Raw genomic sequence first — 57,671 nt, forward strand, 5'->3', positions numbered from 1 at the left:
CTGTAATTCGCCTGCTGGGCGACCACGCCATCCAGACCGACATTGCGGCCTCGCAGGTAGTCCATCCCGTGCCGCCAGACGTGCATGCCGAAGCCGCGGCCGCGAAACGCTTCCTTCACGATATATAGGCCGATGAAGCCAAAGTCCTCGCCGTACGCGACAGCGGATAGACACGCCACCGGCTCGCCGCGCCATTCGCCGATGAAGAACCCGTCCGGGTCGGCCGCGTGAAAACAGGCGGCATCGTGCAGACCGGGGTTCCATCCTTCCAGCGCGGCCCACTCCACCGCCAACGCGACCTCGTCGGCCGACATCCTGCGCACGACGAAGCCGTCCTGCCCGTTCAGGTTCGTCATGATCGTTTCGCCCAGTGCTCCTGCAGCATCGCAGCCGCAGCCGTGGCCGCGACCTGGCAGCCGAGCACGATATGCGCCTCGGCCGTATCTTCGATGAAATCGTGGCTCACGCCGCCGATGCTCGGCACGAACATCATGCAGGCCGGCATGCAGCGGGCGATCACCTGCGCGTCGTGCGCGGCGCCGCTCGGCATGCGAATCCACTCGCCGGGCGCGACCGCCTCGGCGGCGCGCGCGAGATGATCCGCGAGCGCGGCGTGCATGGTCACCGGTTGCATCGGTTCGTCGATGGTCGTCAGTTCAACGCGCACCGGGCCTTGCGCATTGAAGGTTCGCACCAGGTCGGCGAGGGCGTGTTCCATGGCCTGCAAGCGCGCGGCGTTGGCGTCGCGAAATTGCAGGTACATCTCGGCCGCGCCGGGCACCACGCTCAGCGAGCCGGGGTCGAGCTCGATGCGGCCCACCGTCCAGACGGTATCGGCATCCGCGAGTCGCGTGAACGCTTCGTTCATTCTCGGGATGAAGGCGACTAGCGCCGCGCCGGCGTCGCGCCGGATCGCCATGGGCGTGGTGCCGGCATGATTGCGCTGGCCAGTGAAGCGCAGCCGCAGTTCGCGAAGCCCGACGATGGTGGTGACGACCCCGATGGACTTGCCCGCCGCCTCCAGCCGGCCACCCTGCTCGATATGCGGTTCGAGATAGGCAACCTGCCGGCCCGGCTCGAACCGGACACGCGGCCGCCCGGCCAGACCCGCGGCTTCGAGCACGTGGTCAAGACGCTGCCCTTCCCGGTTCGTAGCGCTGCGGATCGATTCGTCGACGCTATCGCCCACAAAACTGCGGCTGCCGAGCAAGCCGGAAAACGTGCCCTCTTCATCGATCCACGACGCCACGTCCACCGCGAGATGCCGCGTCTCCTCGTGTTCCGCCAGCGCGCGTGCAATCTCCAGTCCGTAGATCACGCCCATCGCGCCGTCGAGCCAGCCGCCGGTCGGCTGCGTGTCGGTGTGAGAGCCGATCACGAGCGCGGGGCCGCTCTTGCGCGAGCGCCCGAACACGGTTCCCACGCCGTCGATAACGGCGTCGAGCCCCGCTTCCGACATGCGGCCAGCCAGCCATTCGCGCGACGCCAGGTCCACCGGCGACAGCGCCAACCGGACGACGCCTGGACCCGTGGCGCCGAAACCGCGCAGCCGTTTGAGATCGGTCAGCAACCGGTCCGGATCGATCTTTACCACGTGCTCATCTCCTTTGATTGTGGGTTCAAACTGCCAGCGAAGCGACGAGGTCGAGTCAGTCTCCGCGCATGGCACCGCGACATGCCATGCGCGGCCAATCGCTCGCGTCGCGGCTCGCGGCGCGTATTCAAACGGCACGGGAGCCAAGCGTGCTCCTCGCATCGCTCGTCACGGACCCGACCGTCGAGACTGGCGCGCCGGTTGCGTTGTCTGCGCATGATAGCCGCGGGCACCCAAAACTTCACGAACCGCGCCGTGCGCTCAGAAGCGGGCGAAAAAAGCGCGCGCCGCCGCCATGCAGAACGACGCGACCAGGTCGCCGTGATAGGACCGCAATACTGCCGACGCCCCGCCGTCGGCCGCGCCGTCGGCCACGGCCTCACTCGCGAGCTCCGCCTTCGCGCTCGCGAAACCCTGCTTGATGGGCGCGTACGGATCGCCGGGCCCGGCGACCGCGGAATCCACATCCAGCACGGTCGTGAGCCCCGCGGGCACCTTGGCGTTCTGCCAGTACGCCTGCTCGATGCGCGCATTGAAGAAGAACACCGTGGGATCGGACTGGCCGCCGCACAAAAGAACCGGCGCACGCGGCAACCAGTTGCGCAAATCGTTGCGCTTGAACGCCTGGCGCAGCGGATGCAGCGGATTCGTGGCCGGCTCCATCGCTGGCGTCGCGTTGGGAAACGCACCGTCGGGATTGGCGGCGGCGTCTTCCAGCAGGGTCAGGCGATAGGCGTTGCGCACGAGGTTGGCCTTGCCGAATCCCGCCGCGAACAGCGGCATCAATACCGGCGGAGTCAAAGGCGGTACCGCGGGCGGCGTCATGGAGGCGAACCGCGGCGTGGGCGGCACGCTGCTGAAGAGTTGCGTCGACGGCAACTTGCCCGAGGCGAACAGCTTGTTGAGCGGCTGCTCGCTCGGCAGCAGCGTCTCGATACCGGACGAGTAGGCGACGTCGTAGAAGTCGCCGGGGCGGCGGTAGATATTCTCGTAGGCACGCTGGTAGCCCGTCACGATCAGCGTCGCGAAGAGCGTCGAGCCGAGGTTGACCGCGCCTTCGATCAGCGCGTCGGCGATGGCCGCGAGTGCGTACGGACCGGAGCCCGGCGCGGACGCGGTCACCTTGACGCCCGCCGCTTGCAGCGCGCGATGCGTCGCCAGGGCAACGAAGCCGCCTTGCGAATAGCCGGTGACGAATAGCTTGCCGTTCTCGCCTGCGCTTCTGTCCGGCTTCAATTCGGCTAACGCGAGGCGCGCCGCCTGCAGCGAATCGATCATATCGGCGGATTGCTGGTCGGCGTTCAGATAGGGGTGGTACGGCAGGTCGGAGCCGGCGTAGCCCGCATAGTTGGTCGCCACGACGATATAGCCTTGCGCCGCATACATGGCGGCGACGCTGATGCCTTCCCCGGCGCCGTCGCCGTTGGCCGGATCCGTCAGCGTGATGTCGGCGAGGTTGTAGTTGCGATACGCGGTGGTGCCGTGTGCGTAGAGCATCAGCGGACGGGGTCCGCCGCATGTCGCCGACGCTCCCGTCGGGATCATCAGCGCGCCGCTCGCGTTGGTCGGCTCGCCCGCGCCGCCGACGGTCCGGTAGCGAAAGCTGACGATCTCGACGCCGCACCTGGGCTGGCCGGCAATCCGCGCGAGGCGCCGGCCACCCGCGCTGGAAGCGAGCAGCGCCGAAAACGCCGGTGCGCTCAGCGTTGCCGAGACGTGGTGGTCGAGAAGCTGGCCGCGCGCATTGCATCCTTCGTTGCAACTGGAGCCGGCCTCAGCGGTAACACCCATGCCTGACATGGAACATGCCAGCAGCCCGAGGGCGGCGTTTCGCATCGCTACAGACATGTGAGGCTCCGGCTTGTTGGTGTCGACGAAAAGTGGGCGGCCTTCCAGAGTGAGACGAGTATAGGTAAACGGAGCGGCGCGCCGCCAGCGTGAACGGTCTGCACCTGTGCAGGCGTCATCTTGATGAGAATCGCGCGGGCAAGCAGCTTGCCGGCGTCTTCGCCGGCTCAGCGCGATGCGTCGTCGGCGCGTGCCGGCAACGCTTCGGCTGCCGGAGGAAACGGCTTCAGGAACGGCGATGTATCCGACCTGCAGGAGCCGTTCGCGCGATCGACGGTCGATACGCTGCGAAGCACGTCGGCGTCGCGCTCGGTGAACGCGACATGTGTGTGAATGGGGCGGCGCCGGGCGGCGTCGAAACCGGCCTGCCGGACCTCACGAAGACCGGCGCGGGGTGCCGGGGGACGCCGGGCAAGGCAGGCGACCGCTCAGCGCGGCGCCCCGCCTCGCGGGCGGCAGGCGGGTGCGCCGCCTACTTCCACAAGGTGCGGCCGAAAAACGTCAGCGTGCGATCCCACGCCATTTGCGACCACACCGGATCGAACTGCGTTCTCGCAATACGGCCCGGGCCGACGGCCTGTTCGTTGGCGAACCCGTGGTGCGCGAGATAACGGTGGAACTCGACGTCCACATTCACGCCCTTCAGTTTGCTTTCCAGTGCATCGACCGTTTCTGCCGTGAAAAACTCGTCTTGCGTGGCCCAATGACCGATCAGCGGCACCTTGATTTTCGACGGGTCGACATACTCCAGCGGAGGAAAGCCGTACCAGACCACCCCGGCCGACACTTCGGGAACATTGCACAGCGCGAGCAAGGTCAGCGCGCCACCCATGCAAAAGCCCGTCACGCCGACCTTTGCCGCAGACTGCTTCAGATACTGGGCCGCGCCGCGCACATCCTGCGTGGCCGCGTCGCCGAAATCGAGCCCGTCGAGCAGATGGTGAGCCTCCGCCTCTTCCACCGTGGTCTTACCGCGAAAGAGATCGGGCACCAGCGCCAGATAACCGGCCTGCGCGAGCCGGTCCGCCACGCCGCGAATCTGGTCGTTCACGCCCCACCACTCCTGAATCACGACGATGCCGGGCGCGCCCTCCAGCTTCTGCGGCTTGGCCAGATAGCCCTGGATCTGCTGGCCATCGGGGCGGCTGAACGTGATCATCGAACCTGCTGCCTGTGTCATGAGTTGCTCCTCGAAGTAGACGAAGCCGCTAGCATAGCGCCAGTGCGGACGGTTCTGCTGACTCGGCGCCAGCGCAGCCCGATCGGTGCGATCAGTAGGATTTGTAGGGAAGAAATTTGCCGCTCAGCACCACCTTGACGCGATCGCCGTTCGGATTCGGCTCACGCTCGATATCCATCGAAAAGTCGATCGCGCTCATGATGCCGTCGCCGAACTCCTCGTGGATCAGCTCCTTGATCGTCGTGCCGTACACGCTCACGATCTCGTACCAGCGATAGATCAGCGGATCGGTCGGGACCGCCGTCGGCAGCGAGCCCTTGTACGGGACGATTTGCAGCCAGGCGGTCTCCTCGTCGGTGAGGTCGAACAGTTCGCGAGCGACGGCGGCCTGCTTCGCGTCGAGCGTCATCTGGCCGAGCATCGCCGCGGTCGTCCACTCCTTGCTGCGGCCGATCTTCTCGGCGATTTCCCCCCAGCTCAGCTTGCTTCTGACTTTCGCGGCGATGATTTTCTTCGTGACGTCGTGGCGATCCATGATGTAGTCCTCCGTAAAGGTGTCGGGTGATGCGCGCATGAGAGCCGTTCGGCGATAGTACTCAAGACGAAATCAGCGCGCTCGCCCTGGCAAGCCGCGCGTTATGCCGCCGCCGTCGCAACGCGCGGCCACGGTCGCCCTGCCCGCTAGAATCGCTCGACCACGCCGAACTGCACGCCCGCGACCGGCGCGCCTGGATAGGCGACCGGCAGCCCGGTCACGTTGACGCCGCGCAGGGTGAAGCTGGCGTCGTCGTGATTCGACAGATAGGCTGCGCTGAAATAGAACAGCAAGGTGGCAGACACGTTATATTCGACCGCCAGGCTAAACTGATCGGCGCTCGCGCCCGCACCGGTAAAGTCGCGCACGTGCGCATAGCCCACGGACGCGCGCGCATTCGAAGAAAAGCTGTATTGCGCCGAAAGCGCCCCACCCGCGCCGTGATAGAGCGGCGTGCCGCCCTCGCCATTGAAGAAGGCGAGCCACACACGCACTTTGTCGACCGCGTACGTCGCGCCGCCGAGATTCGCCCGCAGCGCGCCCGCGCCGTGGGTCTGCTGGCGCGCGTAGAGCAGCCTGAGTTCGTCGATCTGATAGGCGGCGGTAACGTAGTAGCCGTCGATGCCGTTGCCATCGCTCTCCGACGGATCACGCGTGGCCATCATGACGGTGCCACTGAATCCTGCCACGAGCGGCGAGAGATACGCGATTGCGTTACTGGCGTAGGGCGTGATCTTCGAGAAGTTGTTGAGTCCGGACGCGATCGTGCCGGCGCCGAATGCATCGAGATCGCCCTTGAACGGGATATAGATCGGCGAGTATTGCCGGCCGAAACGCATCTCGCCCCACGCGCTTCGCGCGCCGATCCACGCCTGGCGGTTGAATAACAGACCGGGACTCTGGAGCGTGCCGTCGGCCGAGCTAAAGCCGTTTTCCAGTGTGAACACCAGATCGGTGCCGGCCCCGATCGGCTCGCTGCCGCGCAAGCCGATCCGCGAGCCGCGATAGGCTCCCGAGTCCAGCCGCGGCGTCCAGCCGGAGCCCGGATCGGTTATTTCGAGGCTGGTGTCCAGCAAGCCGTACAGCGTGACCGAGCCCGAACCCGCGTTCGGTGCCGCCAGGCTCTGCGCGCAACACAGCAGCGCCACGCCGCCGGCGCCTGCGCACCGGACCACGCGGCGGACCCACGTGGCGACGTGCGCTACCGGCGCCCGTGTTCGTGGCGGCTCATTGAGTGAAGATCTCGCGGCGCTGACCAGATGAACTCCTCCATGCGGACGTCCAACGTGCGTTCCTGACACGATCAGCTGTCGTGTTCAGACAGGTCGCTCGTCAGTCCAGCGTCGAAACATAACAGACCTGAGCCGGTTTGCAATTTTCGTCTCCATGATCCGGAGCGGCGAGGCGCGCCGCGTCGGCGCTCGCCGCGGTTCACCCGGTCCGCACGCCGGCGTGACGCATCGTCCTTCACGCGCCGCCCGTGTTTTTCCACCTGCCTCAATGCGTCCCGTACTCGTCGTGGCGGCGCCACCAGACACCCGCTTCATTGCGTCCCTTGGGTGCGCGGTCGAGCCATTGATACATGCCCCACAATGCATCCACGCCGCGCCCATACGTGGAATACGTGTGATACACGACACCGTCTTCGAGTACGAACGCGCTCATGCCGGGCCTGTCGAGCGAGTACGTCGGCGCATCGGTGCCGCAGGCGGCCGCGAACTCGACGACGGGCGCCGGCGCCGGCAGCGCGTCCATCGCATGGCCGCCGCGCTGGAAGTTGTAGTCGACGCTGCCTTCGCGCTGCTGCTGCTCGGTGAACGAGACATTGACGTCGAAGTTGAAGTCGCTGCCGGCCGAGGACGCCCACGGAAACGTCCATCCCATGCGCCGCTTGTAAGCCTGCAGCTTCGCGAGCGGCGCGCGCGATACCGCCGTCAGCGTGACATCGTGATTCGCGAGGTGGACAACCGAGCCGTCGAAGCCGTCCGCGACCGCCGAACACGACGGACAGCCCGCCGTGTAGTCGGGGCCGAACATGAAGTGATAGACGAGCAACTGCGAGCGTCCGCCAAAGAGGCCGGCCAGCGAGACGCTTCCGTCGTCGGTCTCGAACCGGTATGCCTTGTCGACGCGGACCCAGGGCAGCGCTTGCCGCTGCCGGGCCAGTTCGTCGCTCTGCCGCGTGAGCGCCTTTTCGGCTTCGAGCAATTCGAGCCGCGCTGCAAGCCATGCTTGCCGTGTGCCGATGGGGTGTGTCGTCGCCATGCTTCTCTCCTTGGTTCGGTTCGCTATACGAAATGCGCGCGAAATGCACGCCAGGTGCTACGCGAAGTCCCGCGCGGAATGCCGCGGGTTGGTCGTGCTAGATTAGCCGCGGGCCTCGAGCGACGGGAGTGACAAGTGTGGCGGGATTCGCGTAGACCATGGACTCGCTAGTGACGGCAGCGGCGCGCGCGCTCGCCGCGGGCGATCCGCTCGGCGCGCTCAATCGCGTGGCCTTGCGCGACGACGCGCCGGCGCTCGCGTTGCGCGGCATCGCCATGGCGCAACTCGGCGATCTGGTGCGGGCCAGGGCGCTCGTGCGCAGCGCCGCGCGCGCCTTCGGTTCACGAGAGCCGGTGGCCCGCGCACGATGTGTCGTCGCCGAAGCCGAGATCGCCCTCGTCTCGCGCGATCTGAACTGGCCCACGAAAGCACTGGAAGGCGCCCGCGCCACCCTCGAAGCGCACGGCGACCGGCTCAACGCCGCTCATGCGCGCTATCTCGAAGTCAGGCGCCTGCTGCTGGTCGGGCGCCTCGACGAAGCAGAGCGCGCGCTCGCCGGGCTCGACCCGGCGCCGTTCCCGCCCGCCTTGCGAGCCGCGCACGAACTGGTCGTGGCGGGTGTCGCGCTGCGCCGCCTGCAGACCCGCGCGGCGCGCGCCGCGCTGGAACGAGCCGAACGTGCCGCACGGCTCGCGGGCATCCCTGCCCTGATCGCGGAGGTCGACAACGCCGCGCTCGTGCTGAACGCGCCCGCGGCGCGACTGCTCGCGCGGGGCGAAGAGCGCCCGCTGCTGCTCGATGAGGTCGAAGCGTTACTGGCATCGAAGGCATTGATCGTGGACGCGTGCCGTCACGTCGTACGCGACGCGGGCGCGGTAATCTCGCTCGCGAGCCGCCCGGTGCTGTTCGTGCTCGCCCGCACGCTCGCCGAAGCGTGGCCGGAGGACGTGCCGAGAGACGTGCTCGTCGCGCGAGCCTTCCGGGGCAAGGCCGCCGACGAATCGCACCGCGTGCGTCTGCGGGTCGAACTCGGGCGCTTGCGTTCCGTGCTTCGTACGATGGCCGGCGTCAGCGCGACGCAGCGCGGCTTCACGCTGGTGCCACGGCACGCGCGGCAGGTCGTGGTGCTGGCGCGGCCGGTCGAGGACAAACATGCGCCCGTGCTTGCCTTGCTCGCCGACGGCGAGTCGTGGTCGAGTTCGGCCCTCGCGCTCGCGCTCGGCGCGAGTCAGCGCACCGTGCAGCGCAGCCTCGATACGCTCGCGTTGCAAGGCAAGGTGCAGTCCGTCGGCAAAGGCCGGGCGCGCCGCTGGATGACCCCGCCCATGCCCGGATTCACGACGACCTTGTTACTCCCCGCGCCGTTGCCGATTGATTAGGATGGCAACACGAAAACCACGAGTGAACAGCCATGAAACGATCAGCCGCCGAAATCATCAGCGAGTACGGACCCTTTCCGGGCGTCGAAAAAGTGCATGGCGTGACGTATGACGGCCGGCACGTCTGGTTCGCCGCCGGAGACACGCTGAACGCGTTCGACCCGCAAAGCGGCGAGCCGCTCCGTTCGATCGATGTCGCCGCGCACGCGGGCACCGCCTTCGACGGCAAGCATCTGTTCCAGATCGCCGAAGACCGTATCCAGAAGATCGATCCCCAGACCGGACGCGTGCTCGCCACGATCCCCGCGCCGGGCGGCGGAGGCGACTCGGGGCTCGCATGGGCGGAAGGGTCGCTGTGGGTCGGGCAGTATCGGGAGCGCAGGATCCATCAGATCGATCCCGAGACGGGCGCGATTTTGCGCACCCTCGAATCCAACCGCTTCGTGACCGGCGTCACCTGGGTGGACGGCGAACTCTGGCACGGCACGTGGGAAGGCGATGAAAGCGAATTGCGGCGCATCGATCCGCGCAGCGGCGAAGTTCAGGAGCGGCTCGAGATGCCGTCCGGCGTCAGCGTGTCGGGACTCGAATCCGACGGCGGCGATCGCTTCTTTTGCGGCGGCGGAAGCAGCGGCAAGGTGCGGGCCGTGCGACGGCCCAAATGAGCAGGCCGGGGCGTGCCGAATCCACGTGGCGAATCCACCTGCAAGCCATGATCGCCCCGTGGATCAGCCTCGTGTCGGCTCGCGTCCCGGCAAGTCCTGCAACAGGTTCATGAACGCCCGCACCTTGGCGCTCAAAAGACGCCGCGAGTTGTAAAGCGCCCAGACTTCAACCTGCGGCCCGTCCGCCACGCCCCAGCAGACGAGCCGTCCCGCCGCCACATCCTGCTCGGCCAGCAGCTTGGGCAGCAGCGCCGCCCCCACGCCGTCCACTGCCGCGTCACGCACCATCAGCAGCGACGAGAGCCGCAGCACCGGTATCGGCGCGAGCGCCCACAGGCCGGATTCGGTGCGCACCGTCCAGATCGCGCCCGGCGACGCCGCGGCGAACACGATTGCCGGCACCGGCAACGCCGCGGCATCGCCGGCGGCCCGGGCAGGCATCGGCAAACCGGGCGCCGCGACGAGGAGCCGTTCGTCGCCGTAGATGCGCCGCCCCACGAGCTGCTCGTCACGCGGCGGATTGATGCGGATCACGAGGTCATAGCCGTCCTCCACCGGATCGACGATCCGGTCTTCCGCAATGACTTCGAGTTCGACCTGCGGATAGGCCAACGCAAAACGCGCCGCGATCCGGCCCAGCACCACATGCGCGAACACGATCGGCGCGCTGATCCGCAACCGCCCGCGCGGAACCGGCGCACGGGAGGCCACCGCTTCGCCCGCCTCCTCGATTTCCGTCAGCGGCCCGCGCGTGCGCTCATACAGCGCGAGACCTTCTTCCGTCAGCCGCAACCTGCGCGAGCCCCGCTCGATCAGCCGCACGCCGAGCGTTTCCTCGAGTTCCGCCACGCGCCGCGACAGCGTGGCCTTGGGACGGTCGAGCGCCCGGCTGGCCGGGCCGAATCCGCCGTGCAGCGCGACGGCGTTGAAATCGGCAAGCGACGTCAAATCCATGATCGTTCCAAATATGAGACGAGATGTCTTAATTTTTGCACTATCGCCTCTTAAATGGAACATCTATTGTGTGTCTACGGGCTGACTGACAGTCCATCCCACCTTAGGAGAAAGATCATGGCAATCCTCGTAACAGGCAGCACCGGCGTGGTCGGCAAGCAGGTTCTCGAACATCTGGCCGGCAGCGGCGCGCCAATCCGCGCGCTGACCCGCACGCCGGAAAAGGCGCAGTTTCCGGAGGGCGTCGCGGCGGTTCAAGGCGACCTGTCCGACGTGGACGGCTTGCGGCGCGCGATGAACGGCGTCAGCACACTGTTCCTGCTCGCACCCAACGCCGCCGACGAACTGACGCAAGCGTTGCAAGCGCTGAGCGTGGCGCGTGAGGCCGGGGTGAAAGGCGTGGTGTATCTGTCGGTGTTCAAAGGTGCCGACTACGTCGACGTGCCGCATTTCACCAGCAAGCACGCGGTCGAGCGGATGATCGAACACCGCGATCTGCCGGCCACCGTATTGCGTCCGGCGTATTTCATGCAGAACGACGTGCGCCAGAAAGAGCCTTTACTGACGCACGGCGTGTACGGCATGCCGATCGGCGCCAAAGGTATATCCATGGTCGATGTGCGCGATATCGGCGAGGCCGCGGCGCGCGAACTGCTGCGCCGCGAGCGTGCCGCGGAACGCTTGCCGCGCGAGACGTATGCGCTGGTCGGACCTGAGCCGATCACGGCGGAAAGCGTGGCGTCGATCTGGACCGACGTGCTCGGGCGCGCGGTGCGCTATGGCGGCGACGATCTCGACCTGCTGGAGCAGCGTTTGAAGGGTGCCGCACCGGGCTGGCTCGCGTACGACATGCGCCTGATGATGAGCCGCTATCAGCAGGACGGCGCGGTCGCATCGCAAGCGGAAATCGATCATCTCGCGGCGTTGCTGGGCCGCCAACCGCGGTCGTATCGGGACTTCGCGGTGGAGACGGCGGCGGCTTGGGCGAAGGGGTAAGTGCTGACGCGCGCGTCACTTGCCTACGCTCGCCGGCAAACGAGCCGATAATCGCATGACCGACAGGAAGGAGACGCCACGGTCATGCGCAATCTCGACGAAAACACGATCACGCAGGCGGTTCTGGCGCGCCACGCGCACGCGAACGACGAGCGGCTGAAGACGATCGTTACGAGCCTCGTGCGGCATTTGCATGCCTTCGCGCGCGAGGTGAACCTGACCGAGAACGAATGGGAACAGGGCATTCGTTTCCTGACCGACGTGGGCCATATTACCGACGACAAACGTCAGGAATTCATCCTGCTCTCGGACACGCTGGGTTTGTCGATGCTCGTCACGGCCATGGCGAACCGCAAGCCGCCGGGCTGCACCGAGGCGACGGTATTCGGACCGTTCTTCGTCGAAGGCGCGCCCGTCTATCGAAACGGCGACGACGTGTCCAACGGCGCGCACGGCGAGCCCTGCTTCGTGTCGGGAACCATCAGGGGCGCGGACGGCGAAGCGGTGCCCAACGCCCGCATCGACGTCTGGCAGGCCGACGCGGACGGCTTCTACGACGTCCAGCACGGCGGCGACGATACGCATCGCGCGAGAGGCGTGCTCCATAGTCTCGCGGACGGGCGCTATCACTTTCGCTCCATCGTCGCCGAACCTTATCCGATTCCGCACGACGGGCCGGTCGGGCGCATGCTCGAAGTGCTGGGACGGCATCCGTGGCGCCCGGCGCATCTGCATTTCATGATCACGGCGCCCGGCTACGAGCGCCTCGTGACCCACGTGTTCCGCGACGGCGATCGATATCTCGATTCGGACGCGGTGTTCGGCGTGCGCTCGTCGCTGGTGGCGAAGTGGAATCGCCATGAGGCAGGCACGGCGCCGGACGGGACGCGTATGACCACGCCGTTCAGCACGCTCGAATTCGATTTCGTGTTGAACCGATCCGTGTGACGCGGGTCACTTTACTGGTGCGGCAATCATCTTGCGTTGGACCAGGGCGCGCTGCGTGGGACCGGAGTAACGCGCTGAAGCGCGCACTCCGATCGGGAACCACAGCGCCAGCTCTGGCCGGAAGACGCGTTCAGCCCGCGGATCACGATCGGTCTTAGAACCACCCCGCGTCAACAGGCATTCAATTACCGAGCCCTACTCTCATGGAAAAACGAGCACTCATCATCGGCGCGAGCGGCATTGTCGGCGGCAATCTCGCGGACCAGCTGTTTTCGAGCGGCTGGCACGTCGCCGGACTCTCACGCGGCCGCACGCCGGTATCGCCGGCCATCGAGTCGATCACCGCCGATCTGCAATCGGCCGAGTCCGTTAGCGAGGCACTCGCCGGCAAGCGGTTCACTCACGTGTTTCTGACCGCGTGGTCGCGCCAGGCCACGGAGAAAGAGAATATTCGCGTGAACGGCGCCATGGTGCGTCATGTAATGGACGCCGTGGGCCCGTCAGGCACGCTCGAACACGCCGCGCTCGTGACGGGACTGAAGCACTACCTCGGCCCGTTCGAAGCGTATGCGACCGGCGCCGTGCCGATCACACCGTTTCGCGAGGAACAGGGCCGCCAGCCGGTGGACAACTTCTACTACGAGCAGGAAGACCGTTTATTCGACGCCGCGCAACGCTACGGTTTCAGTTGGAGCGTGCATCGTCCGCACACGATCATCGGCTTTGCGCTCGGCAACGCGATGAACATGGGCGTGACGCTCGCGGTCTACGCGACGCTGTGCAAGCAGACCGGCCAGCCGTTCATCTTCCCCGGCTCGGCGGCGCAATGGAACAGCCTCACCGATATGACCGACGCGCGGCTGCTCGCGCGCCATCTCGAGTGGGCCGCCACGTCGCCGAACGCGCGCAACCAAGACTTCAACGTGATCAACGGCGACGTGTTCCGCTGGAAATGGATGTGGTCGCGAATCGCCAGCTACTTCGGCATCGAAGCCGCACCGTTCGACGGCGAGACGCGTCCGCTGGAAGGCCGCATGCAGAACGCCGGCAAGACATGGTCCGATATCGCCGCGCGCTTCGGTTTGAAGGAGGCCGACCTCGGCAAGCTCGCCTCGTGGTGGCACACCGACGCGGACCTCGGCCGTCCGATGGAAGTGCTCACGGATATGACCAAGAGCCGCAAGGCAGGCTTTCTGGATTATCAGAGCACGTCCGACGCATTCTTCGCGCTGTTCGACCGGTTGAAGGCGGAGCGGATCATTCCGCAGTGATACGCGCGCGGGCCGGCTTAATCCGATCAGGAACCTCGTGTAGCCGACGGTTGCCCGCGGATTCGGTCACGCGCCCAACCAGGCGCAACCGAATTCGTTGGATCGGCCGGTTTTGCGACGCGAATTGACTAAACTCGCCGGACGGCAAAACCGGCTCGTCTTGCGCCGCGGAAGCCACCCCAGCGGGCGAACGCCGGCCTGCTGACAAGGTTCGTTGCCAGGCTTTGCCGGTACGAGACGCAGGGGCCCATATCGCGTGGCCCCCGCGTGTATCGAATCGACAACGCCCAATGCGCTTCACACCAGGTCTTCTGCCGCCATGGTCAGGATGATCTTTCCGACATTGGCGGCGGATTCCATGCGCCGATGCGCATCGGCGGCCCGGGCGAGAGCAAACGTGCTGTCCACGACCGGCTCCAGGCGCGCGCCGCCGTCGAAGCGCTCCAGCCAATGCTCGCGAAAACGCCGCACCATCGCGTGCTTTTCCGCTTGCGCCCGCGACTTCATCACCGTTCCCTTGATCTGCAGATGACGATAAAGGATCTGCTCCAGTTCGACAGCCACCTGAGCGCCACCGCCAAGAATGCCGACCTGGATCAGCCGTCCGCCATTGGCGAGCGCTGCCACATTGCGCGCGAAATACGGCGCGCCCACGAAGTCGATCACGACATCGACACCCCGCCCGTTCGTAGTCTTCTTGATGACGTCGGCGAAATCCTCAGTGCGATAGTCGATGACCACATCCGCTCCAAGTTGGACGACGCGTTCGTGCTTGGAAGCTTCGGCCGTGGCGAAGATTTGCGCACCGGTCGCGTACGCCAGTTGCACGGCGGCCGAACCGACGCCGCCCGCCGCCGCATGAATCAGTACCGAATCGCCGCGCCGCAGTCCACCCAGGTGCAGCATTGCCTCGTGCGCCGTGACGAATACTTCAGGAATCGCGGCTGCATGAACATAATCGAGCGCGGCCGGAATCGGCATGGCCATGCGCCAGTCGATTCGCGCAATCTCCGCGTAGGCGCCGCCGCCCACCACCCCCATGACACGGTCGCCCACCTTGTAGCCCTGCACCGCGCTGCCGGTTTCGATCACTTCGCCCGCTATTTCGAGGCCCATGATCGTGGAGTCGCCGAAGTTGGGACGGCCATAGCCGCCTGTGCGGTGAGTGAGGTCAGCGCGGTTCACGCCAGCGGCGTGCACGCGCACCAGCAGATCGTCGGGGCGCACTTCGGGCGCCGGCACGTCGGCAAGCTGGAGCACGTCGGCGTCGCCGAATTCCTTGAATGTGATGGCTTTCATGCTGGTGTTTCCTGTGTAGCGGGAGGTGTGCCGGTATCGGTCTCGTGCTGCGTAGCGAGCGTGGCCTGTGCGACGGCCGATGCCGAAATCGCTGCCGGAAAACCCGCGTAGAACGCGAGGTGCGTGATGGCAGCGGCCAGTTCTTCATGCGTCACGCCGTTATTCACGGCGCGGCGCAAGTGCGCGGGCAGCTCGTCGAGATGACCGCCCGCGATCAGCGCGGCGACCGTCACGAGGCTGCGCTCGCGCAGCGACAGAGCGGGGTCGCTCCAGATCTGTGGATAGAGCGTGGCATCGACGAACTCCGCGAGTTTGGGCGTGAAAGCACGCGCCGCCTCGCGCGGGCTGCTGAAGTTTGCGTGGGACATGGCGGCTCTCCTTTCAGGCCTGGCTAATGAACTTGCGCGTGAGGTAGTACTCGATACCCTCGACTCCCCCTTCCGAACCATGGCCGCTTTCTTTCATACCGCCAAACGGCAATTCGGTTGCGACGATGCGGTACTGATTGATGCCGATCATCCCGGCCTCCAGTCCATCGCCCACGTCGATCGCGGTGCGCGCGCTCTGCGTGAATGCATAGGCCGAAAGCCCATACGGCAGGCGGTTCGCTTCGGCCAGACCATCTTCGAGTGTGTCGAAGCGCATCAGCACGGCGATCGGGCCGAACGGCTCTTCGTGCATCACGCGGGCGTCCATCGGTACGTCGGCAAGGACCGTCGGCTCGAAGAAGTAGCCTTCGCGTTCAATGCGCTTGCCGCCTGCCAGCACCTTGGCGCCGCGCGCCACTGCATCGGCCACCAGTTCTTCCATCTTCGCGAGTTGACGCGGATTGGCGAGCGGGCCGACCTGGGTGGCGGGATCCATGCCGTCGCCGACCTTGAGGGCATTTGCTGCCAGCACGAAGTGCTCGACGAACACGTCGTAAACACCGCGCTGGATCAGGAAGCGCGTCGACGAGATGCAGATCTGCCCGGTGCCGCGAAAGCGGTTCGCCGCCCCTTCGACGGCGGCCTTCTCGACGTCGGCGTCGTCGAATACGAGTACCGGACCGTGCCCGCCGAGTTCGAGCGTGATCGGCTTGACGCCTTCGGCGGCGCGCGCCGAGAGCAGACGACCAACCGGCACCGAACCCGTGAAAGTGACCTTACGGATCACCGGCGAGGCGATCAGCTGCTTCGAGACCTCGTCGGGCACGCCAAACACGACTTGCAGCACGCCTTTGGGCAGACCTGCGTCGTCCAGTGCGCGGGCCAGTGCGAGTGCCGTGGCAGGGCTTTCCTCGCCCGGTTTGATGATCACGCTGCAACCGGCTGCGAGCGCCGCCGAGAGTTTGCGTGCCGGCGTGATAGCCGGAAAATTCCACGGCGTGAACGCAGCCACCGGACCAATTGCCTGCTTCTTCACGAGCTGCTGGACGCCGGGTCGGTTCGCAGGCACCACGCGGCCGTCGATGCGGCGCGCCTCTTCCGAAAACCACTCGAAGTATTCAGCGGCCCGCAGCACTTCGTCGCGGCTTTCGGCAAGCGGCTTGCCTTCTTCGAGCGTCATCAGTTCCGCAATGCGCGGTGCGCGTTCGCGCATCAGCTCCGCAGCGCGCCTGAGAACGCGAGCGCGTTCGGCGGGCACCGTGTTGCGCCAGACGTCGAACGCGCGGCGCGTGACACTTAGCGCGCGGTCCAGGTCGGCGGTGGTTGCGAGCGGCACGCGGCCCAGTTCGCGTTTCGTGGCCGGGTTGACGACGGGCGCGGTTTCACGTTGGTTTGCGGCGATCCATTCGCCGTCGATGAACAGGTACAGCGGATCGTAGACTGCGTTCATGACATTACCTCCGGTAAGTGCTAACGATTAGACATCCATAATATTTGCCAGGCTTGCTTGCTCAGCGGATTCAATGCGATCAGGTCATTCGTATGGGCGGTGCTGTCGCCCGCGTCGCTTCATGGCTGGATGCGGCCATTGGAAAGCGTGCGTTTCCAGATTCCGTACCTCCGGGTAAAGCGACGCTCGATTCAGAAAGGGTGCGGCGAGTGCCTGACTGCGCAACGAAGTCTAGGCGCGAAGCCCGTGTGGTGTTAGCGGGGCTGGAAAGAATGAGTCTTTCTGCTGGAGGGAAAATCTCCGCGCTGTTTTAGAACGCCTGTGCGGTTTTGGCCTGGCGCCCGAGCCCAGGCGTGGCCGCCGCGCGTTGCTGCCGCTCAAAAAGACCCGCGCGTATCATGCTGGGTGTGCGTGAGACTGGCTGTCGACAAATCGCGCGATCGACCAACGAATAATGAAGGCTCAACGGGAAAAATCGGAATGGACAAGGTCTATAACATGTCGGTATTCGTGAAGGTCGTGGAGATGGGTAGTTTCACCGCCGTCGCCAACCACCTGGATACCACCGTCGGCAACGTCTCGCGTGCCGTTTCGGTGCTCGAAGAAGGACTCAACACGCGACTGTTGCAAAGGTCCACGCGACGTCTCGCCGTGACCGACGCGGGCCGCCGTTTTTACGAGCGTAGCGTCTCGATCCTGGCGGAAATCGATCACGCCGAAGCTGAGGCGCGCGATGCGTTGCTTGCGCCGCGTGGCACGTTGCGCGTCCACGCTGTGCCCGGTCTCGGACGACAACTCGTGACGCGCGCCGCCCTCGCGTATCGCCAAACGTACCCGGATGTCTCGGTGGATCTGCTGCTCTCGCAACGAATGCCGAATCTGCTCGAAGAACAACTCGATCTGGCCATCGTGATTGCACGCACGCTGCCGGATTCCGCGTATGTGAGTCAGAAGATCGGAAGCAGTCATTGCGTGCTGGCCGCTTCGCCTGAGTACCTCGCACGGCATCCGGCACCCGAGCAGCCCAAAGACCTCGTCGATCACACATGCGTGTTATTGAGCACAGTGGATTACGCTCCGGACGAGTGGCATCTGGAGAGCCCGGCCGGCAACGCAAGCTATCGGCCCGCGGGGCCGCATTTCAGCGTGAACGATATGGAGTCGATGCAGGTTGCGTTGCGCAGTGGTGCCGGCATTGGCTTGCTCGCGGGTTTTTCTGCAATCGACGATCTGCGAAACGGCACCCTGGTGCGCGTTCTGCCGCAGTTCCACACATCGGTGCGCAACGTTTATGCGGTCTATCTGTCGCGCCAGTTCGTGGATGCGAAAATCAGGTGTTTCATTGACGCACTGAAAGTGCATGTCGGTGACCCGTTGCAATCCTATGCAAATGAACTCGCGATCGAGTGCGAGCTGTCTTGAACAGCTCGCTTGGCGAGCAATTCAGAGATTCAACCCGCCGTGCGTCGCGCGGCGCGGGCGATACTCTCAGCAAAGAGCGGCGTTTCGCGCTGGTTGTGATCACCCGATGCCGCCTGGCGATCACGGGCAGCCTGGTCAAACGACATTCCGTTCTTTTCAATGAAAGAGAGAAAATCATCAGTCGGATGCGAAGTGACGCTATTGGTGTATTCGGTCTTGCCGTTGGGCAACCCTTTTGCGCGTAACTCCCAGATGACTTGAACCTTGGTCCGCCCGTGCGGCGTGAAAACGTCCGACAGGGACACCATCTTGCAATAGAGCCGTTCCGTCACTTCGCCGACATAATGCTGTACCACGAGTCCGGTACCGATCATCTCCACATTGATGGACATCCGCTTGCCATCGTCGGTCCATGTCGCGCCAGCCGCGATATGGTCAGGCGGGGCACACCGTTGATACTCTGCGTCCGGAAGAGTGAAGAGCCATTGCGCGATATCGATCTTCTCGACATCGACGTCGATTACATGGCTAAAGCCGCTTTGAGAAAGAATAAGGTCATGTTGAACGGAAGTCATTTCTGTGCTCCAGGCGTTTGGGGATAGTGAGCTATCGAACGTCACTGGATGAGAATCTCTCACACTGGAATGCCTCTCCTTTTCAAAAAGGCACCGGAGTTCCAGTTTTGCATGACTTCATGCGATTCGAAAATTCGTTGGCGCATTTCGGATTTCCTGAAACGCGATGTTCAGAGCGGCAACTGCCGTCGACAGACCGATAGCACGAGCTGCCTAAGCCAACGATGAACAGGGTCGACCTCCAGGCGAGGGTGCCACATCTGCGACACGGTAATCTTCTCGGTCGCCACGGGGAGTTCGAACGCGTGGGTGGCGACGCTCGCCGCATTGTCATGAGGTTCTGTCTGATTGACCAGAAAAGAGGCGGGCACGAGTGCGATCAGATCCGAAGTTCGAGCCACAGCCAGCGCGGCGGGAAAGCTCGGCACGACGGCCACGATGGTTCGCTGAAGACCCAGAACGGCCAACGCTTCGTCGACAGGTCCACTTGCGCGTTCCCGTCGGGAAGCCACGACGTGGCCGAAAGCGACGTACCGCTCAGCGGTGACTTGTCCGTCAAGTTCGAGCGGATGGCCTCTTCTGACCACACCCACAAAACGATCCCGGAATAGCGCCTGTAGCCGCACCTCCGGACCCATTTCACCCAGAACACCAATCTCGAGGTCGGCCGACCCGTCTCGCAAGTGCGCGGCGGTCTTATCGGGCTTCGGCGCAAAGCGCAAACATACGTGTGGCGCAACCGCCGTTGCCGCGGCAATGAGCGGCGAACCGAAGGCCTCGACAAAACCGTCGTTGGCTCGAATGGTGAAGGTTCGCCGCAACCTCGTGAAGTCGAGTTCCGGCTTGGAAGGACGAAGGACGGCGCGAGCCTCGTGAACCGCATTTTGCGTGCGTTCACGGATTTCTTCGGCGTACGGCGTCAATACCATCTGGCGCCCTGCCCGCACCAACAATGGATCGCCAGTCGAGGCGCGAAGTCGGGCGAGCGTTCTGCTCATTGCAGAGGCGCTCAGCCCCAATCGACGAGCAGCGCCCGCCACGCTTGCATCGGCAAGCAGCGCCTCCAGCGCAATCAGCAGGTTCAGGTCGGGTTCGGGCATGCCCGATCGTAACATTGCCGGGCGAGACGAGGCGTTCGGTGCAGGTTATGAATGCAGCCGTTGCATCTTCCGCCCTCTCTCACCCGCCGATATATTGCGTGGACTAGCTCGCTACGACGCGTCTTATTTCCGATGCGTCCGGACATGCCTCATTCAAAGGTATAGATAAAATGCGAACCTCACCTCTGCAGAAAACCGTTCTTCTTATCGGCGCATCCCGTGGTCTTGGCTTGGCGATGGCCGCGGAATACCTCAGGCGAGGCTGGCGCGTGATCGCCACCGGGCGAGCCGACTCGACGGAGCGGCTGCGCCATCTCACCGGAGCACTCGAAATTGAAACGGTCGATATAACGCATCCGGAGCAAGTCGCGGATTTACGCGCCCGGCTTGCAGGTCGACAGCTCGACGTGCTTTTCGTCAATGCAGGTGTCAAGAACGACGATCGGGAAACCATAGCGGATGTCTCGACCGAGGAATTCGTACGCGTGATGGTGACGAACGCGCTCAGTCCCATGAGAGTCGTCGAAACCTTCCAGGATCTCGTCCGACCGAACGGAACGATTGGCGTCATGTCTTCCGGCCAGGGCAGTGTCACCAACAACGTCAATGGAAATTACGAGGTGTATCGGGGCAGCAAGGCTGCACTGAACATGTTTATGCGCAGTTTTGCGGCTCGCCACGCCAATGACCCGCGAACCTTGTTGCTGATGGCGCCAGGTTGGGTACGTACGGACATGGGTGGACCCGAAGCCCGGTTAAGTATCGAAGAAAGCATTCCGAACCTGCTGAACACGATGGAGGCTTACGAAGGACGCTCAGGGTTGCACTACCTCGACTATCTTGGAAGAGTCGTTCCGTGGTGAGCAGGTCGGCCGCAAGATTCAGTTAAGGAGTGAATGCCCTCTCAAACATATAGCGTCAGGCAGGACGGACGGCCGTGATATCGCGCGGGATGACATGGCTCCCGGCGCAAAGCGCCGCGCAGAAATCTGTCGTCTCGTTCAGCGATACAATTAGGCAGGCTTCGATGCAGCCCACTCAAATGTGGCGAACGGCGGAAAACGCCGTTACGCGCCAGATCGGTTGTCTGGAACTGTTGTGCCGGCACGGAATGCCGGTCTCGCGGAAGACCAACACAACGACCTGACTGACAGGAGTGAGTCATGTGCGTTCGGTACGCTATGTGTCAGCTTCCAGTCGTGCGAACCAACAGTGAGGTCGCATGATGCCGCCCGCGCTCCGGATGCAGAGGTCCTGCCGCGCCTCATCGGCGTGCGCCGCTCTGGCCCTCGCCCTGCTGCCTTGCCCCTCGAATGCGCAGACCGAGGCGGGCCCATCGACCAGCAGCAAGGTGGTTGGCGGCAACGTGAAGCAACATGCCAACGCCGTGCTCGCCATCATGACCTACACGACCGTACCCGACGTTACGACCAGTAATCTGTCGGTCAATAGCGGCACCACGGGCAATCCCGGTTTCGGTCAGACGCAGTTCGGCGGCGGCTTCACTATCAGCAAATCGTTCCCGTTATACCTGGAGGGCACGCTCGCCTACAGCCGTTACGACCCGATCTTTATCGCTACGGATGGTACGCAGCAGCGTGCGGTGCCGACCAGATGGAACACTTTCAGCGGCACGGTTGGCGTCGGCTGGGATTTCCGGATCACGGACGAACTGGTATTCCGTCCGATCCTGAATGGCACGATTGGACGCGTCTCGAGCGATCTGAAGGTGGGCCAGTCGATCTTCAACCACGTTACCGACAGCAATCTGCAGTTCCTCGAGAATGGCTCGCTGGATGCCTACGGCTACGGTGGCTCACTCATGCTCGACTACGAGCACTACCGCGAAAACTACGAAATCGACGCCGAATTGCGTGCGACCGATATTTACCTGCGCAGCTTCGGCGGTTCCTCGGAGGCCGTGCAGGGGTCGGCCATGGCTCAGCAAGTGAGCTTGTGGACACGCTGGCGAGCGCCCACCGGCTGGCACGCGCTGGACCGGCCGATCCGCTATGTGCTGGAAGCCGCTTATTCGCACTATTTTGGCGACAGCGCCGGGGTGTTGGGGTTCAACGACCTCACATCGCTGGGAGTCGGACTGGAACTCGATAGCAGCAAGTATCCGATCATCATCACCCGCACGCGCGCCATGGTGCGATACGTGTTCGGACACAACGTGCACGGCGTGTCGTTCGGGTTCGCAATGAGTTTCTAGCGCTTCCGGATCGGCGGTGCCGGCTTCTGCAAAGGGTCTCCGCCAACTCGAACCGATCAGCTTGCCTGCCCTCAGGCAAGGGTTCGGATCGAGTTGCTGATACCCCGCGCGCAATCGATCACCGCGGGTGCCAGCCGCGCCTCGGCTTCCGCCGGCGTCCACCGGCTCGTCGGCGCCACGACGTGAACCGCACCGACCGGTCGACGCTCCCCGTCGAGCACCGGGGCTGCGATCGTCATGTCGCCGATGAACAGTTCCTCGCGGTTCGACGCATAGCCATTGCGCCGCCCGAGCGCGAGCCGCGTCACGATCTCGTCGATATCCGTCACGGTGTACTGCGTATGCGCGACGCGATCGCTGGCGAGCAGCAGCGCATGTGACTCGTCTTCCGGGAGCGCCGCGAGATACGCCCGTCCCGAGGCCGTGCAGTACATCGGAATGCGGCTGCCGATCGGCATGTGAATCGGCACGAACTTCATGCACACGAAGCGCGCCACATAGACCATGTCGACACCATCCGGCTCGGTCAGGTTGGTGGTCTCGCCAGTAACGTTGGTCAGCTCGGACAAAAACGGGTTGGCGACATCGATCAATGTGTCCGCAGCCAGATAGTTGAAGCCGATCTGCATCACACGCGGCGCCAGTTGATAGCGCTTCGTACGCGGATGCTTTCTCACATAACCAAGCTTCTCCAGCGTGTAGATCATGCGCTGCGCGGAGCTTTTGGTGATGGCCGTCGCCTCCGCCACTTCCTGCAACGTCATCGACCTTCGCTGCGCGCTGAACGCGCGCAACACCGCGATGCCCTTCTCCAGCGACTGATTGAACAGTGCGTCTGGCGTTTCCTCCGGCTCCAGGGGCGCTTCCGTCTCTGGGCTGAGTTGCTTGCGTGTCATGGAATCACCCAATTGTTCTCTGCTGTCATTGACTCTAGCATATCGCATATCGATACACAAATTTCGTTAAACGATATTTTTGACTCGAATATCATTGCTCAACTGATGGTTACCGATATTCCGACCGACCGTCGTCAACTCGTGGAGAGACTCATGTTCCAGTTCGCCAAACGCTTCGCCGGTGTCTTTGCAACAGGATTGCTGCTCGCCGGTGCGCCGGCCTTGTCCGCAGCCGCCACCACGTACGAGATTGGAGCGACCGCCACCGGTGTGCCGTTCACCTTTCTCGATGTGAAGACCAATTCGATCCAGGGCCTGCTGGTCGATGCGATTACCGCCACCGGCAAGGCCGCGGGCTTCGACGTCAAGATCGAGCAGACCACCTTTTCCTCGCTGATTCCGTCGCTGACCACGAAGAAGATCGACATCATCTCGGCGGCCATGCTGAAAACGCCGGCGCGCGAGCAGGTCGTCGATTTCTCCGACACCGTGTACTCCTACGGCGAAGGCCTGATCGTGCGCGCCGACGACAAAGGCCAGTACACCACGATGGACGACCTCAAGGGCGAAATTGTCGGCGCGCAGGTTGGCACCGCATTCGTCGATGCGTTGAACAAGAAGGGCATCTTCAAGGAAGTGCGCACCTACGATTCAGTCGCCGACATCATGCGTGACGTCGCGCTCGGCCGCATCAAGGCGGGCTTCGGCGACCACCCTATTCTGGCCTACCAGCTTCAGCACAATCCGAATCCGCAATTGCGGCTCGTGAGCGGATATCAGCCGTCGGTGAAAGGCCAGGTGTGCTTCGTCGTGCGCAAGGGCGACACGGCGACGCTGGAACAGTTGAACGCCGGCATCAGAAAGATCAAGGCCGACGGCACGCTCACGCAAATCGTCAAGAAGTGGCAGGTGGAATGACGTCGTTCGCAGAATAAGGACCGCCCGCCATGTTCTTCCAGAACGCCATCGAGTTTCTGCCGATCCTGCTCAAAGGCGCAGTTGTCACGATCGAGATCACCTTCTGCTCGTTCGTTCTGAGCACGGTGCTCGGCCTCGTGCTCGCGCTGATGCGCGTGTCCGGCAACCGCGTCGCAGCGAATGCCGCCACGACCTTTATCAACGTGATCCGCGGGCTGCCCATCATCGTTCAGCTCTTCTACATCTACTTTGTGCTGCCGGACCTCGGCGTGCAGTTGTCGGCGTTCCAGGCGGGTTTCATAGGCCTCGGCGTCGCGTACTCGGTGTATCAGGCGGAAAACTTCCGCGCCGGCATCCAGGCAATTGATCACGGGCAGATCGAAGCGGCGCAGTCCATCGGCATGCGCGGCGCGATGATCATGCGGCGCGTGGTGTTGCCGCAGGCGTTCCGGATTTCACTGCCGGCATACGGCAATACCCTCGTGATGATGCTCAAGGATTCGTCGCTCGCCTCGACTATCACCGTCGCCGAGATGACGCGCGCCGGGCAGCTGATCGCGTCGTCGACGTTTCAGAACATGACGGTATTCACGCTGGTCGCGCTGCTTTATCTCGGACTCAGCCTGCCGCTCGTCTATGGCTTGCGGCGGCTTGAACGCCGCCTCGGACTGAAGGGAAAACGATGATCAAGGTCGATGCGATTCACAAGCGCTTTCACGATCAGCACGTGCTCAAAGGTGTCAGTCTGCGTGTCGAACGCGGCCAGGTCGTGTGTCTGATCGGTCCGTCCGGCTCGGGCAAATCCACGCTGCTTCGATGCATCAACGGATTGGAGCGGCATGACGCCGGCACGATCACCGTGGAGGGTCACGCCGTCGACGCGAATTCGAAGCAGATCCACACTCTGCGCGCACAGGTCGGCATGGTGTTCCAGCGCTTCAACCTGTTTCCGCATCGCACGGCGTTGGAAAACGTGTTCGAGGGTCCGGTATTCGTCAGGAAGGAAGCACGTGCGCAGGCACGCGAGCGCGCCCGCCATCTGCTCGACAAAGTCGGCCTCGCGCACCGGATGGACGCTTACCCGGCCGAAATGTCGGGCGGACAGCAACAGCGCGTGGCGATTGCGCGCGCGCTGGCCATGGAACCGAAGGCGATCCTCTTCGACGAGCCGACCTCGGCACTCGACCCCGAGCTGGTCGGCGAAGTGCTGGGCGTCATGCGCCAGCTCGCCGACGACGGCATGACCATGATCGTCGTCACGCACGAGATGGGCTTCGCGCGCGAAGTGGCCGATCGTGTGTGCTTTCTTCATGACGGCACGATCCATGAGGAAGGGTCCGCCGCCGACCTGTTCGAACGTCCGCGCAATCCTCGCACACGCGAGTTTCTCGGCAGGATGCCCACGCTTACCGACGCCCCCCGGATTTGAAAACATCATGAGCCTGGTTGAAGTTGCAAAGCCGTTGCCGCCCTCTCTTTGGGCGGCAACGGCGGAACCCGCGGTCGATACGCCGCCGCTCGACGGCTCGGTCACAACGGACGTCGCGATTGTCGGCGCCGGCTACACCGGTTTGTCGACGGCCTTGCATCTGGCCGAACAGGGCATACGGGTCTGTGTGATCGACGCCAACGAGCCCGGCTGGGGAGCGTCCGGCCGCAACGGCGGCCAGGTGATTCCGGGCCTGAAATACGATCCCGACGAACTCATCCGACGCTACGGCCCAGACGACGGCGATGCGCTCGTGCAAATGGCGGGCGGCGCCGCGGACTCGGTTTTCGCCCTGATCGAGCGTTACGGCATTCAGTGCAACGCGACGCGCGCCGGCTGGATTCAGCCGACCCATTCGAGCAAGCTGCTCGGCACGCTGCACAACCGGGCCCGGCAGTGGGCGTCGCGCGACGCCCCGGTCGAACTGCTCGACCGTTCGCAGATATCGAGGCGGCTCGGCACGGACGCATTCGTTGGCGGTTGGGTCGACCTGCGCGCGGGCAGCGTGCATCCATTGAGCTACGCACGTGGCCTCGCGCGCGCGGCGCAAACGGCTGGCGCGGCGATCCATAGCGGAACCCGTGCCGCGAGCGTGGAGCGCGGCCCGAAAGGGTGGCGAATTCGCACGGCGCAGGGTTCGCTCATCGATTCGAAACAGGTCCTGCTGGCCACCAACGGTTATACGGATGGTCTCTGGCCGCACCTCGCCCAATCAGTGATCGCCGCGAATAGCTTCATCGTCGCAACGGAGCCGCTGCCCGACGATGTCGGCGCAACGATTCTGCCCGGCGGAGAAGTGGCTTCCGATTCACGGCGCCTGCTGCTCTATTTCCGCAAGGATGCACACGGGCGTTTGCTGATGGGCGGGCGCGGCCCCTTTCGCGAGCCTCGCAACGCCGCGGATTGGGCGCATCTCGAACGTGCCGCCCAGTTGATGTTTCCACAGCTGAAGGGCATCGAATACGAATACCGATGGGCCGGCCGTATCGCCATCACCCGCAATTTTTTGCCGCACGTGCATGTGCCGGCCGAAGGCATGACGATCGCGCTGGGTTACAACGGCCGCGGCATTGCAATGGCGACCACGTTGGGAATGCATCTGGCTGCATTGATCGGCGGTACGACACGCGGCTTGCCGCTGCCGCCAACGTCTATCGAGCCTGTGCCGTTTCACGCGTTGCAGCGGCTCTATATCAGCGCGGGAGTGGCATGGTATGGACTGCTCGATGCGCTTTCCTGAGCACGCATTGACGCGCATGCGGTGCGGCCGGCGCAAAATCGGCTGAGAGCGGTCTCGGCCAGAAAGGCGCGACTGAACTCGCGAGGGCTGAGATTAGCCACATCCGCGAACTCCTCGACTGTGAGCGGATTGCGCAGGTTGCGGCGAATCATAGGTCTTTTCGAAGCAACCCCGCGATAAAACGAGCTCACCGCAATCTGCTTGATTTGCCTGCTTCTCGAATGCCGAGAACCGCGCATCGGCCTGGTTGCCGAGTGAAAAATTCCTATTTCCGGCCGAACATTGATTCACTCTGCCATTGGCGATAACCTTGAACAGTCGGTGATCGTCCAATGCCAATCAATCCGGAGACAACCTTTTCGTGAACCGAGCGTGGGCTTTCTTCTGCATCCTCACGTTGAGCGCGATCCTCGGCGGATGTGGCAAGGGTGGATCGCAAAACGCTGCGCAGGAAGCGGGCGCACCAGCGAGCGAGGCGCCGGGTCAGCCTGGGCAGGCCGCGAGCGATACACCTGCCGCATCGGGCGCGCAGGAGCGAGGCGCGCCGGCCGCCATCACCAAGGCGCAGTTACCGGCGGAGGCAGCAGAAACCCTGCGTCTGATCAAATCGGGCGGCCCGTTCCCTTTTGGCGAGGACGGTGTCTTGTTCCGCAACAGCGCGGCATTGCTGCCGCAGCATCCGCGCGGCTATTACCACGCATACACAGTTCGCACGCCTGGCCTCGCGGATCGCGGGCAACGCCGCATTGTTTGTGGTGGACCGCGCAGGCAGACCAGCGACTGCTACTACACCGACGATTACTACACCAGTTTCAAGCGCATTGCCGGATAACCTGAGTCAATCAAGAACGCCTCAAGCCTTCTATAAAGCAGACGACGGGGCGTCGTGTTCTCAGAGACCGTGCCGCAATAGCACGATCAGCGGCAGGGATAGCTGGGACTGTCTTCTTCCGCAGCCTCCCGTTCGTATTCCACCGCCCCGTCTGGACCGGCCCTCCTCCCTGCTCGGGAAGCAGCGATTCGAAATTCGCGGCGTTGAACGCCACGTGATCGGCCGAGGCGGTCGCCGCAAGGACTGCGAGCCTAAGACGTGGCGTGCGTCCGCGGCCGGATGGTCGAATGCTCGGTCGGAGCCCGCGGAGGTTACTGTCCAACTTCTTTCAACGTCAGCGCATTTTTCACGGACGTCACACCGCTCACCGTCTTGGCGATTTCGGTCGCCTTTTCGCTCTGTCCGCCTTCGGTGACGGATCCCGCGAGGGTCACTGCGCCGCCTTTTGCAATCACATTGATTCTGGAAGTATTGACGCCGCCCTTGGAGAGCGCGCGAAGCACTTTCTTGCTCAGTGCGCGATTCGCCTGTCTAGCGGCTTTAGCACTTCCCTCGGCTGCCGGCGCTGTCGACGTGGCTGCTGACTCGCTGGTTTGCGGCCAAGCATTGATCGATGCGGCCACGATCAATGCGCCAGTAGCAAACTTGAGGATATTGATGACTTTCATTACTCACTCCAGTTGGCAAGATTTACAACACGTTCCGGCAGCGATCGTGAGTCCGATGTGACACGGCCGCTGGGCGCATTCAAGCGCGGCGACTTGCACTTGCCTGCGGCCCGTATGAACGAACCTCGACGACGGCCCACGATGAGTCGGCATGGGCGTAACCACGCGATTGCTGCCGTTGCAGTCTGTTCCAAATACTCTCGCTAAACCATGAGACCATGGTCCCATAGACGCAGGTGTGAGTCTTACGCGAAGCATTGAGCAATTTCCAAAGCGTCGGCGTAAGCGCGCAATAGTGCCGGTTCCTATTCTCGCCGTGCCCCCGTCATAGCGGTGAGTTAATCGGCAGCACACCGAGGCACTAGGTGCCTACGCGCTTCAGCACGGAAACGCCGCACTCCTGGTCGAGTTCTGTCGCTGTTCCGGGCACCGCCGCAAGCGAATTCGTCAGCACGGTGAGACGCACGCCGCGCGCTGTTAGCCAGCGTATCCGCGCAACGCCCCTTGCACCGGAGACAAATGCACGGCGAGATCTTCAGCACCTCACGCGTAGCCTAAGGTGGCATGCCGTGACGTTGAGACATATAGGGTTCATATAGGGTTTGTACCTGTCACGACAACATTCAATTGTTCTGCGAGAGCTTAATTACGAGCAACCTCCGGCCTACACTGCAAGCACTGAAACGCAAACGGGTGTTTGCGAACAAATCAAGTCTGGAGGTAAGAATCATGAAGCTCGTTCAATCGCTCGTTGTTGCTGCTGCCCTCGCCATTCCGGCTATCTCGTCGTTCGCCCAATCCAACGAGGCCGCCGCGCCAGTCAATACTCTGGTCGCGCAAACGGACGTGGCTGCCGCGGATTCCGGCGGCGTCGCCGAGGGCACGTCGGCCTCGGGCGCCCGTCAGCAACTGCACTCGTTGCGCAGCGCGGTTTCCAGCGTGGGCCACAAGATCCAAGGCTCAATCCGTCCGGATGCAAACGACGGAATGAAGCCGCTGTATTTTGGCTCGTAAATCACTGGATTGAATACACCGGGCTACTATCCACCGACCGGTCTCTGACGCTGGTTGAGCTGTTGAGGTATTAGCTTCGAGACGCGCAGGCTTGCCTGCGCGTGTTCGTTTTCAAAGGGTCCCCACTCCCCGATTCGTTGCACGATAGGCAGGTCTCCTGCAGGTCGGCATTCGCATATCCCAGGCCGCTCTGGTCAGGTCATTTCCCCCCGGTTTCGACGAGCAGCGTACCCGGCATTTTTTTGCCCGTCACTTCGATGAATAGTTTCGGGTAAGGGCAAACCCGTATAATCCTCCCAAGAGGTCAGACAACTAGAGGACATAGTCGTCAAGACCCTTGACCTGCGCCGGCCGCGCAGCGCCGAAACTTGCCAAGCTTTCTCTCCCATACCCGTGAATCCGACCGCCACCGCCCTGCCCTTTCGCAACGCCCTGTTCGCCATGCTCGGCATCGGCCTCGTCAATATGCTGGTCGCGCTCGACCAGACGGTCGTCAGCACCGCCCTGCCTTCCATCGTCGCGGAGTTGCACGGCTTCGAGTACTACGCATGGATCGCCAGCGCGTACCTGCTCGCCTCGGTGGTCACCGTGCCGGTGTTCGGGCGGCTCGGCGACTACTTCGGCCGCAAGCGTTTCGTGATTGCCGCGGTCATCACGTTCACGGTGGCATCGGTGCTCTGCGGCGTCGCGAACGACATGCTGTTTCTCGTGATCGCGCGCGGCTTGCAAGGCGTCGGCGGCGGGATGATGGTCGGCACGGCCTTCGCGTCGATACCCGACCTCTTCCCCGATCCGCGGGCGCGAGTGCGCTGGCAAGTGGTGATGGCCGCCGCCTACGGCATCGGCACCGCGGCGGGGCCGTCGCTCGGCGGCTGGATGAGCGAACACTGGGGCTGGCGCTCCACCTTCCTGATCAACTTGCCGGTCGGCGCGGCCGCGCTCTATTTCATCTGGGCGCATCTGCCCAGCTTCCGGCGTCCGCATGAAGGCGAAGTGAAGATCGACTGGCTCGGCGCGGCTCTGGTCGCCGCCGTGCTCGGCGGGCTGCAGGCTTTCATCGAAGCCGTGCCGAAAGACGGCCTGAGCGCCGGCAATCTCACGCTGGCCGCTTGCGTGATCGCGGGCACCATCGCATTGCTGATATGCGAAAAGCGCGCCACGCACCCCATCATTCCGCTCGACCTGTTCAAAGACCCGCAACTCGTCACGCTGTTTACGCTCGGCATGCTGTCGGGTTTCGTGATGTTCTCGCTGATCTTCTTCGCGCCGCTGCTGCTGCAAGGCGGCTTCGGCCTGTCGCCGCAACAGGCCGGCCTGCTCGCCACGCCGATCGCCGCCTGCATCGCGCTCGGCAGTCTGCTGAACACGCGCATCGTCATTCACATGAAGAAGCCCACGCAGATCCTGTCGATCGGTTTCGCGCTGCTGTTGTTCGCGTCGATTGCGCTGGCGTTCGCGAATCCGGACACGCCGCACGTGCGGATCGAATTGCCGATGGCCGCGGTCGGCATCGGCCTCGGCTTCATCCTCAACAATCTGAATGTGTTCGGCCAGGAGATTGCCGGGCGCGAGCGCTTCGGCATCACGACGGCGCTGCTGCAATCCACGCGCATGGTGGGCGGGATGCTCGGCACCAGCATTGTCGCGACCGTGGTGGCGCATCACTACCGCGACGTGGTCACGCGCACGATAAGCGTGCTCGGCGAACCGGCCGCGTCGCAATGGCGGCCTCGCTTCGTCGACTTGCGCATCCTTATCGACGAAGCGTCGCGTCTGAAGCTGATCGCGGATATGAAGCCGTCAGGGCTCAATACGCTCGCACTGATCGATACCGCGCGCGATGCGCTGGTGCAGTCGATTCATATCGGCGTGTGGCTGACGGCGGTCGCGGCGCTGGCGGCCGCGCTGCTGGTGCAGCGCATCTCGCATGTGGTGTTTCGCAAGAGTTGAAGCCGCCGGCCCGGTTGTCGACGGTTCAGCGCACCAGACACGGGCGCTTGTTATCGAACTTCCAGTTCGGAATCAGATATTGCATGGCCGCGCCGTCGTCGCGCGCGCCCAGGCCGTGCTGCTGATACAGCGCGTGCGCCTTCTCGATCTCGTCCATGTCCAGCTCGATACCCAGCCCCGCGGCCTGCGGCACCTTCACCTTGCCGCCGACGATCCGCAGCGGCTCGCGCGTCAGGCGCTGACCGTCCTGCCAGATCCAGTGGGTGTCGATCGCCGTGATCTTGCCGGGCGCGGCCGCCGCCACGTGCGTGAACATGGCGAGCGAAATGTCGAAGTGGTTGTTCGAGTGCGAGCCCCACGTGAGGCCCCAGTCGTTGCACATTTGCGCGACGCGCACCGAACCCTGCATGGTCCAGAAGTGCGGATCGGCCAGCGGGATGTCCACGGACTGCAACTGGATCGCGTGTCCCATCTGGCGCCAGTCGGTGGCGATCATGTTGGTCGCCGTCGGCAAGCCGGTCGCGCGACGGAACTCGGCCATCACCTCGCGGCCTGAATAGCCGTTTTCAGCGCCGCACGGATCTTCCGCATAGGCCAGCACGTCGTGCTTGTCGCGGCACAGTCGCACCGCTTCGGCGAGCGACCACGCGCCGTTCGGATCGAGCGTCACGCGGGCCTTGGGAAACCTTTCGGCGAGCGCCGTGACGGCTTCGATTTCGGCGTCCCCGGAGAGCACGCCGCCTTTGAGCTTGAAGTCGTTGAAGCCGTAGCGCGCCTGCGCCGCTTCGGCCAGACGCACCACGGCCTCGGGCGTCAGCGCCTGTTCGGTGCGCACGCGCTCCCACTCGTCGCGGCCATCGGCGCCGCTCGCATACGCCAGATCGGTCTTGCCGCGATCGCCGATATAGAACAGGTAGCCGAGCATTTCCACTTCGTCGCGTTGCTGGCCTTCGCCGAGCAGCGCGGCGACGGGCACGCCCAGATGCTGGCCGAGAAGGTCGAGCAACGCGGCTTCGAGCGCGGTCACCGCGTGGATCGTGGTGCGCAGATCGAATGTCTGCAAACCGCGGCCGCCGGCGTCGCGATCGGCGAACTGCGTGCGCACCTTGTTCAACACTGCCTGCAAGTTGCCGATCGACTGACCGACGACGAGCGCGCGCGCATCATCGATGGTCTTGCGGATGCTCTCGCCGCCCGGCACTTCACCGACGCCGGTATGACCGGCGCTGTCGCGCAGAATGACGATATTGCGCGTGAAGAACGGGCCGTGCGCGCCGCTCAGATTGAGCAACATGCTGTCACGGCCGGCGACAGGCACGACACGCAGCTCGGTGACGACCGGCGTGGCGTTCGATTGGGAAGGTTTCGTGGACATGAGGTTGAACCAGGTGAGTGAATGAGCCGGGTAGCCGGAATCGAGGCGCTATGCGATCGCGCTCGACACTGGGCGCCGGACGGAAACTGGACAGTGCGTCACGCATGATGGGCGGCTCTGCCAGTCAGTGTCATCAGTGAACTTTATGCGGCAACGATTGCGCCAGCGAATCGTGATTCATGCGGCGGTTGCGGGTCAGAAAGCCAGCCGCTGCCGCAATCAACGAAGCCACGGCGAGGCCGTACAGGCCACCGGTAATCGAACCGGTATGCTGCTGCAGATATCCGAACGCAGCCGGCGCGAAGAATCCGCCGAGGTTGCCCACCGAGTTGATCAACGCAATGACCGCGGCGGCCACGCGTGCATCCAGATAGCCTTGCGGAATGGGCCAGAACAGCGAAGCCGCCGCCTTGAAACCGATCGCCGAGAAACAGATTGCCACGAACGAGAACACCGGATTGCCCGAGGTCGAAGCGAACAGCCCGCACGCCGCAATAACGAGCGCCACGGCCAGCCACGCTTGCTGAAAACGCCATTTCGCCGACAGCAACGCGAAGCAGTACATCGCCAACATGGCGATCAGCCACGGAATCGCGTTGAGCATGCCGACTTCGAAGTCCGAGAGGCCGCCCATTTTGCGGATGATGGTGGGCAGCCAGAAAGTGGCGGCGTAGATGGTCAATTGAATCGCGAAGTACAGGAAGCAGAACAGCAGAATCTGCGGGTCCTTCAGCAGTTTCATGGCCGGCAGATGCGCGCCGCCGTGCGCCTCGCGCTCGGCCTGCTCCGCCGCGATCGACGTCGCGAGCACGTTCTGCTCTTCAGTGGTGAGCCACGAGGCGTCGCGAATACGCGACTTCAGCAGCGTCCAGCTCACCGCGCACAGCACGATCGAAAAACCGCCTTCGATGAGAAACATCCATTGCCAGCCGTGCAGACCGAAGCCGCGAATGGAAAGAAGGCTGCCGGTGATCGGACCGGACAGCACCGACGCCAGCGCGGAGCCGCCGAGAAAAACCGCCACCGCCTTGCCGCGCTCCTTCTGCGGCAGCCACTGCGTGAAGTAAAAAACCACGCCGGGGAAGAAGCCGGCCTCGGCGACGCCGAGCAGAAACCGCAGCACATAGAACGAGGTGTCGTTCCAGACGAACGCCATCGCCGCCGCGACGAGTCCCCAGGTGCCCATGATGCGGGTCAGCCACGCGCGCGCGCCGTACTTCTGCATCAACACGTTGGACGGCACCTCGAACAGCGCGTAGCCGATGAAGAACAGGCCGCTTCCGAGGCCGTAGGCGGCGGCGCCGATGCCGAGATCCGTCTGCATGTGCGAATTGACGAAGCCGATGTTCACACGGTCGATGTAGTTCGCAATGAACATGATCAGAAACAGCGGCAGCACGTGCCGCTTGACCTTGGAGACCGCTGATTCGAGCGGATCGGCGGGGGTGGTGAAAGCAGATGTCAAGGTTGTCTCCTGTTCCGGCCAGTCAAACGAGCCGATCGAATGCAGCGCGGCGCATTCGTGCACGCCGGTTTTTCATACCAAATTACGTGATACGTTGTCCGATGACAGTCTACCGCTGTTTAGTGGACGGCTCCAACGCAGTGTTTACCCTGTCAAACCCATGCAATATGGTGTACTTCCGCGTTAGAATCCACGTCAGCGTCCTCTTCGCAAAACGAACTAGGATGTCTGATGACTAGAAGATTTTGAGGGCCGGCTGCCGTCAAACTGGCCTTGGAACCTCATTTCCACAAACCGTCGCGACCGCGCGATTGACATCGTTCCTGGCCGGACAGACGCTATGATGGCTATACCGAGGCGACACACGACGCCGTTCGCACGCGCCACGTGTGCAATTCCAGCCGAACAACCGACCAGCCCCAGAAATGAGCAGCTTGACTGAGAAGGTGGTGGCCACCCTTTCCGATGAAATCCGCCGGGGCGCCTTGAGGCCGGGCGATCGCATTCCCACCGAAGTCGCGATGATGAAGCAGCTCTCGGTAAGCCGCTCCGTGGTGCGCGAGGCGATTTCGCGCCTGCAGGCGGCCAAGGTGGTCGAGACGCGTCACGGCATCGGGACCTTCGTGCTGGCACCGGCCACGGAACAAGCCATGAAGTTGCCGGCCGCCGACCTCTCCAGCATGCTGGACGTGATGGCGATCATCGAATTCCGTATCGACGTCGAGGCCGCCTCCGCCGCGCTCGCCGCAGCGCGGCGCACCGACCAGAACCTCAAGCAGATCCGCGGCGCGCTGGAGCGTTTCGAGTCCGAACTCGAGCGCGGCAGCACGGATACGCTCGCGCACGACATCGAGTTTCATCTGCAGATCGCCCGCGCGAGCGGCAATCGCTATTTCTTCGACGTGTTGAGCCAGCTCGGCCGCGCGGTGAGCCCGCGCACGCGGCTCGGCACGGCGGAGATCGCGGAACTCGACCATATCGAGCATCTGCGTAACGTGCTCAGCGAGCATCAGATGATCTTTCGCGCGATCGAACGGCAAGATCCGGACGACGCGCGCGCCGCCATGCGCATGCATTTGAGCAATAGCCGCGAACGGCTGCGCCGCGCTCACGAGCTGAGCAAAGCGGGCGATTGAGCCGCCGGTCAGAGGGCGGCCGCAACCGTAGGAGCGCACTACGCAGCAGGCGCCTCGACATCGAGATCCATCAACGCCGAACTCAGCGATTTGCCGTGCGCGTCGAGTGCGAGCGAACGCGTTACGCCGCCGCCAAGCGCATTGCCGAGCACGAAGTTGAACGCGGCAATGCCGGGCAGATCGTAGCGCACCACGTCGCCCTGCACGACACCACGCAGATGCGCTTTGACCCGCTCCGGCGTCAGCGCCGTGCGTAGGTGTTCATAGTGCTTCGCGTCATGGCAGATCACCGAGATGTTCAGCGTATTGCCTTTGTCGCCGGTACGCGAATGAGCCAGCTCACGTAATTTCATCTCACGCCTCCACCATCGAGAACGCCGGCGTCACATGCTCGCGCGGCAGCAAAACCGATTGCACCGCGACGACTTCGCGGGCCGACTTCGTGACGCCGCCTCCGCCTGCGGGTCCATTGGTGTAGAGCGTCTCCACCTCGTTGCCGATACGCACCGCTTGCGCCAGCGAGGTCGTGCGCCCCGCCACTCTTGCGCGCACCTCGTATGGTTCAGCATAGCCGGCAGCCGCCGTTTCCCCGTACAAGGCATTCACGCCGATCAGATCGAAGCGCAATTCACTCGTCTCCACGCCGGTCGACACGAGCCGTTCCCGCACGATATCGAGCGCGAGCCGCGCGCGCGCCAACGCGCCGGGACCGCCGTACGAAATTTGCCCTTCGCCGATATAACCGTCGAAATAAGCAACCGACACCTTCAACGTATCCGTACGCGGCGTGCCTCGCCCGCCGCTCACGCGCACACGATCCGGCGCTTCCTGCGCGACCCGCACCTGCGAGAAATCCGCGACCACGTCCGGTTGCAGATAGCGCCGCGGATCGTGAATCTCGTACAGCAGTTGTTCCTTGCAGGTCGCTTCGGTCACCCGCCCGCCGGCTTGCGCGAGCTTGGTGATGACCACCGCGCCGTCCTGCCCGACTTCGGCAATCGGGAATCCGAGCCTCGCCAGTTCCGGAACGTCCTTAAAGCCCGGATCAGCGAAATAGCCGCCGGTGATCTGCCCCGCGCATTCGAGCAGATGGCCGATCACGGTTGCCTGACCCAGCGTTTGCCAGTCGTCCATGCGCCAGCCGAATTCGTGAATCAGCGGCGCGACGAACAGCGACGGATCGGCCACGCGTCCGGTCAGGACGATCTGCGCACCGGCCGCGAGCGCATCGACGAGGGCGCTCGCGCCGAGATAGGCGTTCGCGGAAACCAGCCGATCCTGATAGTCCGAGACATGCTCTCCCGATTCGACGAAGCAGAAATCGCCCTGACGAACGACGTCGAGCACATCGTCGCCGGTAACCGCCGCAATCTTCACCTCGCCGAGACCGAGCGTGCGCGCGATCTCCGCGGTCTTGCGCGCCGCCGCGAGAGGATTCGCCGCCCCCATGTTCGAAACGATGCGCACGCCGTTGCGCAGCGCGGCCGGCAGCACGGCCTTCATGCGCGTTTCGAGCAACGGGTCGTAGCCGAGCTCAGCGTCCTTGCTGCGCGCCTGCTGCGCGATCGCAATCGTGCGTTCCGCGAGGCACTCGAAAACGAGGTAATCGAGCGCGCCGTGCTCCGCCAGTTCGACGGCGGGTTCGATCCGGTCGCCGGAATAGCCCGCGCCCGCGCCAATGCGCACGGTCCGTTGAGAATGAGTGGCTGTCATGCTGGTCACATCCGTTCAGTGAGGCTCACAGTGAGAATATCCCCAGCGCGACGCAGGCAATCGTCATGACGACCGACGCGCCGAACAGCAAGGGGAACGTGAATTTCTGATGGTCCGCGAGATCGATGCCGCACAGGCCGACCACGAGGAACGTGGCGGGCGTCAGCGGGCTCACCGGAAAACCAGTGGTCATCTGGCCGAGCAAGGCCGCCTGGCCGACGTGCACCGCGGGCACGCCGAGTTGGCCGGCCACTTCGGCGATCACGGGCAGCACGCCGAAATAGAACGAGTCGGGGTCGAACAACATGCTGAGCGGCATCGAGAGCAAGCCGAGCACCACGGGAATATGGCCGGCCATCGCCGGCGGCACGAAACCGACCGCCGCCTGCGCCATCGCCTTCAGCATGCCGCTGCCTTGCATCACGCCGGTGAACACGCCGGCCGCGAGCAGAATGCCGGCCATCATCAACGTGGCTCGCGCATGCGCGTCGATCCGTTTGCGCTGCATATCGACGTTCGGATAGTTCACCATCAGCGCGATGCACAGGCCGACCATAAACATGATCGCCGGCGGGATCTTCTCGCCCATCACGACCATCGTGCCGAGCACCACCAGGGTCAGCACGATGTTGAACCAGAAGTTCTTCGGCCGGCGCAGCGCCTGTTCTTCGGGCGTGAGTTCGCGTTTCGGCATGGGCACCGAAGCGCTCGCCGCCGTGAGGCCGAGGCGTTTTTCCTCGCGCCGACCGAGCCAGAACGCCATGCCGAACACGAATGCGAGGCCGATCGCCTGCACCGGAATCAGCGGATTGAAGAGCGCCGAGATCGGCAGATGCAGCGACGCGGAGGCGCGAATCATCGGCCCCGTCCACGGTAGAAAGTTAATACCGGCCGCCATCGAAACCGCTGCGGCGAGCACGCGCCGATCCATCTTCAGACGATCGTAGAGCGGCAACATGGCGGGAATCGTAACCAGAAAGCAGACGGCGCCCGAGCCGTCCAGATGGATCAGCAGCGCAAGCAGCGTGGTGCCCATCACGATCCGCGTGGGCCGCGTGCCGACCGCGCGCAGAATGCGGTCGATGATCGGATCGAGCGTGCCGGCATCGGTGATGGTGCCGAAGTAAAGAATCGCGAACACGAACATGCCGACGACCGGCGCGAGGCTCTTGAGCCCTTCGATCACGAACTTGCTGGTCTGAAAGCCGAAGCCGCCGATGAGCGACGCCGCAATCGGCACGATAATGAGCGCGACCAGCGGCGACATGCGTTTCGACAGAATCGCGCCGAGCAATACGACAATGGTGGCGAGCCCCAGTAATGGCAGCATGTGTTTGTCTCCGAGATTGTTTTTTACTGCGATCCAGCGTAAGTTCGAAGCGCTTATAAATCAATTGAAATGATTTGATCGCAGCAATTACAAACCATCATGGATCTGAATCTTCGGGACATTCGCGCGTTTATCGCAGTGGCGCAAACGGGCAGCTTCACGCGAGCGGCGACCCGGCTGCATCTGTCGCAACCGGCGCTGACGGTGCAGATTCGCCGGCTCGAAGAGACAGTCGGCATGCGCCTGTTCGACCGCAATAGCCGCAACGTCGCGCTGACGCCGACCGGCCGCGAATTGCTGCCGCTCCTGCAGAAGTCGCTGCACGACATGGAGCACGTGCTGATCGACGCACGCTCGCTCGGCGAAGGCGCGAGCGGCACGGTGCGCATCGCCTGCCTGCCCACGTTCGCGGCCAGCGTGTTGCCTGAACTCGTGCAGGACATCAAGAAGGCCGTGCCGCGCGTGAGCTTTCATGTCCGCGACGTGGTTGCCAGCATGGTCAATACGCTGGTGCGCAATGAAGAGGCCGACATCGGGCTGACCGGCGGCCAGCTCGACGATGCCGCGTTCGAGGTGCTGCATGCGGGCATCGACCGGCTGGTTGCCGTGTTTCCGAAGCGCCATGCGCTGGCCCGGCGGCGGCGCATCACGCTCGCCGATCTCTCCGCCGTGCCGCTCGTGCTGACCGCCCAGGGCACGAGCGTGCGGGCCGTTGTCGACGGCGCCTTCGCGAACGCCCGCTGCACACCGGAGATCGCGTGCGAACCCACCTACATGATGACCGCTGTCGCGATGGTGCGCGCCGGGCTCGGTGTGACGATCCTGCCGGCGTCGGCCCGCGAAGTCAGAGCAGAGCCCGAACTGATCGTGCGCGCGGTCGACGATCCCGCGTTCACCCGGCCGATCGCGCTCATCAAGAAGCGCGGCCGGACGTTGCCGCCCGTCACGGAGACCTTTGTTTCGATGCTGATCGAGAAACTCGGCGAGGATTGAACAGGCGCGGCATGCGCTTTACCTTTCAATTTCAAACAGCGCCCGATTATCACCATTAATCGGCTGATTTAATTCAACGCGCTCGCAATAATATCGGCTTCGCGCGAGTTCGAGCGATAAGAAAACCGCTCGCGCGTCCAAAAAAATCCAAAAACTTTGAAAACTAAAAATGATGACGAGTCAGTTTCGAATACTCGCGATAGTCGCGGCGTCGCTCGCCTTGGCTGCTCCGGCCTATGCGGCATTGGGCGGCGCACCGACCTATCCCGTCACGGCGAGCAGCACGAGCGCGGGGGCGGCCGGCCAGCATAGCGCAGCCGTGGCGCGCTTCGCCGCCAGCGGCAGTTCGCCAGCGGCGAGCTACACCGTCAGCCAGACAACGCTTTCATCGGGCACCGTCGTCAGCGAATACATCGGCGCGGGCAACAGCGTCTTCGCGTTGAGCTGGCAGGGCCCGACCATGCCGCCGCTCAAAACGCTGCTCGCCACGTACTTCCCCTCTTATGTCCAGGCGCTTACCGATGCCCACGTTACGCAAGGCGGGGGATATGGACCCGCAGTCGTCCATCAGTCGGGTTTGGTCGTGGAGACCGGCGGCCATATGGGCGCCTTCGTGGGCCGCGCCTATTTGCCGCAAGCGCTGCCGCAAGGGGTAAGCGCTGACGATATCAAATAACTCATTGAAATCATCAGAGAGAACAACAGTGCGCAAAATCGCAAGGATTATTGCCGCGGCGCTCGGGCTCGGATTGGCACTCGGTCTTGCCGGCTGCGGTGGCGGCGGCGGCGGTAGCAGCAGCACCACGGCGGCCAACTCGCCCGCCGCGGCGAGTGCGCCCGCGGCATCGGGCGGCTCGACGAACACTCCCCTGACCAGTAACCCGACACCCAATGTGCTCGCCGTCGACGCGTCGGCCGTACCCACACCGGTGGGCGTGGGCAATACGATGTTGGTGACGGTAAGCGGAACGGGCATTCACAACCAGCCGATGGTGAGCGTCAAGATCTGCGCACCCGGCTCCAACGCGACAACCAGTTGCGCGACGATTCCGAACGTGATCGTCGACACGGCGTCGTTCGGGCTGCGTCTGATTCGCTCGGCGATTCCCGACGCCACCTTCAGCACGCTCACCGCCGAAACGGCTCGTCCGAGCGGCCTGCCGCTCGCCGAATGCGCGCTGTTCGGCAGCGGCTATGCATGGGGGTCGGTGCATCTCGCGGACGTGGGGCTATCGAGCGAAATTGCCCCGTCGGCGCCGATCCACGTGATCGGCGATCCGGCACTGAGCGTGGCCGCGCCGGGTGAATGTCAGGTCGGGCGGCAGTTGGCGAGCGTTGCCGATATCGGTGCGAACGGCATTCTCGGCATTGGCGTGAGTCCGACGGATTGCGGTTCAGCGTGTGAACTGACGGCGCGTCCGCAGTTCTATTACACCAATGCCGGCAACGCCACCTCGGTGCCTGCCAGCGGCCAGATCACCAATCCGGTGTCGCTCTTCGCGCACGACAACAACGGCGTGATTCTGGAGATGGCGCAAGTGTCGGATAGCGGCAGCGCGACGGCTCAAGGCACGCTCGTGTTCGGCATCGACACCCAGGCCAACAACGTGCTGAACGGCACAGGCGCGCCACTCTTGCGGACGAACCTGAACGGCGACTTCACGTCGAGCTATAACGGCACCGTGTTCACGCAGACGTTCTTCGATTCGGGCTCGACCGTGCTGTTCTTTCCGGACACGACGATCGCCCGCGACGCGTCGTCCGGCTACTACATTCCGGCCGCGACGGTGGGCCGTACCTCGACCCTCGTGGCGACCAATCCTTCGAGCGTGACGCTCGGCTTCAATATCGCGAACGGCGCGACGCTGAACGTATCGGGGAATAACGCATTCAACAACCTCGGGATCTACATGACCCGCCAGTTCGACTTCGGCCTGCCGTTCTTCTACGGGCGCCATGTGTACTACGGCATCTCGGGGCGCGCATCGAGCGGCGGCGGGGCGGGGCCGTATGTCGCGTACGTTTCGAGTTGAGTTTCTGGTGACGTGCAGTGGTTATTGGAAGGACGTCGATAGCCACTGTGCGTGTGACATGCGAACCTCGCTGCATCTCGCTGCATCTCGCTGGTTAGAGAAGCATTCAAAACAGTGCCAAGTGCACGCCTTTTTACATTGTCTTCGGGGACCTGATGAACAAGATTTCAATGATCTGCCTGAGTGCCGCTCTCGTCGGCATGCTGAGTGGCTGCGCCGGTACGAACTTCGTCCGTCCTGATGATGCGGCTTTGCAAAACGGCAAAACGACCGTTGCCGAGGCGCGCGCAAAATACGGCAGCCCGTTTCGCCAGAGCACCGTCACCAAAAACGAGGAAGACGTGACGCTGCTTTCCTATGCGTATGCGTCGACTGGCGGCACGCCGCTGGAAACCGGGGTGATACCGGCGCGTTCGCTGGAACTGGGCTTCTGGAAAGACGTGATGGTGTCGAACGTATTCGTCTCCACGTTCAAGGACGACGCCAGTAGTTTCGACGCGTCGAAACGCTCGGCCATCGTCAAAGGCAAGACCACCCGCGACGAGGTTATCGCGTTGCTGGGCAGACCCGCCGGCTATGCGGTGTATCCGATCATCAAGGACAAGAACGGCCAAGCCCTCGTCTATGCGTATCACACGACGAGCGGGTCGGCGTTCAACCTCAAGTTCTCCAAGCGCGATCTGATCGTGACGATCGACCCGAATGGCGTGGTCTCGGATGTGAATTACGAGTCGTCCGGGATGCAGTGATGGACGTATTCCCGGCGGTGCGGCGATAAAACGGAACCCGGCCTGCGTGCCGGGTTTTGCTTTTATTGCGTCGACGTTGCGCGAACCCACCGGACGCAAAAACTCGTAGGTCCGTTGATCCGTGTCCGGAACGCTGGCAACCTAGCGAATCCCCAAGACAACTATGTTGCATGGGACGCAGCAGGTGCATGGGACCAGAGTAGGCGCTGAAGCGCCAACTCTGGTCGACACATCGGAGACAAGGGCGATGGAATCCATCAGCAAGTTGCACGACGACGACCTCGAGCACTTCGAAGCCCATGGCGCGGCGCCGTTGCCGGTTTCGAACGAAGAAGGCTACGTCGAGCACGAAGGCGCGCGCATCTGGTATGCGTCGTATGGCGCCGGCGCGCCGGTGATTCTCCTGCACGGCGGTCTCGGGCACAGCGGCAACTGGGGTTATCAGCTTCCGGCGCTGCTCGAGGCGGGGCATCGCGTGGTGGCGATCGACAGTCGCGGACACGGCCGCAGCACTCGCGACGCGCGCCCCTACCGGTACGAGTTGATGGCGTCCGACGTGCTAGCCGTCATGGACACCTTGCAGCTCGATCGTGCGGCGCTGGTCGGCTGGAGCGATGGCGCCTGCGTCGCGATGGTGTTGGGGATCACCGCCCCGGAGCGCGTGGCGGGCGTGTTTTTCTTCGGTTGCAACATGGACCCGAGCGGCACGAAGCCGTTTGTACCCACGCCGACGATCGAGCGCTGCTTCAGCCGCCACGCAAAAGACTACGCAGAGCTTTCGGCGACCCCGGACGATTTCGATACGTTTGTCGGCGCCGTCAGCACGATGATGAAAACCGAGCCTAACTACCGCGCCGACGACCTGGCCCGAGTCCGTGCGCCGGTCGCAATCGTGCAAAGCGAACACGACGAATTCATCAAGCCGGAACACGCCGAGTACCTTGCCCGCACCATTCCCGGTGCCGAGCTGATTCTGCTGTCCGGCGTGAGCCATTTCGCCCCGCTGCAACGGCCGGCGCAATTCAATCGTGTGATGCTCGCTTTCCTGCGCCGCATTGCCGGCTAAACGGGCCGCGGCCACACGGCGGCCGCTCGCGATCCTGCCGCGAATAGAACGACCGCACTTAAACCGCCGAAAATTTCACGATGTGGAACGATCGATTGCTTCGTAAAAAATCGTGGTGCGTGGCACAAATCCGGCATTTCGCAATGCCGCCCCGCGTTTCACATGGCGGAACGACGACGATAAGCCGTTATTTTTAAAAACAATTTTTTGCTCCAACGAAGCGTCGAACAACCCCTTGCGCCGCTGCCTGCTGACGTAAACTCTTTTACAAGAGCCGACGCTTCAGTAGCCGGGCGAGTGGGATGAGACGGAAGCACTGTCTGACGGTCCCCAACCCCGCGCTCGAAGCCGCCACGGCACCGCGGTTTTTAATTGGTCATTGGGAGACTAAAAATGAAAGGCTTTCGTTTTGGTTCGAATCAGGGAGCGTTCTACATTTTGCCGGGACAAGGCGGTTGGGAAGCAACTTACGGCAACGAAACGCTCGGCGAGTTTGCCAGCCCGCAACAAGCGGCCGACGACCTCGCACGCGGCTTGATCTGCCCGCATCTCTCGGAAGGCGACGACACGGCAACGCTCGAAATTCCAGAGAAGCTCAGCGACTGGGAAATCGTTCACGTGTGATCGCAGGTATGGCGGCAACTCACGTCGAAATGAAAATGACGATGGCGCTCGAGAGCGCCATCGTCATGCTTACCGCTTACTTCTGTGCAGCACGCTTCTTCCGTGCTTTAAGCAATCGCGTCCACGATCTTGTTCAACGTGGCGCTCGGGCGCATGGCCTTGCTCGTCAGTTCGACATTCGGCCGATAGTAACCGCCGATGTCCGCCGGCTTGCCCTGCGCAGCACCCAACTCCTCGACGATTTTCGCCTCGTTTTCGGCCAGTGCCTTCGCCACGCCGGCGAACTGCGCCTGCAGCGCGGCATCTTCGGTTTGCGCGGCCAGTGCTTCCGCCCAGTACAGCGCGAGGTAGAAGTGGCTGCCGCGGTTGTCGATACCGCCGACCTTGCGCGCCGGCGACTTGTCGTTGTCGAGGAACTTGCCGGTTGCCTGATCGAGCGTCTTGGCCAGGACCTGCGCCTTCGGGTTGTGATACGCAGTGCCCAGATGTTCGAGCGACGCGGCCAACGCCAGGAATTCACCCAACGAATCCCAACGCAGGAAACCTTCTTCGACCAGTTGCTGAACGTGCTTCGGCGCCGAACCGCCCGCGCCGGTTTCGAACATGCCGCCACCTGCCATCAGCGGGACGATCGACAGCATCTTCGCGCTGGTGCCCAGTTCCATGATCGGGAACAGGTCGGTCAGGTAGTCGCGCAGCACGTTGCCGGTGACCGAGATCGTGTCCTTGCCGGCGCGGATGCGCTCGACCGAGAACTTCGTCGCTTCGACCGGCGTCATGATGCGGATGTCCAGACCGCTCGTGTCGTGGTCCTTCAGGTAGTGCTCGACCTTCTTGATGATCTGGGCGTCGTGCGCGCGGGCCGCATCCAGCCAGAACACGGCGGGCGTGTTGGAGGCGCGGGCGCGATTGACCGCCAGCTTGACCCAGTCCTGAACCGGCGCGTCTTTGGTCTGGCACATGCGCCAGATGTCGCCCGCTTCGACCGGTTGTTCGAGCAGCACCGTGCCGGCTGCGTCCGTGACGCGAACCACGCCGTTGGCCGGAATCTGGAACGTCTTGTCGTGTGAACCGTATTCTTCGGCAGCTTGCGCCATCAGGCCGACGTTAGGCACCGTGCCCATCGTGACCGGGTCGAACGCCCCGTGCTTCTTGCAGTCTTCGATCACCGCCTGATAAACGTCCGCGTAGCAACGGTCCGGAATCACGGCCTTGGCGTCGTGCAGCGCGCCGTCCGCGCCCCACATCTTGCCCGACTCGCGAATCATGGCCGGCATGGACGCGTCTACGATCACGTCGCTCGGCACGTGCAGGCTGGTAATACCCTTGTCCGAATTGACCATGGCGAGCGGCGGGCGCTGTTCGTATTGCGCCTTGATGTCCGCTTCGATCGCCGCGACCGTTTCAGCCGGCAGGTCTTTCAGGCGCGCGTACAGATCGCCGATACCGTTGTTCGGGTTGAAGCCGGCTTGCGCCAGCACGTCGGCGTGCTTGGTCAGCACGTCTTTGTAGAACACCGACACCACGTGACCGAACATGATCGGATCCGACACCTTCATCATGGTGGCCTTCAGGTGCACCGAGAACAGCACGCCCTTCGCCTTCGCGTCGGCAATTTCCGCTTCGATGAAGCTGCGCAGCGCGTTCTTCGAGAGCACCGAAGCGTCGATGATCTCGCCCGCTTGCACGGCCGTCTTTTCCTTCAGGACCGTCTTCGAGCCGTCGGCAGCCGTCAGTTCGATCTTCACCGAACCGGCTGCGCCGATCAGCGCCGATTTTTCGCTGCCGTAGAAATCACCGCTGTTCATGTGCGCGACGTGGGACTTCGAGTCCGCGCTCCACGCGCCCATCTTGTGCGGATGCTTGCGTGCGTAGTTCTTCACCGACAGCGGCGCGCGACGGTCCGAATTGCCTTCGCGCAGCACCGGGTTGACCGCGCTGCCCTTGATCTTGTCGTAGCGAGCCTTGACGTCTTTTTCTGCGTCGGTCGTTGCGACGTCCGGGTACGCCGGCAGTTTGTAGCCCTGATCGCGCAGTTCCGTGATCGCGGCCTTCAGTTGCGGCACCGACGCGCTGATGTTCGGCAGCTTGATGATGTTCGCTTCCGGACGCGTGGTGAGTGCACCCAGCTCCGCCAGATCGTCGGAACCCTTCTGTTCCGCGCTCAGGTAGTCGGGAAATGCAGCGATGATCCGGCCGGCCAGCGAAATGTCGCGCGTTTCAACGATCACGTCGGACGAGCGCGTGAACGCCTTGACGATCGGCAGCAGCGAGTAGGTCGCCAGAGCAGGCGCTTCGTCAGTCAGGGTGTAGATGATCTTCGGCGGTGTGGACATGTTCGATGCTTTGCTAGGTGAAGTGATAGACAGAGCGTTTGGTAGCGCTGAGCCGGCGAGGTTGCGACGAAGCAGCAAAACGCAGCGCGAGGCTCGGCACTACTTTTTACGGCCAGAGCGTGAGTATATGCGTGTTTTCCTCTATTCGCTGCGAAACAAACATATCCAGAACGCACGCTCAATGGGGTCCAGCCCCGCCAGATAAGACTTACAGCCTCATACACCCGGTCTGAAAAGAGATGTCTTATAGATGACCTGAACCGCAAAAAATAATTTGTGAATGCGAATCAGATGCATTACCATTCGAGCACACCTTTCAGTTTCACCCTTTCGTCTAACAACCACTCGCTAGCACGGCGCCGTTTTTGCACAAATCTGGTGCGCGCCGCCACCTGCCTAATTCGAACAACATGCAGACTCTATTTGTCGCCGGCCGCCCGACTTTTGCGCGCGGCCAACGTCGCACCCCATCGCTGCTTAGCGCGGGGCTTCTGGCCAGCGTCGGTTTGACGCTTTCCACGCTGTCGTCGCCGGGATGGGCGCAAGCCGCGGCGAGCGAGACGGCCGCCACCTTGCCGGCCGTGAGCGTCACGGCGTCGAAAGACAGCGCGGTCGCGCAAGCCGACACGGTCAGCGCGGGCGCGCTCGGTTCGCGCAAGCAGGTGGACACGCCGTTCTCGACCCACGTGGTGACGAGCGACGAAGCGCAGGATCTGTTCGCGACGACCGCCAACGATCTGTACAAGTACGATCCGGCCGTCTCGGTCACGAGCGAAAACGCGATCAGCGAAAATTCGATGTTCACCGTGCGCGGCATGCCGATCGACACGCTGAACAGCATCAAGGTGGACGGCCAGACCTTCCCGTCGTGGGATACCGACCTGTCGCTCGAACCGTTCGAGCAGGTGGAATTGCTCAAGGGCCTGTCCGGCTTCATGTACGGCTTCGGCTCGCCGGGCGGGATCGTCAACTACGTATTGAAACGCCCCACCGACACGCCGTACCGCAGCGTCACCGTCGGCTACAGGTCGGCCGGCGTGTTCAGCGAGGCGGTCGATCTGGGCGGCCGCTTCGGCAACGACGACCGTTTCGGCTACCGCCTGAACCTCGTCAACGAAGACGGCAACACCGCCGAGGACCACGGTCACGTGCGCCGCCAGGTGGCGTCGCTCGCGTTCGACTTCCGCATTACGCCGGACCTGACGTGGAGCGCCGACGCGTTCTACCAGAAGCGCAAAACCAACGGCACGCTGTTCGGCCTGATGTTCGGCTCCGACGCCGGCGGCATTCCCGACGCGAGCAAAGTCACCCACGCGCTGACGCAACCGCAGAACTATTACCAGACCGAAATGGCCTCGTTCGGCACGGGCCTCGACTACCGCCTCTCCGAAAACTGGCACGCGAGCGTGAAATACCGCTTCGCCAAGGAGAATCGCACCAATTCGGACAGTCTTCTGTTTGTCACGGACGCAGCGGGCAACTACTCGAACACGCTCTATGCGGCCATGACGCGCTACTTCTACCAGAACGTCGACGCGATGGTGCAAGGGCATTTCAACACGGGCAGCATCAAGCATGACGTGGTGGTAGGCGCCGGTTTCGAAACGCAAACCAGCGAGTACAGCAACAGCACGGGTTGGAACGAGGGCTACTTCCTCGGCTACGGCAATCTGTACGGCAGCACGTTGCTGACCAACGACGAAGTCAGCATCGGCTCGGACCTGTACCGCCAGCAGCGCACCACGCAGGCTGCCGTGTACGCGAGCGACACCGTGCAACTCACGTCGCGCCTGTCGGCCCTGGTCGGCCTGCGCTACACGCAATATCGCCAGCATGTGTACGACCCGAGCGGCGCCGTCTCGTCGCAATACGAAGCGGATCCGGTCACGCCGACCTTCGCGCTGATGTTCAAGACCGATCCGTACTCGACGGTGTACGCGAGCTACGTCGAGTCGCTCGAACAGGGCGGCGCGGCGTCGAATACCAACCTCAACTACCCGGCCACGTTCGGTCCGCTGAAGAGCAAGCAGTACGAAATCGGCTTCAAAACCGATCACGCCGGGTGGGGCGCCAACGTTGCGCTGTTCCGTGTCGATCAGGGCTACAACTACACGAACACCGCCAATATCTTCGTGCAGGATGGCACGAAGCGCTATCAGGGCGTCGACGCGAGCGGCTGGCTTGCGCTGACGAGCGAATGGCGCGTGCTGGGCGGCGTGATGTGGCTCGACACGAAGGCAGTGGACGTAGACGACCCGTCCGTGGAAGGCAAGCGCATCTACGGCGCGCCGCGCTTCACCGTGACGGGCCGTATCGAATACAACCCGTCGTATCTGCGCCCGCTCACGCTGGCCTTCGGCGGCAAGTATGTCGGCAATCAGGCGGTGGACGCGCAGAACACGCAGTTCGTGCCCGCCTACACCACCTTCGATCTGAGCGGCCGGTACGAGACCAGGATCGCCGGCAAGGACGTGACCTTCCGCGCCGGGATCAACAACCTCTTCAATCGCCGTTACTGGACGACGGCATGGGGCTACTACGTGGCGCCGTCGCCGACGCGCACCGCCGTAGCCAGCGCCACGCTGCAATTCTAGGCATCAGGTGAACGAGGGGCGCCCGCGTCGGGCGCCCCGATCATGGGCGGAATCTGCGCGACCAGCGCATCGATCGCACAGCGCGTTTTCAGCGGCAGATAGCGGCTCTTCGGCCACACCAGGTGGATCTCCTGAGAAGGCCGGAAACAGTTGTCCATGACCGTCACCAGTTCGCCGGTCTGCTCATGGCGGGCGAGCAGCCAACTCGGCAGCCACGCCAGGCCGAATCCGGCGAGCGCGGCATCGACGATGCCTTGCATGTCGTCGAAACCGAGCTGCGGCTGAACTTGCGCGCGGCGAATCTGCCCATCCACGTCGACCACATCCCACGGCTGCGCCGAGCCTGCCCGCAAGTAGGCGATCACAACGTGTCCGCTCAGTTCGGCCACGCTGCGCGGCGTGCCGTGCCGCGCCAGATAGGCTGGCGCGGCGCCGATGCTCGCGTGCTGCACGCCGAGCTTGCGCGCGGCGAGACTCACGCTGTCGGCGAGCGGTCCGACACGCACCACGAGATCGAAACCCTCTTCGATCACGTCGACGAAGCGATCGGTAATCGAAATGTCGATCTTCAATTGCGGATGCTTGCGCGCAAGTCCCAGCAGCACTGGCGCCGCGCAGTGATGCCCGAAGGCCTGCGGCACGCTCACACGCAGACGCCCTTTCGGTTCGCGCCGCCCTGAGTCCAGGTCGGCTTCGGCGGCCTCCAGTTCGGCCAGCGCGCGCACACAGCGGTCGTAATACGCCTGGCCGTCTTCGGTGAGGCTCTGACTGCGCGTCGTGCGATTGAGCAGGCGCACGCCGAGCCGCTTCTCGAGCCGCACGATCACTTTGCCGACCGCGGAGCGCGTCAGGTTCATGCGCTCCGCGGCCAACGCGAAACTGCCGGTTTCAACCACGCGCACGAACGTGGTCACGCCGTCGAGGATGTCGCTCATACTTCGCCTTATTGGTTCCTTCCAAGACACATTTCTGGGATTTTCACGCGCCAATGGGGACTTTAATTCCCCCTATATTACACATTCCATGGTGGGCAAAGCCCATCGACTTTCGAGGTGGAAATCCATGACCAATGATCCGATCGCGCCGCCACGGCGCGCACAACGGCCCCGAGCGGCGGCCACGGCAGAACATCCGCCGGCCTCGCGCGAGTCGCGCCCTGCACGCATCGCTGCCGGCGAAGTCGCGCGGCCCGCCACCGTCCTCTCGCTCCGCAAAAACACCCTGGCGTTGGGCGCGGTGTGCCTTGCCTCGTTGATGTTCGGCCTCGAAATCTCCAGCGTGCCGGTGATTCTGCCGACGCTCGAGCGAGTGCTGCACGGCGACTTCAAAGGCATGCAATGGATCATGAATGCCTACACGCTCGCGGTGACCACCGTCCTGATGGCGACCGGCGCGCTGGCGGACCGCTTCGGCCGCCGGCGCATCTTCGTGATCGGCATCGCGCTGTTCGGTGTCACCTCGTTGATCTGCGGGCTCGCGCAAAGCGTGCCGACGCTGATCGTCGCGCGCCTGTTGCAAGGCGCGAGCGGCGGCGCCATGCTCATCTGCCAGGTGGCCGTGCTCTCGCATCAGTTCAGCGAAGGGCCCGAACGCGCTCGCGCATTCAGCGCGTGGGGCATCATCTTCGGCATCGGGCTCGGCTTTGGGCCGATCATCGGCGGGACGATCGTGGCGCTATCCAGTTGGCAATGGGTCTTCTGGGTGCATGCACTGCTCGCCGTCCTCACCTTGACGCTCGTTTTCAGCGGCGTGCAGGAGTCGCGCGACCCGCACGCGCATACGCTCGACGTGGCCGGCATCGTCACGCTGTCACTCGCGGTTTTCGGCCTCGTGTATTTCATCACGCAGGCCCCAGCCCTCGGTTTCGACAATCCTCGCGCACGCTTGATCATCGCGGCGACGCTGCTCGCCTTCGTGGGGTTTCTCGTTGCCGAGAAACTCAGTGCCCGTCCCATGTTCGATTTTTCCGTCTTCAGGATTCCGCAGTTTTCCGGCGCGTTGATGGGCTCGGCGGGCATGAATTTCAGCTTCTGGCCCTTCATGATCTATTTGCCGATCTACTTCCAGATCGGCCTTGGTTATGACAGTGTGCACGCCGGACTTGCCTTGCTCGCCTACACGCTGCCCACGCTGGTCTTGCCGCCGCTCGGCGAACGTCTCGCGCTGCGTTTCGGCTCGGGAATCGCCATCCCTGCGGGCCTGTTTACAATCGGCCTCGGCTTCATGCTGATGCGATACGGCAGCAGCGCCGCGCACGCGGACGTGTGGGCGATGCTGCCCGGTTGCATGCTTGCCGGCGCGGGCCTCGGCCTCACCAATACGCCTGTCACGAATACGACGACCGCTGCGGTTCCCGCGGCACGCGCGGGCATGGCGTCCGCCATCGATATGAGCGCCCGGATGATTACGCTCGCGATCAACATCGCGTTGATGGGCGCGATCCTGGTCGGCGGCATTCTGTTCGATCTGAAGACGCGACTGCCGAAGCCGCTCGGCACCGCGCAACTCGGCAGGCTGGCAGAGAAAATTGCGGCGGGAGATATCGAGGCGGTGAGAGCCGGCATCCCGGCCCTGGCGCGAATCGACCCGTCCGGAAGCATCGTGCACGCTGCGTTGATGCAGGGTTTCGGCTGGGTGATGATCTATGGTGCCGTGGGTGTGTGGGTGCTCGCCGCACTCAGTTTCGTGATTTCCGGCCGCGCGTCGCGAAGACTGAGCCGCACGAAGCACGCGCCTGGGGGGCAGCCGGTGCAAGTCGAGGCGTGACGGAAGAGCGGCGCACTCGCGCCGCTCAGGGTGCCTCAGGGTGCCTATGGAGGGCGGGCGTGCGCCATCGGAGATGACACGCTGTTCAGCACGCGTCGCATCGGCTTGCCTGCTGCCCGGCCATGATCGCGAGCCCCTCGTTCAAAGCCGGGAAAAGGCTGCGGTTGAAATTGTTCCAGCGTAGTTCGAGGATCGTATCGTTCTCGTCGATTTCGGTATTCAGCACGTCGTGAATCACCTCGCCGGAGTCGATTCCGTTATCGACATAGTGAAACGATGCGCCCGTCAGATGTAGCGGTTCGACCGCCACGGTCTCCATCGTCTTCCAGTTGATGACTTTCTTGCCGCGTGCGCCGTAAAGCGCGTCGAGCGTCGCATAGGCGCCGCGCCGCTCATAGGGCGAATCGGCGCGCGTCACGCCCGGGTGAATATTCACGATCTTGCGATAGAACGGCGCGCCCGGCCGAACCAGTTCGTCGAGAATGATCAGAAGCCCATCGAGCACGACGATATCGGCCTTCAACGCCCTCAGCGTATCGAGCAGGTGCTTTTCAAACTCGCTCTTACGTGCCGCGCGTCCTGGCGCATCGAGCGGTTCGCGCCGGTATGTCGATGGAATCGCGAGCAGCAGATCATTGACCGGCTTGCCCTGCACGCGCAAATCCGGCGGATAGAACCAGCGCTTGCCCGGCTCGTAGGCGAACCCGTATTCCTTGAGTTTTTCGCGGTCCGCGCTCGATCCGGCATCGTCATCGTAAATGACCTGTTCGAGCGAGTACTGGTCGCCGAGTCCGGTTTCATTGAGCGCTTCGACAAGCGACTCCAGCACCGACTTCATATAGCGTGAGCCGCTTTTGTACGCAATGTCCTGGCCTGCCTTGTCGGCGGCCGCGTTTCGCAGCGACCAGATGTAAACGAGTTTCTTCTTTGGCATGGTCGATTCCTGTGTATGTCAGTCGTGACGCCGCGTTGCATTAGACAGCGTAGCTCATGCGGCCCGCGCTCGTCGCGTTTGCCTGGGTGCGGCTTGTCCGGTCAGCCGTCCGGTCCTGCAAGGCGTGATGCGCGAGCGAAGCGGCGATTTCGTCGGAACGCAGCGCAAGCACGGACAGCAGCGTGTCGGAGAGTCCGTGACTGTCTTCGCAACAGCCCTGCAGATAAATGCGCGGTTTAAAGCTCGCCGGTGTGACAAGCCGGTAATCGCGTTCGACGTCGCCTCGCGCGAGCGCATCGCCCAGATGCGGCGCGAGCCCTTCCAGCAGGTCGACATGCGTGTCGCGGCGATAACCCGTCGCGAGCACGAGCGCGTCGAAATGCTCGGCGCGCGCGTGGCCGCTCAAGCGGTCGCGCAGCGTGAGTTCGATCCGGCCGCCGCCCGTGCGCATCGCGGTTTCGATGGCGGTGTTCGCCAGCAACCGGTGGCGCGGCTCGGCGCAGACGTTCTGCAGATAAAGCATTTCGTAGATCTGCTCGATCAGCGGACGGTCGACCACCGCGTAGTTGGTGTCGCGAAAGCGCTCGATCAGCGCGCGCCGGCCGTCGCGCGGCTGCGCGTACACGACATCGGTAAAGGCGGGGTTGAAGATCTCATTGACGAACGGGCTGTCGTCGGCGGGTTTCAGCGCACTCGACCGGATGATGAGGCTCGCATCCACGTGCGGATAGCGGCGCGTCAGATCGACGAACACTTCGGCCGCGCTCTGCCCCGCGCCGACCACCGCCAAGCGTTTTCGCGCACCGCTCGCGGGCCCCACCACCCGATCGATCGACGTGAGGTACTGCGACGAATGCACGATGTTGTGCGTGCCGAGAGCGGCGAAAGCCTCCGGCACCTGAGGGCCGCCGCCGATACCGACCGACAGCGCCCGCGTCACCCGCTGCCATTCGCGTCCTTCGTGGTCGCGGGAGAACACGCGCAGCGCTGCGACTTCGTTCGTGTGGCCCGTGCTCCTGACCGCTTCGATACCGGTCACGGTCTGGCCGTAGTTCACGCGATCGTCGAACGACGCCGCCACCCAGGCCAGGTAATCGTGAAACTCCACGCGCGTCGGATAGAAGTTCTTCAGGTTGACGAAATCCGCCAGGCGTCCGCGTTCGAACAGATAGTTGATGAAGGTGAAGCGGCTTGTCGGATCGCGCATCGTCACGAGGTCCTTGAGGAAGGAAATCTGCATCCGGCAGTCGTCGAGCAGCATGCCGCGATGCCAGCCGAATTCCGGCTGACGCTCGATAAAGCAGTGCGCGAGGTCCGAGACCCCGGCTTCTTCGGCGAGGCGCACGGCCAGCGCCAGATTCGACGGTCCGAAGCCGATTCCGATCAGATCAAATACGGTGTCTCTGTGCATGTCGCAGGTCCTTATCGGTGGAAGCCGGCGTGCCGCATGCGCGGGCCGGCGAAAACTCTTTCGTGATTGATGCGGTTCTTATTCATTGCGTGTTGTTGCTCGCCTTCGTACTCGCTCCACGATTCAAGCGCCGTCGCGCAACTCGGCGACGCTCGAAGCCCGCGCCACCAGCCGCGCGCCCAGTTGCGCGAAAGTCGGCGCGGCGAACACGTCGGCAATCTCCAGCGCATGCCCCATGCGTTGCGCGGCATCGACAAAGCGCACGACGTCGAACGAACTCGCGCCCGCTTCGAACAGATCGTCGTGAAGCGCGGGCGTGTTGCCTTCAAAGCGATCGCTCCAGACGCGTTCGAGCGCCTCCGCGCGCTCGGCTGCTTCGTGGTGAGAGGTCGGGCCTGCCTGCGCGCTCGTCGAAGCGCCGGCCGATGCCAATGCAAAGCGCGCTGAGGCAGCGCCCAAGGGTTGATGCGGCATGTCCACGAACTGCTGCACTACATTCAGATAATCGGCGCTCAGCGCCTCGACGAAGCGACCGTCCACCAGTTCGTCCGCATATGAGAAGGCACCTGTGACGCGTCCATCGGCATGCTCGACCACATCCAGTTCCAGCTCGAACACGACCCGGTGCCGCACGTCGTTGAAGTCGCCGAGGGTGAGACCGGCCCAGTCGCGTTGCGCCGTTCCAGCGGGGCGCAGGTAATTGAACATCACCGAAAAAAGCGGGTTGCCGGCTTCGACGCGTGTGGCGCGCAGTGCGGTCACGACGTCGGCGAACGGCGTGTCCGCGTGCGCATAAGCCGCGAGCGCGGCATCGCGCACGCCGGCGAGCAGCGTGACGGGCGTATCCGTTTTCGTAAGCCGCGTGCGTACGACCACTGCATTGATGAAGAGTCCGAGCGCGCGGTGTGCGGCTTCGCCCGTCAGCTCGCGTGTCGAAGCGAGAACGCCGACCGGCTGATCCGTCGCGCCGGTGGCACGATAGAAGGCGAGGTTCAGCGCGGCGTGCAGCAACATGGGCAGCGTGGCATGAACTTCGAGCGCCATCGAGCGGGCGCGGCGCACCAGAGCCGGGGCCAATTCGAATACGAGGCGGCCGGCGCTCCAGCCCGGCACCGCCACGCGGCCTGTCGGCGGCGCCGGCAACCGTTGCGATGGCACCTCGGCCAACGCATCGCGCCAGAACGCCAGGCGCGCTCGCGGCGCGGCAACCGGCAAGACCAGTTCCTGACGAGAAGGCGATTGCGCCGCCGAAGCCGCCGGCAACGCGCCGCGCACGATCGCTACATAGGTGGCGCGCACATCTTCCAGCCACAGATCGATCGACTGACCATCCGACACGATGTGATGCACGACCAGCGACAACACGTGATCATGCCCGGCAAGGCGCAGCACGCGCACGCGCCAAAGCGGCGCATCGTCTAGCAGGTGGAACGGTGTGAGCGCGTCTTCGTCGGTGAGTGCGATAGCGGCGTTCTCGCGGGCAGCTTCCATCGGATCGCCCGATAGATCGATCACCGGCAGTTCGAACGACGCAGACTCAGCGACGCTTTGTCCCGGCGCTTGCCCCTCGCGTTCGACGAGCCGCACGCGCAGCGCGGGATGCCGCGCTGCGGCTTGAGCGAACGCTTCGCGCAATGCAACGACATCGAGCGGTCCATGCAGACGCAGCGCAACGGGAATGTTGTAGGCCGCGCTGTCCGGTTGCGAGCGCCACAGGAACCACAAGCCCAATTGCGCGGAAGAAAGCGGCAAGATGCCATTCGCGTCGGGTACGACGCCCGCGTTGGCAGCGCCGCCCGGCGTCTCGTTGCCGACATCGACCGGCGCTTCGCTGCGTGCCGCTGCCATCACCCGCTGCGTGTATTGCGCAAGCGTCGGTGCTTCGAAGAGCGTGCGCACCGGCACATCGCGCGCGAGCCGTTCAGCCACGCGTGTTGCCACCCGGACCGCCGCGAGCGAATGTCCGCCGAGTTCGAAGAAATGATCGGCGCGGCCGACACGCTCCACGCCCAGCACTTCGCGGAAAATCCGTGCAAGCTCGGCTTCGAGTCCGGCTGCGGGCGCCTGGTAGGCACGTTCCACACGTCGCGGCGCCGGCAGCGCCGCGCGGTCCACCTTGCTGTTGGCATTGCGCGGCAATGCGTCGAGCACGACGATATGCGCCGGCACCATGTAGTCAGGCAGCGTGTGACGCAGATGCGCGTCGAGCTCGGCGGCATCCGCGCGCGTATTGCGCTCGCGCGCTTCGGCGCTCAGTTCCACATACGCCGCCAGCGCCGCTTGCGCGCCTTTGCCATGCACGGTCGCCACGGCTTCGCGCACATCGTCGTGCGCGGCGAGTTGCGCTTCGATCTCACCCAATTCGATCCGCAAGCCGCGCAGCTTCACTTGATGATCGACACGGCCGATAAAGTCGAACACGCCGTCCGCCCGCCGCTTGACGAGGTCGCCCGTGCGATAGAGCCGCGCGCCCGGCCGCCCGAACGGATCCGGCACGAAGCGCTCGGCCGTGAGCGCCGGCCGGTCGAGATAGCCGCGCGCGACGCCCACGCCCTCGCCCCCCAGATACAGTTCGCCGATCACGCCGACCGGCAGCGGATTCAGGCGCGCATCGAGCACGTGCGCCGAACGCGCGCCGACCAGCGTGCCGATCGGCAGATACGCGCTGTCCGCGAGCTTCGCGGTGTCGTCGGCCGGATTGAACATCCACAGCATCGGCGTGATGACGGTTTCAGTCGGCCCATACCCGTTGACGATGCGCGCGTTCGGAAATGCCCGGCGCAGCAGCGCGAATGCTTCACGCGAGGTGGCTTCCCCACCCACCGTCAACGAACGCAAGCTGGGCGGCGCGCCGTGCGCGAGCGCCCACTCGGCGAGTTGGGTCGCGCAACCGGGCGGCACGTAGGTCATGGTCACGCCTTCGCGCACCATCATCCGGCAGGTTTGCGCGGGCGGCCACAACGTATCCGCCGTGATCGCGACGGCTGCGCCGGACATGTATTGCGAGAACCAGCCTTCATGCGCGCCATCGAAATTGACCGACTGGAACAACAGGAAGACGTCGCGCTCACCGGCGCCGTAGCGCTGCGCGATTGCCGCGCAGTGAAGCGCAAACGAACCGTGATCGACCACCACGCCCTTCGGCTTGCCGGTCGAACCGGACGTATAGATCACATAGGCTGCCTGATGCGGCGACACGCGCGGTAATTCGACATTTGCCGCAAAGTGCTCATCACTCGACGGTGCCTCGTCGATCAGCCACAAACGCAAACGGTCCGACTCTGGCAACGCGGCAAGACTCGCGCGTTCCGTGACGACGTGCGTGATTCGCGCGTCATCGAGAATCTGTGCGAGACGCTCGCGCGGATGGCTCGGATCGAGCGGTACGAACGCGCCGCCCGATTTCAACGCGGCAATCAGCCCGACCAGCAGATCGACCGAACGGCTCAGCGCCACGCCGACCCGCGTTTCCGCCCTCACGCCGGCCGCGACGAGGCGTTGCGCGAGACGCGTCGCTTGCGCGTCCACGTCGTGGCGCGTGAGCGAGCGGTTCATGTCGGCGACGCCGTGCGCGTCCGGCCGCGCGCGGGCATGATCGGCCACGCGCTGATGCACCGGCCTGAACGTTGCTTCGGGTGGCAAAGCCGCGCGATTCCATGCATCGAGTTGCGCGCGCTCGGCTTGAGGCAGCCACTGCAAATCTCCGGCCGCGGTCGCCGGAGTGGTTATCGCGTTCGACAGCAACTCGATGAATCGCGCGGCGAGACGCTCTATCGCATCGGCCTCGAACAGATCGAGCGCGTAGATGAAATACGCGTCGATCGAACCGTCGTCGCGTTCCTCGAAGCTCAACGTCAGATCGAACTTGGCGAATGGCGCGCCCGATGGCAACTCCGTCATGCGCACTTCCGCGAGCGAAGGCAGACGGCGGCGCGCGCCGTAAGCGGCCATCACCTGAAACAAGGGATGATGACTCGCGCTACGCACCACGCCGAGTGCTTCCACCACCTGTTCGAACGGCACATCCTGATGCGACTGGGCGTCGATCAGCGCTTGCCGCGTCGCATCGACCAGC

49 protein-coding genes and 1 pseudogene (2 of these 50 cut by a window edge) are annotated in these 57,671 nt (G+C 63.6%); 24 read left to right on the forward strand and 26 right to left on the reverse strand.

The genetic code is table 11. The annotated features are described in order from the left end of the window. The 7 genes from CJU94_RS26655 to CJU94_RS26690 all read right to left on the reverse strand — a co-directional run. Window positions 1–356, reverse strand: partial view of a GNAT family N-acetyltransferase gene (locus CJU94_RS26655; RefSeq protein WP_095421626.1) — the 5' end (the start) only. The gene continues 514 nt to the left of window position 1, outside the view; only the first 356 of its 870 coding nucleotides appear in the window; its start codon is at window positions 354–356; its stop codon lies beyond the left edge, outside the window. Further along, window positions 353–1,594, reverse strand: a complete 1,242-nt coding sequence (locus tag CJU94_RS26660) for a Zn-dependent hydrolase (protein ID WP_095421627.1) — start codon at window positions 1,592–1,594, stop codon at window positions 353–355. The genes CJU94_RS26655 and CJU94_RS26660 overlap by 4 nt, the downstream gene beginning before the upstream one ends. Before the next feature lie 261 nt (window positions 1,595–1,855). Beyond that, window positions 1,856–3,442 carry an alpha/beta hydrolase family protein gene (locus CJU94_RS26665; protein ID WP_095421628.1) on the reverse strand — a complete coding sequence of 529 codons (1,587 nt, stop codon included), beginning with the start codon at window positions 3,440–3,442 and terminating at the stop codon, window positions 1,856–1,858. Between the two features lie 472 nt (window positions 3,443–3,914). Further along, a complete protein-coding gene (locus tag CJU94_RS26675) occupies window positions 3,915–4,622 on the reverse strand; it encodes a dienelactone hydrolase family protein (protein WP_095421630.1) in 708 nt (235 codons plus the stop codon). Between the two features lie 91 nt (window positions 4,623–4,713). After that, entirely contained in the window at window positions 4,714–5,157 is a 444-nt protein-coding gene (gene cynS, locus CJU94_RS26680) for a cyanase (RefSeq protein ID WP_095421631.1), read from the reverse strand. Between the two features lie 146 nt (window positions 5,158–5,303). Then, the gene (locus tag CJU94_RS26685; protein WP_167397575.1) at window positions 5,304–6,305 is read right to left on the reverse strand and encodes a porin; all 1,002 of its coding nucleotides are present in this window, start codon (window positions 6,303–6,305) and stop codon (window positions 5,304–5,306) included. 349 nt (window positions 6,306–6,654) lie between these two features. Beyond that, a complete protein-coding gene (locus tag CJU94_RS26690) occupies window positions 6,655–7,422 on the reverse strand; it encodes a DUF899 domain-containing protein (protein ID WP_095421633.1) in 768 nt (255 codons plus the stop codon). Window positions 7,423–7,580: 158 nt separating this feature from the next. Between CJU94_RS26690 and CJU94_RS26695 the strand changes: the two genes are divergently transcribed. Both CJU94_RS26695 and CJU94_RS26700 read left to right on the forward strand, forming a co-directional pair. Next, the gene (locus CJU94_RS26695; RefSeq protein ID WP_095421634.1) at window positions 7,581–8,801 is read left to right on the forward strand and encodes a helix-turn-helix domain-containing protein; all 1,221 of its coding nucleotides are present in this window, start codon (window positions 7,581–7,583) and stop codon (window positions 8,799–8,801) included. A gap of 32 nt (window positions 8,802–8,833) precedes the next feature. After that, on the forward strand, window positions 8,834–9,466 hold the full coding sequence (locus CJU94_RS26700) for a Vgb family protein (protein WP_095421635.1): 633 nt from the start codon (window positions 8,834–8,836) through the stop codon (window positions 9,464–9,466). 63 nt (window positions 9,467–9,529) lie between these two features. Here the strand turns inward: CJU94_RS26700 and CJU94_RS26705 are convergent, their stop codons facing one another. Continuing rightward, window positions 9,530–10,420 (reverse strand): LysR family transcriptional regulator, encoded by an 891-nt coding sequence (locus CJU94_RS26705; RefSeq protein WP_095421636.1) that lies wholly within the window; start codon window positions 10,418–10,420, stop codon window positions 9,530–9,532. Between the two features lie 117 nt (window positions 10,421–10,537). Between CJU94_RS26705 and CJU94_RS26710 the strand changes: the two genes are divergently transcribed. From CJU94_RS26710 to CJU94_RS26720, 3 genes are all read left to right on the forward strand, one after another. Beyond that, window positions 10,538–11,416 (forward strand): SDR family oxidoreductase, encoded by an 879-nt coding sequence (locus tag CJU94_RS26710; RefSeq protein ID WP_095421637.1) that lies wholly within the window; start codon window positions 10,538–10,540, stop codon window positions 11,414–11,416. 84 nt (window positions 11,417–11,500) lie between these two features. Beyond that, window positions 11,501–12,364, forward strand: a complete 864-nt coding sequence (locus CJU94_RS26715; RefSeq protein ID WP_095421638.1) for an intradiol ring-cleavage dioxygenase — start codon at window positions 11,501–11,503, stop codon at window positions 12,362–12,364. 203 nt (window positions 12,365–12,567) lie between these two features. Continuing rightward, window positions 12,568–13,635 carry an SDR family oxidoreductase gene (locus CJU94_RS26720; RefSeq protein ID WP_095421639.1) on the forward strand — a complete coding sequence of 356 codons (1,068 nt, stop codon included), beginning with the start codon at window positions 12,568–12,570 and terminating at the stop codon, window positions 13,633–13,635. Between the two features lie 297 nt (window positions 13,636–13,932). Here the strand turns inward: CJU94_RS26720 and CJU94_RS26725 are convergent, their stop codons facing one another. The 3 genes from CJU94_RS26725 to CJU94_RS26735 are packed head-to-tail and all read right to left on the reverse strand — an operon-like array spanning window position 13,933 to window position 16,752. Further along, window positions 13,933–14,934, reverse strand: a complete 1,002-nt coding sequence (locus CJU94_RS26725; protein ID WP_095421640.1) for an NAD(P)H-quinone oxidoreductase — start codon at window positions 14,932–14,934, stop codon at window positions 13,933–13,935. Then, window positions 14,931–15,302: a carboxymuconolactone decarboxylase family protein gene (locus tag CJU94_RS26730; protein ID WP_095421641.1), complete on the reverse strand. Its 372-nt coding sequence runs from the start codon at window positions 15,300–15,302 to the stop codon at window positions 14,931–14,933. The genes CJU94_RS26725 and CJU94_RS26730 overlap by 4 nt, the downstream gene beginning before the upstream one ends. Window positions 15,303–15,315: 13 nt before the next feature. Next, entirely contained in the window at window positions 15,316–16,752 is a 1,437-nt protein-coding gene (locus tag CJU94_RS26735; protein WP_095421642.1) for an NAD-dependent succinate-semialdehyde dehydrogenase, read from the reverse strand. Window positions 16,753–17,232: 480 nt separating this feature from the next. On the opposite strand from CJU94_RS26735, the gene CJU94_RS26740 reads away from it, so the two are divergent. Continuing rightward, window positions 17,233–18,174, forward strand: coding sequence for a LysR family transcriptional regulator (locus CJU94_RS26740; protein WP_095421643.1), 942 nt, complete (start codon window positions 17,233–17,235; stop codon window positions 18,172–18,174). A 29-nt stretch (window positions 18,175–18,203) separates the two neighbouring features. Here the strand turns inward: CJU94_RS26740 and CJU94_RS26745 are convergent, their stop codons facing one another. Beyond that, a complete protein-coding gene (locus tag CJU94_RS26745) occupies window positions 18,204–18,749 on the reverse strand; it encodes a hypothetical protein (RefSeq protein WP_095421644.1) in 546 nt (181 codons plus the stop codon). 170 nt (window positions 18,750–18,919) lie between these two features. Continuing rightward, window positions 18,920–19,849 carry a LysR family transcriptional regulator gene (locus CJU94_RS26750; protein WP_095421645.1) on the reverse strand — a complete coding sequence of 310 codons (930 nt, stop codon included), beginning with the start codon at window positions 19,847–19,849 and terminating at the stop codon, window positions 18,920–18,922. A 170-nt stretch (window positions 19,850–20,019) separates the two neighbouring features. On the opposite strand from CJU94_RS26750, the gene CJU94_RS26755 reads away from it, so the two are divergent. Next, window positions 20,020–20,712: an SDR family NAD(P)-dependent oxidoreductase gene (locus CJU94_RS26755; RefSeq protein WP_095421646.1), complete on the forward strand. Its 693-nt coding sequence runs from the start codon at window positions 20,020–20,022 to the stop codon at window positions 20,710–20,712. A 380-nt stretch (window positions 20,713–21,092) separates the two neighbouring features. Next, a complete protein-coding gene (locus CJU94_RS26760) occupies window positions 21,093–22,064 on the forward strand; it encodes a hypothetical protein (RefSeq protein ID WP_095422810.1) in 972 nt (323 codons plus the stop codon). Between the two features lie 71 nt (window positions 22,065–22,135). On the opposite strand, the gene CJU94_RS26765 is transcribed toward CJU94_RS26760, so the two are convergent. Continuing rightward, the gene (locus CJU94_RS26765) at window positions 22,136–22,960 is read right to left on the reverse strand and encodes an IclR family transcriptional regulator (RefSeq protein ID WP_095421647.1); all 825 of its coding nucleotides are present in this window, start codon (window positions 22,958–22,960) and stop codon (window positions 22,136–22,138) included. A 153-nt stretch (window positions 22,961–23,113) separates the two neighbouring features. Here CJU94_RS26765 and CJU94_RS26770 point away from each other — a divergent pair, with 153 nt between their 5' ends. The 4 genes from CJU94_RS26770 to CJU94_RS26785 are packed head-to-tail and all read left to right on the forward strand — an operon-like array spanning window position 23,114 to window position 26,607. Next, window positions 23,114–23,878, forward strand: a complete 765-nt coding sequence (locus tag CJU94_RS26770; RefSeq protein ID WP_095422811.1) for a substrate-binding periplasmic protein — start codon at window positions 23,114–23,116, stop codon at window positions 23,876–23,878. Between the two features lie 29 nt (window positions 23,879–23,907). After that, window positions 23,908–24,564: an amino acid ABC transporter permease gene (locus CJU94_RS26775; RefSeq protein ID WP_095421648.1), complete on the forward strand. Its 657-nt coding sequence runs from the start codon at window positions 23,908–23,910 to the stop codon at window positions 24,562–24,564. Continuing rightward, window positions 24,561–25,307 (forward strand): amino acid ABC transporter ATP-binding protein, encoded by a 747-nt coding sequence (locus CJU94_RS26780; protein ID WP_095421649.1) that lies wholly within the window; start codon window positions 24,561–24,563, stop codon window positions 25,305–25,307. The genes CJU94_RS26775 and CJU94_RS26780 overlap by 4 nt, the downstream gene beginning before the upstream one ends. Window positions 25,308–25,314: 7 nt before the next feature. Next, window positions 25,315–26,607 (forward strand): NAD(P)/FAD-dependent oxidoreductase, encoded by a 1,293-nt coding sequence (locus tag CJU94_RS26785; protein WP_095421650.1) that lies wholly within the window; start codon window positions 25,315–25,317, stop codon window positions 26,605–26,607. Between the two features lie 41 nt (window positions 26,608–26,648). On the opposite strand, the pseudogene CJU94_RS42575 reads toward CJU94_RS26785, so the two are convergent. Beyond that, a pseudogene (locus CJU94_RS42575) lies at window positions 26,649–26,756 on the reverse strand (GlxA family transcriptional regulator); the annotation flags it as partial. A gap of 212 nt (window positions 26,757–26,968) precedes the next feature. Here CJU94_RS42575 and CJU94_RS26795 point away from each other — a divergent pair. Further along, window positions 26,969–27,439, forward strand: a complete 471-nt coding sequence (locus CJU94_RS26795) for a ribonuclease (RefSeq protein WP_095421651.1) — start codon at window positions 26,969–26,971, stop codon at window positions 27,437–27,439. 311 nt (window positions 27,440–27,750) lie between these two features. Here CJU94_RS26795 and CJU94_RS26800 read toward each other — a convergent pair whose 3' ends face one another. After that, window positions 27,751–28,107 carry a BON domain-containing protein gene (locus tag CJU94_RS26800; protein WP_095421652.1) on the reverse strand — a complete coding sequence of 119 codons (357 nt, stop codon included), beginning with the start codon at window positions 28,105–28,107 and terminating at the stop codon, window positions 27,751–27,753. 729 nt (window positions 28,108–28,836) lie between these two features. Here CJU94_RS26800 and CJU94_RS26805 point away from each other — a divergent pair. Both CJU94_RS26805 and CJU94_RS26810 read left to right on the forward strand, forming a co-directional pair. Then, complete coding sequence (locus tag CJU94_RS26805) at window positions 28,837–29,121, forward strand: hypothetical protein (RefSeq protein ID WP_095421653.1); 285 nt, start codon at window positions 28,837–28,839, stop codon at window positions 29,119–29,121. Window positions 29,122–29,562: 441 nt separating this feature from the next. Beyond that, the gene (locus CJU94_RS26810; RefSeq protein WP_095422812.1) at window positions 29,563–31,071 is read left to right on the forward strand and encodes an MFS transporter; all 1,509 of its coding nucleotides are present in this window, start codon (window positions 29,563–29,565) and stop codon (window positions 31,069–31,071) included. A gap of 25 nt (window positions 31,072–31,096) precedes the next feature. On the opposite strand, the gene gudD is transcribed toward CJU94_RS26810, so the two are convergent. Continuing rightward, window positions 31,097–32,446, reverse strand: coding sequence for a glucarate dehydratase (gudD, locus tag CJU94_RS26815; RefSeq protein ID WP_095421654.1), 1,350 nt, complete (start codon window positions 32,444–32,446; stop codon window positions 31,097–31,099). Window positions 32,447–32,579: 133 nt separating this feature from the next. Then, complete coding sequence (locus CJU94_RS26820; RefSeq protein WP_095422813.1) at window positions 32,580–33,911, reverse strand: MFS transporter; 1,332 nt, start codon at window positions 33,909–33,911, stop codon at window positions 32,580–32,582. A gap of 425 nt (window positions 33,912–34,336) precedes the next feature. Between CJU94_RS26820 and CJU94_RS26825 the strand changes: the two genes are divergently transcribed. After that, on the forward strand, window positions 34,337–35,047 hold the full coding sequence (locus CJU94_RS26825) for a FadR/GntR family transcriptional regulator (RefSeq protein ID WP_095421655.1): 711 nt from the start codon (window positions 34,337–34,339) through the stop codon (window positions 35,045–35,047). A 38-nt stretch (window positions 35,048–35,085) separates the two neighbouring features. Here the strand turns inward: CJU94_RS26825 and CJU94_RS26830 are convergent, their stop codons facing one another. Genes CJU94_RS26830 through CJU94_RS26840 form a run of 3 tightly spaced genes read right to left on the reverse strand, consistent with a single transcriptional unit; the run spans window position 35,086 to window position 38,090 of the window. Beyond that, entirely contained in the window at window positions 35,086–35,400 is a 315-nt protein-coding gene (locus CJU94_RS26830; RefSeq protein ID WP_095421656.1) for an AtuA-related protein, read from the reverse strand. Window position 35,401: 1 nt separating this feature from the next. Beyond that, window positions 35,402–36,760 (reverse strand): acyclic terpene utilization AtuA family protein, encoded by a 1,359-nt coding sequence (locus CJU94_RS26835; RefSeq protein WP_095421657.1) that lies wholly within the window; start codon window positions 36,758–36,760, stop codon window positions 35,402–35,404. A 25-nt stretch (window positions 36,761–36,785) separates the two neighbouring features. After that, the gene (locus CJU94_RS26840; protein WP_095421658.1) at window positions 36,786–38,090 is read right to left on the reverse strand and encodes a CitMHS family transporter; all 1,305 of its coding nucleotides are present in this window, start codon (window positions 38,088–38,090) and stop codon (window positions 36,786–36,788) included. Between the two features lie 99 nt (window positions 38,091–38,189). Between CJU94_RS26840 and CJU94_RS26845 the strand changes: the two genes are divergently transcribed. The 6 genes from CJU94_RS26845 (at window position 38,190) to CJU94_RS26870 (ending at window position 43,555) form a co-directional block, all read left to right on the forward strand. Then, window positions 38,190–39,083, forward strand: coding sequence for a LysR family transcriptional regulator (locus CJU94_RS26845; protein WP_095421659.1), 894 nt, complete (start codon window positions 38,190–38,192; stop codon window positions 39,081–39,083). A 169-nt stretch (window positions 39,084–39,252) separates the two neighbouring features. Beyond that, complete coding sequence (locus CJU94_RS26850) at window positions 39,253–39,759, forward strand: DUF2844 domain-containing protein (RefSeq protein ID WP_095421660.1); 507 nt, start codon at window positions 39,253–39,255, stop codon at window positions 39,757–39,759. A 28-nt stretch (window positions 39,760–39,787) separates the two neighbouring features. Beyond that, window positions 39,788–41,116 carry a DUF3443 family protein gene (locus tag CJU94_RS26855; RefSeq protein WP_095421661.1) on the forward strand — a complete coding sequence of 443 codons (1,329 nt, stop codon included), beginning with the start codon at window positions 39,788–39,790 and terminating at the stop codon, window positions 41,114–41,116. Window positions 41,117–41,271: 155 nt separating this feature from the next. Next, window positions 41,272–41,865 carry a hypothetical protein gene (locus CJU94_RS26860; protein WP_095421662.1) on the forward strand — a complete coding sequence of 198 codons (594 nt, stop codon included), beginning with the start codon at window positions 41,272–41,274 and terminating at the stop codon, window positions 41,863–41,865. 247 nt (window positions 41,866–42,112) lie between these two features. Continuing rightward, on the forward strand, window positions 42,113–42,931 hold the full coding sequence (locus CJU94_RS26865; RefSeq protein WP_095421663.1) for an alpha/beta fold hydrolase: 819 nt from the start codon (window positions 42,113–42,115) through the stop codon (window positions 42,929–42,931). 393 nt (window positions 42,932–43,324) lie between these two features. After that, window positions 43,325–43,555 (forward strand): hypothetical protein, encoded by a 231-nt coding sequence (locus CJU94_RS26870; RefSeq protein WP_095421664.1) that lies wholly within the window; start codon window positions 43,325–43,327, stop codon window positions 43,553–43,555. A 107-nt stretch (window positions 43,556–43,662) separates the two neighbouring features. Here CJU94_RS26870 and CJU94_RS26875 read toward each other — a convergent pair whose 3' ends face one another. Further along, window positions 43,663–45,891, reverse strand: coding sequence for an NADP-dependent isocitrate dehydrogenase (locus CJU94_RS26875; RefSeq protein WP_095421665.1), 2,229 nt, complete (start codon window positions 45,889–45,891; stop codon window positions 43,663–43,665). A gap of 410 nt (window positions 45,892–46,301) precedes the next feature. Between CJU94_RS26875 and CJU94_RS26880 the strand changes: the two genes are divergently transcribed. Further along, window positions 46,302–48,485, forward strand: a complete 2,184-nt coding sequence (locus CJU94_RS26880) for a TonB-dependent siderophore receptor (protein ID WP_095421666.1) — start codon at window positions 46,302–46,304, stop codon at window positions 48,483–48,485. Here CJU94_RS26880 and CJU94_RS26885 read toward each other — a convergent pair. Next, on the reverse strand, window positions 48,482–49,420 hold the full coding sequence (locus CJU94_RS26885) for a LysR family transcriptional regulator (RefSeq protein WP_095421667.1): 939 nt from the start codon (window positions 49,418–49,420) through the stop codon (window positions 48,482–48,484). The genes CJU94_RS26880 and CJU94_RS26885 overlap by 4 nt on opposite strands. Window positions 49,421–49,739: 319 nt before the next feature. On the opposite strand from CJU94_RS26885, the gene CJU94_RS26890 reads away from it, so the two are divergent. Then, window positions 49,740–51,251 carry an MFS transporter gene (locus CJU94_RS26890; protein ID WP_244221093.1) on the forward strand — a complete coding sequence of 504 codons (1,512 nt, stop codon included), beginning with the start codon at window positions 49,740–49,742 and terminating at the stop codon, window positions 51,249–51,251. Between the two features lie 85 nt (window positions 51,252–51,336). Here the strand turns inward: CJU94_RS26890 and CJU94_RS26895 are convergent, their stop codons facing one another. From CJU94_RS26895 to CJU94_RS26905, 3 genes are all read right to left on the reverse strand, one after another. After that, complete coding sequence (locus CJU94_RS26895) at window positions 51,337–52,185, reverse strand: formyltransferase family protein (protein ID WP_095421669.1); 849 nt, start codon at window positions 52,183–52,185, stop codon at window positions 51,337–51,339. Between the two features lie 40 nt (window positions 52,186–52,225). Continuing rightward, on the reverse strand, window positions 52,226–53,596 hold the full coding sequence (locus CJU94_RS26900; RefSeq protein WP_095421670.1) for a lysine N(6)-hydroxylase/L-ornithine N(5)-oxygenase family protein: 1,371 nt from the start codon (window positions 53,594–53,596) through the stop codon (window positions 52,226–52,228). A gap of 123 nt (window positions 53,597–53,719) precedes the next feature. Then, on the reverse strand, window positions 53,720–57,671 hold the 3' portion of the coding sequence (locus CJU94_RS26905; protein WP_095421671.1) for a non-ribosomal peptide synthetase. The gene runs 1,073 nt beyond the window's last position; the window shows 3,952 of its 5,025 coding nt (coding positions 1,074–5,025); the start codon falls outside the window, past its right edge; it ends in the stop codon at window positions 53,720–53,722.

It is taken from the genome of Paraburkholderia aromaticivorans (assembly GCF_002278075.1).
Lineage (GTDB): Bacteria > Pseudomonadota > Gammaproteobacteria > Burkholderiales > Burkholderiaceae > Paraburkholderia > Paraburkholderia aromaticivorans.

Coding starts and splice junctions, on each gene's coding strand:
- CJU94_RS26665 (WP_095421628.1), bottom strand. CDS start 3,442: ATGTCTGTAGCGATGCGAAACGCCGCCCTCGGGCTGCTGGCATGTTCC.
- CJU94_RS26675 (WP_095421630.1), bottom strand. CDS start 4,622: ATGACACAGGCAGCAGGTTCGATGATCACGTTCAGCCGCCCCGATGGC.
- cynS (WP_095421631.1), bottom strand. CDS start 5,157: ATGGATCGCCACGACGTCACGAAGAAAATCATCGCCGCGAAAGTCAGA.
- CJU94_RS26690 (WP_095421633.1), bottom strand. CDS start 7,422: ATGGCGACGACACACCCCATCGGCACACGGCAAGCATGGCTTGCAGCG.
- CJU94_RS26695 (WP_095421634.1), top strand. CDS start 7,581: ATGGACTCGCTAGTGACGGCAGCGGCGCGCGCGCTCGCCGCGGGCGAT.
- CJU94_RS26700 (WP_095421635.1), top strand. CDS start 8,834: ATGAAACGATCAGCCGCCGAAATCATCAGCGAGTACGGACCCTTTCCG.
- CJU94_RS26705 (WP_095421636.1), bottom strand. CDS start 10,420: ATGGATTTGACGTCGCTTGCCGATTTCAACGCCGTCGCGCTGCACGGC.
- CJU94_RS26710 (WP_095421637.1), top strand. CDS start 10,538: ATGGCAATCCTCGTAACAGGCAGCACCGGCGTGGTCGGCAAGCAGGTT.
- CJU94_RS26715 (WP_095421638.1), top strand. CDS start 11,501: ATGCGCAATCTCGACGAAAACACGATCACGCAGGCGGTTCTGGCGCGC.
- CJU94_RS26720 (WP_095421639.1), top strand. CDS start 12,568: ATGGAAAAACGAGCACTCATCATCGGCGCGAGCGGCATTGTCGGCGGC.
- CJU94_RS26725 (WP_095421640.1), bottom strand. CDS start 14,934: ATGAAAGCCATCACATTCAAGGAATTCGGCGACGCCGACGTGCTCCAG.
- CJU94_RS26730 (WP_095421641.1), bottom strand. CDS start 15,302: ATGTCCCACGCAAACTTCAGCAGCCCGCGCGAGGCGGCGCGTGCTTTC.
- CJU94_RS26735 (WP_095421642.1), bottom strand. CDS start 16,752: ATGAACGCAGTCTACGATCCGCTGTACCTGTTCATCGACGGCGAATGG.
- CJU94_RS26740 (WP_095421643.1), top strand. CDS start 17,233: ATGGACAAGGTCTATAACATGTCGGTATTCGTGAAGGTCGTGGAGATG.
- CJU94_RS26745 (WP_095421644.1), bottom strand. CDS start 18,749: ATGACTTCCGTTCAACATGACCTTATTCTTTCTCAAAGCGGCTTTAGC.
- CJU94_RS26750 (WP_095421645.1), bottom strand. CDS start 19,849: ATGCCCGAACCCGACCTGAACCTGCTGATTGCGCTGGAGGCGCTGCTT.
- CJU94_RS26755 (WP_095421646.1), top strand. CDS start 20,020: ATGCGAACCTCACCTCTGCAGAAAACCGTTCTTCTTATCGGCGCATCC.
- CJU94_RS26760 (WP_095422810.1), top strand. CDS start 21,093: ATGCAGAGGTCCTGCCGCGCCTCATCGGCGTGCGCCGCTCTGGCCCTC.
- CJU94_RS26765 (WP_095421647.1), bottom strand. CDS start 22,960: ATGACACGCAAGCAACTCAGCCCAGAGACGGAAGCGCCCCTGGAGCCG.
- CJU94_RS26770 (WP_095422811.1), top strand. CDS start 23,114: ATGTTCCAGTTCGCCAAACGCTTCGCCGGTGTCTTTGCAACAGGATTG.
- CJU94_RS26775 (WP_095421648.1), top strand. CDS start 23,908: ATGTTCTTCCAGAACGCCATCGAGTTTCTGCCGATCCTGCTCAAAGGC.
- CJU94_RS26780 (WP_095421649.1), top strand. CDS start 24,561: ATGATCAAGGTCGATGCGATTCACAAGCGCTTTCACGATCAGCACGTG.
- CJU94_RS26785 (WP_095421650.1), top strand. CDS start 25,315: ATGAGCCTGGTTGAAGTTGCAAAGCCGTTGCCGCCCTCTCTTTGGGCG.
- CJU94_RS26800 (WP_095421652.1), bottom strand. CDS start 28,107: ATGAAAGTCATCAATATCCTCAAGTTTGCTACTGGCGCATTGATCGTG.
- CJU94_RS26805 (WP_095421653.1), top strand. CDS start 28,837: ATGAAGCTCGTTCAATCGCTCGTTGTTGCTGCTGCCCTCGCCATTCCG.
- CJU94_RS26810 (WP_095422812.1), top strand. CDS start 29,563: ATGCTCGGCATCGGCCTCGTCAATATGCTGGTCGCGCTCGACCAGACG.
- gudD (WP_095421654.1), bottom strand. CDS start 32,446: ATGTCCACGAAACCTTCCCAATCGAACGCCACGCCGGTCGTCACCGAG.
- CJU94_RS26825 (WP_095421655.1), top strand. CDS start 34,337: ATGAGCAGCTTGACTGAGAAGGTGGTGGCCACCCTTTCCGATGAAATC.
- CJU94_RS26830 (WP_095421656.1), bottom strand. CDS start 35,400: ATGAAATTACGTGAGCTGGCTCATTCGCGTACCGGCGACAAAGGCAAT.
- CJU94_RS26835 (WP_095421657.1), bottom strand. CDS start 36,760: ATGACAGCCACTCATTCTCAACGGACCGTGCGCATTGGCGCGGGCGCG.
- CJU94_RS26840 (WP_095421658.1), bottom strand. CDS start 38,090: ATGCTGCCATTACTGGGGCTCGCCACCATTGTCGTATTGCTCGGCGCG.
- CJU94_RS26845 (WP_095421659.1), top strand. CDS start 38,190: ATGGATCTGAATCTTCGGGACATTCGCGCGTTTATCGCAGTGGCGCAA.
- CJU94_RS26850 (WP_095421660.1), top strand. CDS start 39,253: ATGATGACGAGTCAGTTTCGAATACTCGCGATAGTCGCGGCGTCGCTC.
- CJU94_RS26860 (WP_095421662.1), top strand. CDS start 41,272: ATGAACAAGATTTCAATGATCTGCCTGAGTGCCGCTCTCGTCGGCATG.
- CJU94_RS26865 (WP_095421663.1), top strand. CDS start 42,113: ATGGAATCCATCAGCAAGTTGCACGACGACGACCTCGAGCACTTCGAA.
- CJU94_RS26870 (WP_095421664.1), top strand. CDS start 43,325: ATGAAAGGCTTTCGTTTTGGTTCGAATCAGGGAGCGTTCTACATTTTG.
- CJU94_RS26875 (WP_095421665.1), bottom strand. CDS start 45,891: ATGTCCACACCGCCGAAGATCATCTACACCCTGACTGACGAAGCGCCT.
- CJU94_RS26880 (WP_095421666.1), top strand. CDS start 46,302: ATGCAGACTCTATTTGTCGCCGGCCGCCCGACTTTTGCGCGCGGCCAA.
- CJU94_RS26885 (WP_095421667.1), bottom strand. CDS start 49,420: ATGAGCGACATCCTCGACGGCGTGACCACGTTCGTGCGCGTGGTTGAA.
- CJU94_RS26890 (WP_244221093.1), top strand. CDS start 49,740: ATGTTCGGCCTCGAAATCTCCAGCGTGCCGGTGATTCTGCCGACGCTC.
- CJU94_RS26895 (WP_095421669.1), bottom strand. CDS start 52,185: ATGCCAAAGAAGAAACTCGTTTACATCTGGTCGCTGCGAAACGCGGCC.
- CJU94_RS26900 (WP_095421670.1), bottom strand. CDS start 53,596: ATGCACAGAGACACCGTATTTGATCTGATCGGAATCGGCTTCGGACCG.